The 57671-nt window shown below is 59.5% G+C and carries 55 protein-coding genes (1 of these 55 running past the window's edge); 13 read left to right on the plus strand and 42 right to left on the minus strand.

Annotated elements, in window-relative coordinates; genetic code table 11:
* Positions 1-268: 268 nt before the first annotated feature.
* Complete coding sequence (gene cmoA, locus ACCC96_RS21135) at positions 269-1048, plus strand: carboxy-S-adenosyl-L-methionine synthase CmoA (protein ID WP_018927038.1); 780 nt, start codon at positions 269-271, stop codon at positions 1046-1048.
* The gene (gene cmoB / locus ACCC96_RS21140) at positions 1045-2001 is read left to right on the plus strand and encodes a tRNA 5-methoxyuridine(34)/uridine 5-oxyacetic acid(34) synthase CmoB (RefSeq protein ID WP_413696810.1); all 957 of its coding nucleotides are present in this window, start codon (positions 1045-1047) and stop codon (positions 1999-2001) included. Before cmoA ends, cmoB begins: the two co-directional genes overlap by 4 nt.
* Before the next feature lie 35 nt (positions 2002-2036).
* Here the strand turns inward: cmoB and tadA are convergent, their stop codons facing one another.
* From tadA to treP, 7 genes are all read right to left on the minus strand, one after another.
* Positions 2037-2534 carry a tRNA adenosine(34) deaminase TadA gene (tadA, locus tag ACCC96_RS21145; protein ID WP_018927040.1) on the minus strand — a complete coding sequence of 166 codons (498 nt, stop codon included), beginning with the start codon at positions 2532-2534 and terminating at the stop codon, positions 2037-2039.
* On the minus strand, positions 2534-3910 hold the full coding sequence (locus ACCC96_RS21150) for a multicopper oxidase family protein (RefSeq protein WP_413696811.1): 1377 nt from the start codon (positions 3908-3910) through the stop codon (positions 2534-2536). The genes tadA and ACCC96_RS21150 overlap by 1 nt, the downstream gene beginning before the upstream one ends.
* A 420-nt stretch (positions 3911-4330) precedes the next feature.
* Positions 4331-4621, minus strand: coding sequence for a PTS glucose transporter subunit IIB (locus tag ACCC96_RS21155; protein ID WP_413696812.1), 291 nt, complete (start codon positions 4619-4621; stop codon positions 4331-4333).
* Between the two features lie 2 nt (positions 4622-4623).
* A complete protein-coding gene (gene ptsP, locus ACCC96_RS21160; protein ID WP_413696813.1) occupies positions 4624-7152 on the minus strand; it encodes a phosphoenolpyruvate--protein phosphotransferase in 2529 nt (842 codons plus the stop codon).
* A gap of 62 nt (positions 7153-7214) precedes the next feature.
* Complete coding sequence (locus ACCC96_RS21165) at positions 7215-8438, minus strand: maltoporin (RefSeq protein WP_413696814.1); 1224 nt, start codon at positions 8436-8438, stop codon at positions 7215-7217.
* Between the two features lie 93 nt (positions 8439-8531).
* Positions 8532-10181, minus strand: coding sequence for an alpha,alpha-phosphotrehalase (gene treC / locus ACCC96_RS21170; RefSeq protein ID WP_413696815.1), 1650 nt, complete (start codon positions 10179-10181; stop codon positions 8532-8534).
* 41 nt (positions 10182-10222) lie between these two features.
* Positions 10223-11665, minus strand: coding sequence for a PTS system trehalose-specific EIIBC component (gene treP, locus ACCC96_RS21175; RefSeq protein ID WP_258671072.1), 1443 nt, complete (start codon positions 11663-11665; stop codon positions 10223-10225).
* A gap of 237 nt (positions 11666-11902) precedes the next feature.
* On the opposite strand from treP, the gene treR reads away from it, so the two are divergent.
* Positions 11903-12607: a trehalose operon repressor gene (gene treR, locus ACCC96_RS21180; RefSeq protein ID WP_019647781.1), complete on the plus strand. Its 705-nt coding sequence runs from the start codon at positions 11903-11905 to the stop codon at positions 12605-12607.
* 99 nt (positions 12608-12706) lie between these two features.
* Complete coding sequence (locus tag ACCC96_RS21185) at positions 12707-15748, plus strand: membrane-targeted effector domain-containing toxin (RefSeq protein WP_413696816.1); 3042 nt, start codon at positions 12707-12709, stop codon at positions 15746-15748.
* A 92-nt stretch (positions 15749-15840) separates the two neighbouring features.
* Here ACCC96_RS21185 and guaA read toward each other — a convergent pair whose 3' ends face one another.
* The 4 genes from guaA to ACCC96_RS21205 form a co-directional block, all read right to left on the minus strand.
* On the minus strand, positions 15841-17418 hold the full coding sequence (guaA, locus tag ACCC96_RS21190) for a glutamine-hydrolyzing GMP synthase (RefSeq protein WP_413696817.1): 1578 nt from the start codon (positions 17416-17418) through the stop codon (positions 15841-15843).
* 99 nt (positions 17419-17517) lie between these two features.
* A complete protein-coding gene (gene guaB / locus ACCC96_RS21195) occupies positions 17518-18987 on the minus strand; it encodes an IMP dehydrogenase (RefSeq protein ID WP_007940455.1) in 1470 nt (489 codons plus the stop codon).
* 141 nt (positions 18988-19128) lie between these two features.
* Positions 19129-19677, minus strand: a complete 549-nt coding sequence (locus ACCC96_RS21200) for a sugar ABC transporter ATPase (protein WP_258671074.1) — start codon at positions 19675-19677, stop codon at positions 19129-19131.
* Between the two features lie 86 nt (positions 19678-19763).
* Positions 19764-20531, minus strand: a complete 768-nt coding sequence (locus ACCC96_RS21205; RefSeq protein WP_413696818.1) for a sulfite exporter TauE/SafE family protein — start codon at positions 20529-20531, stop codon at positions 19764-19766.
* 100 nt (positions 20532-20631) lie between these two features.
* Between ACCC96_RS21205 and ACCC96_RS21210 the strand changes: the two genes are divergently transcribed.
* The 4 genes from ACCC96_RS21210 to leuA all read left to right on the plus strand — a co-directional run bounded on the left by ACCC96_RS21210 (position 20632) and on the right by leuA (position 26022).
* A complete protein-coding gene (locus ACCC96_RS21210) occupies positions 20632-21528 on the plus strand; it encodes a LysR family transcriptional regulator (protein ID WP_413696819.1) in 897 nt (298 codons plus the stop codon).
* Between the two features lie 181 nt (positions 21529-21709).
* The gene (gene xseA / locus ACCC96_RS21215) at positions 21710-23089 is read left to right on the plus strand and encodes an exodeoxyribonuclease VII large subunit (RefSeq protein ID WP_018927054.1); all 1380 of its coding nucleotides are present in this window, start codon (positions 21710-21712) and stop codon (positions 23087-23089) included.
* Between the two features lie 3 nt (positions 23090-23092).
* Positions 23093-23914, plus strand: a complete 822-nt coding sequence (locus ACCC96_RS21220; RefSeq protein ID WP_413696820.1) for a peptidoglycan DD-metalloendopeptidase family protein — start codon at positions 23093-23095, stop codon at positions 23912-23914.
* Between the two features lie 428 nt (positions 23915-24342).
* Positions 24343-26022 carry a 2-isopropylmalate synthase gene (leuA, locus tag ACCC96_RS21225; RefSeq protein WP_007940449.1) on the plus strand — a complete coding sequence of 560 codons (1680 nt, stop codon included), beginning with the start codon at positions 24343-24345 and terminating at the stop codon, positions 26020-26022.
* A 68-nt stretch (positions 26023-26090) separates the two neighbouring features.
* Here leuA and ACCC96_RS21230 read toward each other — a convergent pair whose 3' ends face one another.
* From ACCC96_RS21230 to trmJ, 21 genes are all read right to left on the minus strand, one after another.
* Positions 26091-26882, minus strand: coding sequence for an amidohydrolase (locus ACCC96_RS21230; protein WP_413696821.1), 792 nt, complete (start codon positions 26880-26882; stop codon positions 26091-26093).
* Entirely contained in the window at positions 26870-28018 is a 1149-nt protein-coding gene (locus tag ACCC96_RS21235; protein WP_413696822.1) for a pyridoxal phosphate-dependent aminotransferase, read from the minus strand. The genes ACCC96_RS21230 and ACCC96_RS21235 overlap by 13 nt, the downstream gene beginning before the upstream one ends.
* Before the next feature lie 248 nt (positions 28019-28266).
* Positions 28267-29739 (minus strand): ribosome biogenesis GTPase Der, encoded by a 1473-nt coding sequence (gene der, locus ACCC96_RS21240; protein WP_018927059.1) that lies wholly within the window; start codon positions 29737-29739, stop codon positions 28267-28269.
* 135 nt (positions 29740-29874) lie between these two features.
* Complete coding sequence (gene bamB / locus ACCC96_RS21245) at positions 29875-31026, minus strand: outer membrane protein assembly factor BamB (RefSeq protein ID WP_019581056.1); 1152 nt, start codon at positions 31024-31026, stop codon at positions 29875-29877.
* A complete protein-coding gene (locus tag ACCC96_RS21250) occupies positions 31019-31660 on the minus strand; it encodes a tetratricopeptide repeat protein (protein WP_019647771.1) in 642 nt (213 codons plus the stop codon). The genes bamB and ACCC96_RS21250 overlap by 8 nt, the downstream gene beginning before the upstream one ends.
* A 40-nt stretch (positions 31661-31700) precedes the next feature.
* Entirely contained in the window at positions 31701-32990 is a 1290-nt protein-coding gene (hisS, locus tag ACCC96_RS21255) for a histidine--tRNA ligase (RefSeq protein ID WP_018927062.1), read from the minus strand.
* 37 nt (positions 32991-33027) lie between these two features.
* Complete coding sequence (gene ispG / locus ACCC96_RS21260; protein WP_003185136.1) at positions 33028-34137, minus strand: flavodoxin-dependent (E)-4-hydroxy-3-methylbut-2-enyl-diphosphate synthase; 1110 nt, start codon at positions 34135-34137, stop codon at positions 33028-33030.
* A gap of 3 nt (positions 34138-34140) precedes the next feature.
* A complete protein-coding gene (locus ACCC96_RS21265) occupies positions 34141-35160 on the minus strand; it encodes a RodZ domain-containing protein (RefSeq protein ID WP_413696823.1) in 1020 nt (339 codons plus the stop codon).
* Positions 35160-35918 (minus strand): type IV pilus biogenesis/stability protein PilW, encoded by a 759-nt coding sequence (pilW, locus tag ACCC96_RS21270; protein ID WP_018927064.1) that lies wholly within the window; start codon positions 35916-35918, stop codon positions 35160-35162. Before pilW ends, ACCC96_RS21265 begins: the two co-directional genes overlap by 1 nt.
* Positions 35919-35930: 12 nt before the next feature.
* Entirely contained in the window at positions 35931-37079 is a 1149-nt protein-coding gene (rlmN, locus tag ACCC96_RS21275) for a 23S rRNA (adenine(2503)-C(2))-methyltransferase RlmN (protein ID WP_007941385.1), read from the minus strand.
* Positions 37080-37107: 28 nt separating this feature from the next.
* Complete coding sequence (gene ndk / locus ACCC96_RS21280) at positions 37108-37533, minus strand: nucleoside-diphosphate kinase (protein WP_007903599.1); 426 nt, start codon at positions 37531-37533, stop codon at positions 37108-37110.
* Positions 37534-37625: 92 nt separating this feature from the next.
* The gene (iscX, locus tag ACCC96_RS21285; RefSeq protein ID WP_007941386.1) at positions 37626-37826 is read right to left on the minus strand and encodes a Fe-S cluster assembly protein IscX; all 201 of its coding nucleotides are present in this window, start codon (positions 37824-37826) and stop codon (positions 37626-37628) included.
* A gap of 14 nt (positions 37827-37840) precedes the next feature.
* Complete coding sequence (gene fdx, locus ACCC96_RS21290) at positions 37841-38182, minus strand: ISC system 2Fe-2S type ferredoxin (RefSeq protein WP_007941387.1); 342 nt, start codon at positions 38180-38182, stop codon at positions 37841-37843.
* Positions 38183-38185: 3 nt separating this feature from the next.
* Positions 38186-40048 (minus strand): Fe-S protein assembly chaperone HscA, encoded by a 1863-nt coding sequence (gene hscA / locus ACCC96_RS21295; RefSeq protein ID WP_019647769.1) that lies wholly within the window; start codon positions 40046-40048, stop codon positions 38186-38188.
* A 51-nt stretch (positions 40049-40099) separates the two neighbouring features.
* Positions 40100-40621 (minus strand): co-chaperone HscB, encoded by a 522-nt coding sequence (gene hscB, locus ACCC96_RS21300; protein WP_018927068.1) that lies wholly within the window; start codon positions 40619-40621, stop codon positions 40100-40102.
* 8 nt (positions 40622-40629) lie between these two features.
* Positions 40630-40953, minus strand: coding sequence for an iron-sulfur cluster assembly protein IscA (gene iscA, locus ACCC96_RS21305; protein WP_007941391.1), 324 nt, complete (start codon positions 40951-40953; stop codon positions 40630-40632).
* A gap of 34 nt (positions 40954-40987) precedes the next feature.
* Entirely contained in the window at positions 40988-41374 is a 387-nt protein-coding gene (gene iscU, locus ACCC96_RS21310; RefSeq protein ID WP_003443374.1) for a Fe-S cluster assembly scaffold IscU, read from the minus strand.
* An 85-nt stretch (positions 41375-41459) separates the two neighbouring features.
* The gene (locus ACCC96_RS21315) at positions 41460-42674 is read right to left on the minus strand and encodes an IscS subfamily cysteine desulfurase (protein WP_413696824.1); all 1215 of its coding nucleotides are present in this window, start codon (positions 42672-42674) and stop codon (positions 41460-41462) included.
* Between the two features lie 50 nt (positions 42675-42724).
* Positions 42725-43216, minus strand: a complete 492-nt coding sequence (gene iscR / locus ACCC96_RS21320; RefSeq protein ID WP_003227911.1) for a Fe-S cluster assembly transcriptional regulator IscR — start codon at positions 43214-43216, stop codon at positions 42725-42727.
* Between the two features lie 184 nt (positions 43217-43400).
* Entirely contained in the window at positions 43401-44177 is a 777-nt protein-coding gene (gene cysE, locus ACCC96_RS21325) for a serine O-acetyltransferase (RefSeq protein ID WP_413696825.1), read from the minus strand.
* Between the two features lie 2 nt (positions 44178-44179).
* Positions 44180-44950 carry a tRNA (cytosine(32)/uridine(32)-2'-O)-methyltransferase TrmJ gene (gene trmJ / locus ACCC96_RS21330; protein WP_019647767.1) on the minus strand — a complete coding sequence of 257 codons (771 nt, stop codon included), beginning with the start codon at positions 44948-44950 and terminating at the stop codon, positions 44180-44182.
* 145 nt (positions 44951-45095) lie between these two features.
* Here trmJ and suhB point away from each other — a divergent pair, with 145 nt between their 5' ends.
* Positions 45096-45914: an inositol-phosphate phosphatase gene (suhB, locus tag ACCC96_RS21335; RefSeq protein ID WP_007941397.1), complete on the plus strand. Its 819-nt coding sequence runs from the start codon at positions 45096-45098 to the stop codon at positions 45912-45914.
* Positions 45915-46170: 256 nt separating this feature from the next.
* On the opposite strand, the gene rplS is transcribed toward suhB, so the two are convergent.
* The 5 genes from rplS to ffh form a co-directional block, all read right to left on the minus strand.
* Positions 46171-46521, minus strand: a complete 351-nt coding sequence (gene rplS, locus ACCC96_RS21340; RefSeq protein WP_003175895.1) for a 50S ribosomal protein L19 — start codon at positions 46519-46521, stop codon at positions 46171-46173.
* Positions 46522-46566: 45 nt separating this feature from the next.
* Positions 46567-47340 carry a tRNA (guanosine(37)-N1)-methyltransferase TrmD gene (gene trmD / locus ACCC96_RS21345; RefSeq protein WP_413696826.1) on the minus strand — a complete coding sequence of 258 codons (774 nt, stop codon included), beginning with the start codon at positions 47338-47340 and terminating at the stop codon, positions 46567-46569.
* Entirely contained in the window at positions 47322-47858 is a 537-nt protein-coding gene (gene rimM, locus ACCC96_RS21350) for a ribosome maturation factor RimM (RefSeq protein ID WP_413696827.1), read from the minus strand. Before rimM ends, trmD begins: the two co-directional genes overlap by 19 nt.
* A 5-nt stretch (positions 47859-47863) precedes the next feature.
* On the minus strand, positions 47864-48115 hold the full coding sequence (gene rpsP / locus ACCC96_RS21355; RefSeq protein ID WP_003198088.1) for a 30S ribosomal protein S16: 252 nt from the start codon (positions 48113-48115) through the stop codon (positions 47864-47866).
* A gap of 250 nt (positions 48116-48365) precedes the next feature.
* Positions 48366-49742: a signal recognition particle protein gene (ffh, locus tag ACCC96_RS21360; RefSeq protein ID WP_007941401.1), complete on the minus strand. Its 1377-nt coding sequence runs from the start codon at positions 49740-49742 to the stop codon at positions 48366-48368.
* A gap of 210 nt (positions 49743-49952) precedes the next feature.
* Between ffh and ACCC96_RS21365 the strand changes: the two genes are divergently transcribed.
* The 3 genes from ACCC96_RS21365 (at position 49953) to ACCC96_RS21375 (ending at position 53650) form a co-directional block, all read left to right on the plus strand.
* Positions 49953-50765: an inner membrane protein YpjD gene (locus tag ACCC96_RS21365; RefSeq protein ID WP_019581062.1), complete on the plus strand. Its 813-nt coding sequence runs from the start codon at positions 49953-49955 to the stop codon at positions 50763-50765.
* 12 nt (positions 50766-50777) lie between these two features.
* Entirely contained in the window at positions 50778-52013 is a 1236-nt protein-coding gene (locus ACCC96_RS21370) for a transporter associated domain-containing protein (RefSeq protein ID WP_413696828.1), read from the plus strand.
* Positions 52014-52333: 320 nt separating this feature from the next.
* Positions 52334-53650, plus strand: coding sequence for an MFS transporter (locus ACCC96_RS21375; RefSeq protein ID WP_019647762.1), 1317 nt, complete (start codon positions 52334-52336; stop codon positions 53648-53650).
* A 42-nt stretch (positions 53651-53692) separates the two neighbouring features.
* Here ACCC96_RS21375 and purT read toward each other — a convergent pair whose 3' ends face one another.
* From purT to ACCC96_RS21400, 5 genes are all read right to left on the minus strand, one after another.
* Positions 53693-54874 (minus strand): formate-dependent phosphoribosylglycinamide formyltransferase, encoded by a 1182-nt coding sequence (purT, locus tag ACCC96_RS21380; RefSeq protein ID WP_413696829.1) that lies wholly within the window; start codon positions 54872-54874, stop codon positions 53693-53695.
* 90 nt (positions 54875-54964) lie between these two features.
* The gene (locus ACCC96_RS21385) at positions 54965-55432 is read right to left on the minus strand and encodes a preQ0 transporter (RefSeq protein ID WP_413696830.1); all 468 of its coding nucleotides are present in this window, start codon (positions 55430-55432) and stop codon (positions 54965-54967) included.
* Positions 55433-55643: 211 nt separating this feature from the next.
* Positions 55644-55859 carry a DUF1289 domain-containing protein gene (locus ACCC96_RS21390; RefSeq protein WP_413696831.1) on the minus strand — a complete coding sequence of 72 codons (216 nt, stop codon included), beginning with the start codon at positions 55857-55859 and terminating at the stop codon, positions 55644-55646.
* Positions 55856-56380 carry a gamma carbonic anhydrase family protein gene (locus ACCC96_RS21395; protein WP_007936184.1) on the minus strand — a complete coding sequence of 175 codons (525 nt, stop codon included), beginning with the start codon at positions 56378-56380 and terminating at the stop codon, positions 55856-55858. The genes ACCC96_RS21390 and ACCC96_RS21395 overlap by 4 nt, the downstream gene beginning before the upstream one ends.
* Positions 56381-56448: 68 nt before the next feature.
* Positions 56449-57048: a CoA pyrophosphatase gene (locus ACCC96_RS21400; protein WP_018927081.1), complete on the minus strand. Its 600-nt coding sequence runs from the start codon at positions 57046-57048 to the stop codon at positions 56449-56451.
* Between the two features lie 146 nt (positions 57049-57194).
* On the opposite strand from ACCC96_RS21400, the gene ACCC96_RS21405 reads away from it, so the two are divergent.
* Positions 57195-57671: the 5' portion of an NUDIX hydrolase gene (locus tag ACCC96_RS21405; protein WP_413696832.1), read on the plus strand. It continues 75 nt past the right edge of the window; the window shows 477 of its 552 coding nt (coding positions 1-477); the start codon lies at positions 57195-57197; its stop codon lies beyond the right edge, outside the window.

A 57671-nucleotide genomic window follows, 5' to 3' on the forward strand; every position in this document is an offset into this window, starting at 1 on the left:
GGGGGGCAATGGGGGTTTGGGGGGGTCGGGGTACCCCAATAACCCGCGGTTATTCGGGGGGCGGGGGTGGTTGCCCCGGGGGGGCTGCGAAGCAGCCCCAACCCAGGCGACACCAACTTCCCAGACAAAACCCACTTACCGGATGACGACTGCTGCGCAGCCGAGCGCGAGCAAGCTCCCTCGCCACAACAGCATGTCTCTGCGTTAACCGAGGTTAGTCCGGCGGTTTATCAGCAAACCCGCGCATCCCCGCGCCAAGTTGGCTAAAATGCCGGCCTTTTCCACCTACACCGCTGGAACCGCCGTGAGCAAAGAATCCGATCGCCTTTTCGCCCAGCCTTTGGCCCAGGTGCCTGACTTCGCCTTTAACGAGGACGTGGTGCGGGTGTTCCCGGACATGATCAAGCGCTCGGTGCCGGGTTATCCGACCATCGTTGAAAACCTCGGCGTGCTCGCCGCGCAATTCGCTCAGCCAAACAGCGTGCTCTACGATTTGGGTTCGTCGCTGGGCGCTGTGACCCAGGCCTTGCGCCGCCACGTGCGTACCGACGGCTGCCGCGTCATTGCTGTGGATAACTCCGCGGCCATGGTCGAGCGTTGCCGCGAATACCTCAACGGCCAGGACTCGATGTTCCAGGAGTTGCTGCCGGTGGAAGTGATCGAAGGCGACATCCTTGCCCTGGAATTTCAGCCAGCCTCGGTGGTGGCGCTGAACTTCACCCTGCAATTCATCGCCCCGGACCAGCGCACCGCGCTGCTCGCGCGTATCCGCCAATCGTTGCTGCCCGGTGGCGCGCTGATTTTGTCGGAGAAGCTGCGCTTCAACGACCCCGAAGAACACGCGTTGCTCACTGACCTGCACGTGGCCTTCAAACGCGCCAACGGCTACAGCGAACTGGAAATCGCCCAGAAGCGCAGCGCCATCGAAAATGTCATGAAGCCCGACAGCCTCGAAGAACATCGCGAACGCCTGTTGGCCGCCGGTTTCTCGAAAGTCGTGCCGTGGTTCCAGTGTCTTAACTTTGCCTCGTTGATTGCCTTGCCATGATTGATTTGTCCCCCCTCGCCCGCCGTCTGTCCGGTACTCCGCTGGCCGAATGGGCCAACACCCTGCAAGTGCAACTCGACAAGAAAATGGAAAAAGGTCACGGCGACCTGGAGCGCTGGCAGAGCGCACTGGATGCGTTGCCGAAGATCCAGCCGAGCGAAGTCGACTTGTTGAACGGCCTTAAACTGGACACCGATTGCGACGATGAAACCCGCGCGCAAATGCGCACCGCGCTGATGGGCTTGTCACCTTGGCGTAAAGGGCCGTTTGACCTGTTCGGCGTGCATGTCGACACCGAATGGCGCTCGGACTGGAAGTGGTCCCGGGTGGCTCCACATCTGGACCTGAAGGGCAAACGCATCCTCGATGTCGGCTGCGGCAACGGCTATTACATGTGGCGCATGCTCGGCGCCGGGGCCGACAGCGTGATCGGCGTCGACCCCAACTGGCTGTTCTTCTGCCAGTTCCAGGCGGTGCAGCGTTACCTGTCCGAACCCAATGCCTGGCACCTGCCCTTCCCTTTCGAAGACCTGCCGCCGAACCTGGAAGGGTTCGACACAGTGTTTTCCATGGGCGTGTTTTACCACCGCCGGTCGCCGATCGAGCATTTGCTGGCGCTGAAGGATTGCCTGGTCAAGGGTGGTGAATTGGTGCTGGAGACGCTGGTAATCGAAGGCGATCAACAGCAGGTATTGGTGCCGGAAGACCGTTACGCGCAGATGCGTAATGTCTGGTTCCTGCCGTCGGTGCCGGCGCTGGAACTGTGGTTGCGTCGCGCCGGGTTCAGCGATGTGCGTTGCGTGGATGTGAGCATGACCACGGTCGAGGAACAACGCGGGACGGAGTGGATGAAGTATCAGTCGTTGAGCGATTTCCTTGATCCGGATGATCACAGCAAAACGATCGAAGGGCTGCCGGCGCCGATGCGTGCGGTGATTGTTGCCCGCAAGTAAAAGCTTCGCGGGCAAGGCGGCCTACCTGTCGCCGCCTAATCCGCTGGCTTGGCCCTACGGGCCTTGAAGAATTCGCTCAACACTGCCCCGCACTCCTCGGCCAACACCCCGCCTTCGTACAGCACCCGGTGATTCAAAAAGCCCTGGGTAAAAAACTGCCCCTGGCTCTGCACAATTCCGGCCTTGGGCTCCAGCGCGCCATACACCACCCGCGCAATCCGCGAATGCACGATCAGCCCGGCGCACATGCTGCACGGCTCCAGCGTCACGTAAAGCGTACTGCCCGGCAGGCGATAGTTGCTGGCGGCCTGGGCGGCGGCGCGGATCGCGACCATCTCGGCGTGGGCGCTGGGGTCATTGCCGCTGATCGGGCAATTGAAACCGCGCCCGATGATTTCACCGTCCTGCACCAGCACAGCACCCACCGGCACTTCACCCAGCGCCGCGCCTTCGGCGGCGAGGGCCAGGGCTTCGCGCATGAAATCACGATCACGGCTGCGGTCGATAATCGCCGCGGGGCGTATCTGACGCATCACGCCACCTCGATGGCGGCCATCAGGCCGGTTTCCATGTGGTCGATCACATGGCAGTGGAACATCCAGACGCCCGGGTTATCCGCCACCAGCGCCACTTGCGCACGCTCGTTCTTGCCCAACAGGTAAGTGTCGGTGAAGTACGGGATAACCTTGTGCCGGTTCGAAGAAATAACCTTGAAGCTCATGCCGTGCAAATGGACCGGGTGCTGATACTGAGTCATGTTTTTCAATTCGAAAATATAGCTTTTGCCCTTTTCGAGCTTGGCAATCGGTCGGTCGGCGCAGGTCTTGTCGGTGATGTCCCAGGCCTTGCCGTTGATCTGCCACAGGCTGGGCGGCTTGCCGTTGTCGACGTTGACCGACACCGAGCCCACCCATTCAAAATTGAAGTTGAGTTTCTCGGCATTGGCCAGGTCCGGCTCGGCCACCGGGTTGGCGGGCAGCGCTGGCGGCCATTCGGTCGGCGCGTCGGTATTGGCCACTGAGCGCAAGGTGCCCAGGCGTACCGGACCGTTTCGCAGCGACAGTTCTTCGCCGGCCGGCGGAGCCTTGATTGCCAGGCAAATGCGCATGCCCGGGCCCAGCCAGTATTCCTTGCCCAATGGACGTGGCTCGATGGGATTGCCGTCCAGCGCGTAGATCTGCGCTTCGACGCCGGGGATGTTGAGGCGATAAGTCAGGGTGTTGTCGAGGTTGAGCAGGCGTACGCGGGTGATCTGCCCGGCAGGCAAGTCGATCACCGCTTGCGAGACGCCATTGATGGTCGACAGGCGCCCGGCCGTACCGCCACGGGCCGCTTCGCGAGGAATGCTGAACGGCACGAAAGCACCGATTTCATCGACATGCCAGCTCTTGAGGCTCAAGGTCTTTTCGTACTTGAAACCGGTGGGCTCGCGCTCTTCGATAATCAGCGGACCGACCAGCCCGCGACCGAGTTCTTCGCTGCTGTTCACGTGCGGGTGATACCAGTAGCTGCCGGCGTCGGGCACGCGGAATTTGTAGTCGAAGTATTCGCCCGGCAGTACCGGCAATTGCGACACGTAAGGCACGCCGTCCATTTCCAGCGGCAGGCGGATGCCGTGCCAGTGAATGGTCGTCGCCACCGGCAGGTGGTTGATAAAGCGCACCCGCAGCCATTCACCCTGACGCACACGCAATTCAGTGCCCGGCGCCGAGGGGCCGAACGCCCAGGCCTCGGTCTTGTGCCCGGATACCAGCTCGACATCCAGCGGAGCGGCGATCAGCTCATAGTCATGGCCGGCCTCAGCGTCGGCCATCTTGCCCAGCCAGTAACGCGACGCGCCACCGGCCCCCACGCCAACCACCACAAGACCGGCCAGACCACCGAGTATTTGTCGACGGGTAAAGGACATGAACTCAACTACCTCACGTATCAGCCACAGGCGCGGTGCCTGCAAAAGGCGAATACGATACACCTGCGGTTGAGAAACAGTAAGGGCAACCTAGGGACGCACATCACCTGTGGCGAGGGAGCTTGCTCCCGCTGGGCTGCGGAGCGGCCCTAAAATCAGCAATCCGGTTTTGTCAGGCAGACCGCGGTGTTTGGTTTGGCGACTGCTTCGCAGTCGACCGTGGCGATGCGGCGGTCCGACGAGCCCCCTCGCCACAGAGTCTTGTAGTGGTCCCAGGTTTCTGGGGCTGCTGCGCAGCCCAGCGGGAGCAAGCTCCCTCGCCACAAGAGCAAGATCAAAAGATCGCAGCCTTCGGGGGCTGCATCGCGACCCAACGGGGCGATGCGGCGGTCCGACAAGCCCCTCACCACAAAGCTCCGGTTATGGCTGCAAACCGGTGAGCAGATGCACCACTCCACCGTCCAGCATCATCACGCCTGGCACTCCAGCCGCCGTCAACGCCTGCCGATCCATCCGCGCCACATCCCGTAACTCCACCCGCATCCTGGTCAGCGCCACGGGCTGATGTGACTTGAGGTTATCCGCACCGCCCAGTGCGGCCACGACATTTGGTGCCAACCCGGAAACGGCTTGAGTCACCGCTTTCGGCTCATCCACCACCAGGTCCGGGGTCAACGCTTTCCAGAACGCCCGCTGCATTTTCTCGAACATGCTCAGTTCTCCAGAACCAGTGAAGTATCGACCGTGGCCTCGTGGTGCAGCCGCAATGCCTCGCGTACCTGCTCGGCACTTTCCAGCCCCAGCACCTGCTGGGCGATAGCCTGACAGTCCAGCAGGTCCACTTCGCGAACCGCCGCCTTGATCGCCGGAATCAACGGCACGCTCACCGACAGCTCATCCACGCCAAGCCCCAGCAACAACGGCACCGCCAGATGTTCCGAAGCCAGGGCGCCACACACCCCAACCCATTTGCCATGGGCATGGGCGGCTTTCACGGTACCGGCGATCAAGCGCAGCACCGACGGATGAAAGCTGTCAGCCTGGCTGGCCAGCCGCGGGTGATCGCGGTCCATGGCCAGGGTGTACTGGGTCAGGTCGTTGGTGCCGATGGAGAAGAAATCCACCTCGGGCGCAAACAGATCAGCCATCAGCGCCGCTGCCGGTACTTCGATCATGATCCCCAGTTTCGGCAGTTCCGTGAGCCCTGCTGCCAGCGCTTCCTCTTCAAGCAGCTGACGGGCCAGCCGCAACTCCGACAACTGCGTGACCATCGGCAACATGATGTGCAAGCGAGCCAGCCCGGCGCTACTCAGGATCGCCTTGAACTGATCGCGCAGCAGCTGCGGACGCTCCAGGCACAAACGAATGCCGCGCATACCCAAAAACGGGTTGGTTTCGCGGTCCATCGGCACGTAGGCCAATGGTTTGTCACCGCCGACATCCAGGGTCCGCACCACCAGGTTACGCGCCGGCCCCAATGCTCGGGCGATGGCGCTGTAGGTGGACGCTTGCTCGTCATGGCTCGGCGCATGGTTGCGATCCAGATACAGAAACTCCGAACGCAACAGACCGACGCCCTCGCCGCCCAGCGTCATGGCCTGTTCGGCTTCGGCCAGCGAAGCGATGTTGGCGGTGATTTCAACGTGATGACCATCGCGGGTACAGGCAGCCAGCGCGGCATTTTCCAATTCATATTGCCGGCGTTTCTTTTGTCGCTGACGATTGGCTTGCAACTGCTCGATGGCGGCCAGCTCGGGATCCAGCTGCAACTCGCCCTGGTCGGCATCGAGCAAAACCCGGGTGCCATTGGCCAGTGCCAGCACCTGAACCGGCAAACCGCAGATCGCCGGCAAGCCGAAGGCCCGGGCGAGAATCGCCACGTGGCTGGTGGCACCACCGCCGACCGTCGCGAACCCCAGCACCTTGCGCGTGTCCAGGCCAGCTGTCTGGGAGGGCGTCAGTTGCTCGGCAATCAGAATCGCCCCTTCCGGCAACTCCATCGCCTGATCCTCTACGCCGAGAATCAACTTGAGCACCCGTTGACCAACGTCGGCCAAATCCGCTGCCCGTTCGGCCAGCAAGGCATTGCCCAGTTTTTTGAACAAGGCGGCCGTCGATTCGGTGGCCGCCCGCCAGGCGAAACCGGCGCTTTTGCCGGCGTCGATCAGTGCCAGGGCCTGATCCAGCAGGCTTGGGTCTTCGAGCAGTTCCTGATGCGCCTTGAAGATATCTGCCTGGGCATCACCCGAGGCCTGCTCACGCAACTGCTGCAGGTCCAGGACCGCCGTCGCCAACGCCTGGGACAGGTGCTCACGCTCAACTTGTGCGCCCCGACCGGATTCAATGACTTCAAGGGTCTGCTGCGCAATCTGCACCACCTGACCAAAAGCCGACCCTGCCGATGCACAGACGCCGCGCAGCACCTTCAGCGATGAGGCTTCAGCGGCAACCGGCTCAACCTCTGCCATCACCGTCACGGCTTCCCCGCAACCTGCGGCCAACAACTCGGCCAGGGTCTTGATCGCTACTTCGGCATCCGCGCCCGCCGCGCTGACCTGCACAATGTCGCCGTGAGCGGTCTGCAACGCCATGATCGCCACCAGGGATTTGGCGTTCGCGCTGTCCTGCTGTTTATGCAGGTAAATACTCGCCGAAAAACCTTTCGCTGCCTGGGCAAACACCGCCGCAGGGCGGGCGTGCAAACCATTGAGATTGGGCAGCGTCAGCGGTTTGGAGAACAGTGCCTCGCCCTCCTCCGGCTCATCGGCCGCTACTTCAGACGGATTCAAACTCAGCAGCAACTGACCACTTTCCACTACGCCCGCTTCAGGCGTCAGCCAAGTGAACGGCTCACCGCTGACCACCAACATCAAGGTCAACAAACTGCGGGCGTTCAAGGCAATGTAATCGGCATCGAACTCAATCAGCTCTTGCCCCACCTCAACCCGCTGACCTTCCTCCACCAACCGGGTGAAGCCCTTGCCGGCCAGGTTCACAGTGTCGAGGCCAATGTGCATCAACACCTGCACGCCGTTGTCGTCGGTGATGCTGATGGCATGCCCGCTGGCCTGCACATTGCTGATCACTCCAGCCAGCGGCGCGCACAAGGTGGACGAGGTCGGGTCGATGCACAGACCGTCACCGATCACACGACTGGAAAACACCTGATCGGGCACTTGGTCCAGCGGCATCAGCACGCCGGACAAGGGTGCCAGCAGTTGCAATTGTTGGGGTGTGGCCATGACGTCACCTGCTGTTTTGTTCTTTGAAGTGCCGATGGAGCGCGAGGCCCCGACAGCATCGCTTATTTCCACCAATACTCGACCTGCAATCCGACGTTCGAACCGTGCCGCGCCGTGCCGAAGGCGCCGGTGTCGGATAACGCCGAACCCGCCGCCAGTTCATTGGCCGCCCGTTTGGCCGCCTCGTTCCAGCTGGCATAGGTGTAATACAGACGCACTTCCGGGCGCGCCCAGAAATCCGGGCCCTTGGGTGACCAGGTCGGAGCGATGGTGAACTTGCTCAGTTTGCGCGTGCCGCCTGTGGCCTCGACCTGATCGTGGCCCAGCTCGGTCACCAGTTTGATTTGCTCGGTGATCGCATAGGCCGGGCGAATCCCGAGGGAAATCCAGTTCTGGTCAGCGCCGTCGGGGCGAATGTCCTTCTGATAAACCGCCTCGACCTGCCCGCCGAAGCGCGGCGTCACTTGCCAGTCGAAGAATTCCACCACGCGATAGCTTTTACTGCTGTCGTCCAGCTTCACGTTACCGGTATAGCCCAACCCCGTGCCGGGGCCTTCGCCGTACTGAAAGGCCAGTTTGTTCTTGCCGCCCAGAAAGCCCTTCTGCACATGCTGGGTGGTGATCGCCCAGCCACGGTGAGCGTCACGGCTGTCGGGTTTGTCGATGTAACTCAGACCGAACTCCAGCTCACCGCCAGGGTTGGTGTTGAAACCGGCGACGTTGAAATCGTGACGGTTGATGTAGTCCTTCTGGTACAGGTTGTCCTTGCGCGAGAAGGCGTAGCTGTACTTCAGATCGCCGATCAGCACGTCTTCGATACCACCGCCGGTGGCGCTCTGGTTCCAGTAGTAGAAGTCGGAAATATGAATGTCGTTCCGTTTGTAGTAACGCCGACCGGCCCACAGCGAACCACCATTGAGGCTGGGCATGTTCGACCATTGCGCATACAGCTGCGGCATACGCACCGAGCCGTTGTCGCCGTTGAACGTCAGGTCCTTGTCGTACTGGTTATACAGCGATGCCATGCCGTCGACGCTGAGCACCGAACCATCGTCCAGGGTGTACAGATCCTGGCGCAATTCAAGTTCAGCGTACTGCTCACATTCGTTACCCAAGCGGTATTTGGTCTGCGCTCCCGGTAGCTGGAAACACTGCTGTTTACCGCTGTTAACCGAGGTCCCGACGCCGCTGCGCAAGTAGCCGGCGAATTCCAGCGCCTGGGCTGACAGTGGTAGTGCCAGGCACACGCCCGCCGCTACAAGACTGCGATTTATTGTTGTTTTCAAGAACCACCTCATTATTTTTATTGTGTGATGCAGCAAAACCGGCGCGCAAAACTCCCCCGCGCAGTGTTCTGCGTGTTGTTCGAAACAGTGTTTTTAAATGTTGGTCAGGTGCAGAACGAACGACTCATAGGGCCGTAAAAAGACCTGCCGATGTCGTGGCGGACAGTCCGGGTAATTGCTGATCACCAGGCGTTGTGCCATCGCTTCGCTGATCACCTCCGGCGGCAGTTCAACTTCGCACGGTGTGCCATAAAAGTTGTTCAGCACCAGCAAACGCTCACCATTGCCTTCACGCACGTACGCCCAGATTTGCCTGTGTTCAGGCAACAACTGCCGGTACACGCCATCGGACATCAGCGCTTCACTGCGGCGCAGGGCAATCAGCTGACGGTAGTGATGCAGCACCGAATCCGGGTCGTCGAGTTGGTGGGCGACGTTGATTTGCGCGGCATTGGCCGGCACTCCGATCCACGGCTCGACAGCGCTGAAACCGGCGTTCGGCTCGGCGCTCCAGTGCATCGGCGTGCGACTGTTGTCCCGGGACTTCTGCATGATCGCCGCCATGTTGTCGGCGTCGCTGGCACCGGCCTCGCGCTTGAGCCGGAAGATGTTCAGAGTCTCGACATCGCGGTACTGATCGATGTGATCGAACCCCGGATTGGTCATGCCCAGCTCTTCACCTTGATACACAAACGGCGTTCCCTGGAGGAAATGCAACGCGGTGCCGAGCATCTTCGCCGACACCACCCGATGCTCGCCGTCATCACCAAACCGCGAAACCACCCGCGGCTGGTCGTGGTTACACCAGAACAGCGCGTTCCAGCCACCGCCGGCCTGCATGCCGGTCTGCCAGTCGGAGAGGATGCGCTTGAGTTCGAGGAAATCGAAATCGGCGCGAATCCACTTTTGCAGGTTCGGGTAATCAACCTTCAAGTGATGAAAGTTGAAGGTCATCGACAGCTCTTTCGACTCCGGCCGCGAGTAGCGAATGCAGTGTTCCAGACTGGTGGACGACATCTCGCCGACGTTGATCAGGTCATGACCTTCGAACACTTCGCGGTGCATCTGCTGCAAGTACTCATGGACGTTCGGGCCATCGGTATAAAAGCGTCGACCGTCAGTGTTGTCCTCAGGGAAATCCGCCGGTTTGGAAATCAGGTTGATCACATCCAGACGGAAACCGCCCACGCCTTTGTCGCGCCAGAACCGCATCATCTTGAAGACTTCAGCGCGCACCCTGGGGTTGTCCCAGTTCAGGTCGGCCTGCGTGTGATCGAACAAGTGCAGGTAATACTGGCCGGTCTGGGCTTCGTACTCCCAGGCCGAGCCGCCGAACTTGGATTCCCAGTTATTCGGCTGGTCGCGCCAGATATAGAAGTCGCGGTAAGGGCTATCGAGGCTGCAGCGGGCCTGCTGGAACCAGGTGTGTTCGATCGAGGTGTGGTTGACCACGATGTCGAGCATCAGCTTGATCCCGCGCTTGGCGGCTTCGGCAATCAGCAACTCGCAGTCAGCCATGGTCCCGTAACTCGGGTCGATGGCGTAGTAATCGCTGATGTCGTAACCGTTGTCACGCTGGGGCGAACGCAGGAACGGCGTAATCCACAGGCAATCGACACCCAGCCAGTGCAGGTAATCGAGCTTGGCCACGACGCCGAGCAAATCCCCCGTGGGGTTGCCGGCGTGGCTGTGAAAACTCTTCGGGTAGATCTGGTAGATCACCGAACGTTGCCAGTCTTGCATGGCGGGTTCCTTTTTGAATATGTACGGGCGAATGCGATCTATCAGGCGACCCGATACCCAGGCCGGACAATCTTCATGCTCAACCCGCAGGTCAGAACAAACGGCACGACCATGGCAATCACCATTCCGATCACGAACATCGGAATGAACTGCGGGATGATCGAGATGAAACCGGGCAAGCCGCCAACGCCGATCGCCGAGGCCTGGACCTTGTTCAGCGACAGGAAGATGCAGCCCAGGGCCGAGCCGGTCAGGGCCGCATAGAACGGAAACTTGTAGCGCAGGTTGACCCCGAACATGGCCGGTTCGGTGATGCCGAAGTAGGCGGAAATTGCCGAGGTCGAGGCCATGCTTTTGTCCCGCACATTGCGGGTCATGTAGAACACTCCCAGTGCCGCGCTGCCCTGGGCGAGGTTGGACATGACGATCATCGGCCAGATGAACGTGCCGCCCTGGGTGGAGATCAGTTGCAGGTCGACTGCGAGAAACATGTGGTGCATGCCGGTGATCACCAGTGGTGCGTAGAGCAGGCCGAAAATCGCCCCGCCAACCATCGGCGCCAGGTCGAACAGGGTGACTACGCCTTCAGTGATGAGAATCCCCAGATGGCGGGTCACCGGACCAATCACCGCCAGCGCCAGCACACCGGTGACGACGATGGTGGTGATCGGCACCACCAGCAACTGCACCGCATTAGGCACCCGTGCCCGCAGCCATTTTTCGATGACGCTCATCACATAGGCCGCCAGCAGTATCGGCAGGATTTGCCCCTGATAACCGACTTTCTCGATCTGGAACACACCGAGGATGTCGAAGTACGGCAAGCTCTGCCCCTCAAGCCCGGCCACCGCTTTGCCGTAGTTCCAGGCGTTGAGCAGATCCGGGTGCACCAGCATCAGGCCGAGCACAATGCCGAGGATTTCGCTGCCGCCAAAGCGCTTTGCCGCCGACCAGCCCACCAGCGCCGGAAGGAACACGAAGGACGTGTTGGCCATCAGGTTGATCAGGCTCCAGAGCCCGTCAAGCTTCGGATAGGCGTCCAGCAGGGTCTTGCCCTCGATGAACATGCCCTTGGCGCCGAGCAGGTTGTTGATGCCCATCAGCAGGCCGGCAATGATCAGCGCCGGGAGAATCGGCATGAACACGTCGGAAAACACCCGCACCAATCGCTGCATGGCGTTGATCTTGTCGGCGCTTTTCTGTTTGACGTCGGCGATGGTCGAGACGGCGAGACCGGTCTGTCGGCGCAGCTCGGCGTAGACCTTTTCCACTTCGCCAGGGCCGATCACCACCTGGAACAGGCCGCCGGTATAGAACGAGCCCTTGACCAGATCGATCTGGTTCAGCGTGGCGCTGTTGACCAGGCTCGGGTCCTTGAGGGCCAAGCGCAGCCGTGTGACGCAATGCGCGGCCTGCTCGAGGTTGTCGCTGCCACCGAGGCTGTGCAGCAGCTCGGTGACGATGTTCGGATAGTCATGGCTCATGCTTGTTCTTCCGCTGTAGTTTTTTGTTATTGGCAGCACGCCGAAGCGAAAAATACTCGTCTGTACGAGTTAAAGCAACAACTCGTACAGACGAGTTTGATTTTGTTTATCCTGAACCCGACAGGCGGCGATATTTCCTACCTCCGAAGTCAAAGAAACCCAAAGCCGCATGGACAAACCCCTACCCTGCCCTTAAGGTTCAAAACCTTGAGCACAACGCGGCACAGAGCCATCCCCATGAGTAAATACAACCAGATCTACAGCGATCTGCTTGCCAGCATCACCACCGAACGTCTGGAACGCGGCGCCCGATTGCCTTCCGAAACCGAACTGATGGACAGCTATCAAGCCAGTCGCGGCACCGTGCGCAAGGCCATCGAGCAATTGCAGGAGCGTGGCTTCGCCCAGAAAGTCCACGGCAAAGGCACCTTCGTGCTGTCCACCAACCCGATCGAGTTTCAACTAGGCGGCATCGTCAGCTTCCAGGAAACCTACCCGCGACTGGGCAACGACGTCAGCACCGAAGTGGTCGAGTTCACCCAGATTCCCCTCGAAGGCCCGCTGCTCGAACACATCAAGGCCGAAGAGGGTAGCCTGATCACCCGGATCAAACGCGTGCGGCGGATCGACGGCAAACGCGTGATCCTGGACATCAACCATTTCGTCAGCGACGTGATTCCCGGCTTGTCCCGCGACATCGCCGAGCACTCGATCTACGCCTTCATCGAGCAAACCCTGCAACTGCAAATCGCCTACGCCCAGCGCACCATCGAAGCGGTGCCCCGCAGCAAGGACGACCAGCAACACCTGGACCTCGACGGCCAGAGCCATGTGATTGTGGTCAGCAACCAGACCTTCCTGCAGGACGGTCGTCAATTCGAATACACCGAATCGCGGCATACCCTCGACAAGTTCTACTTTTCGGACGTGGCCCGGCGCTGACCCTACCTTCTTATCAATCACGTTTGGGCATAACTATGTAGTGCACTTGCTTTGACTAAATGGGTAATCCTCACGGCCCATTTCTCAAGGAGCGAGAGCATGCCTGTTGATCAGAGTACTGAAGCGTTACCCAATGCTGCCGACAAGGAACAGCTTAAAACGATTGCCCCCGTCATCGTCGCTGCCTGCCCGGGCCTGCAAGAAGAAGCCCATGCGGTGGCCAGCGAAATACTGAAAAAACATGGCATCACCGACAGAGACCCGGATCAGGTCTGGTGGCATCGTTTTGACAATACCTCGGTCAGTAACGACCAGACATTCCTGGGGTGGGAACACTACCCAAAACCCATTGAGTCATTGACCTTGACGCAGCTGGTCATTCACCGATACCGCGTTACCGATCAAGACGACGCCCTCGAGCTGAACGGTAATGGCGGCTTTTACTCCGAAGATGCAAACGCCAGCATTTTCAACGAAACCAATGAAGTGCGGATGTACCCCAGCAAGGTCCTCGCGGACCTGTGGGAGATGAGCCTCAGTGACCGCTACCTGAACAAACTGAATGCCTTCTGGACCACTCATTTCGATGACTTCCGGACCTTGGCCAAATGCAATTACCTCACCAAAGCCGTCGAGGCTCGGCAAAACGGCCAACTGGAAGAAGAAGATTTTCAGACTGTCGTCAGGGCCGTCGTCAGTGAACCAGTCTGGCCGATCACCTTGGCAACGTTGCAGGCCGAATCCGCCGCCCCTACAGGTATCACCATGTGCGCCCTGGATGTAGCTGGACATGTCGCAACCGATATTTTGCGCATTGTTGCCGGCAACGGTAGGCAGATCACCTACGTTCCCGGCGCGCCGCAAGCCTTTCACGTGCACCCGACACCGACGGATATGCACTGGTGGATGCTGCTTCAAATGAACGAAGAGCAAGCCCGCAGCGAATTCATGACCCATTTCCCGCTGTCGGTACGCAAGGAAGTCCACGACAACATCACCCCGCTGATGAATCAGTTGGTCGGCACCTGGGGTAAATACGATCACCACTTGATCAATCAGAAAAACATCACTATCAGCGGCGATGCGTTCATCTGGCAGAGCCGGGCCGTCCAGGGTTCGATGCTGGAAGAGATTGATCTGTCGCTCGTGTCCAATGGCCAAATGCGCAAACAGCTTTGGCTGGGTTATCTAACTGTCGGCCTGCACGTTTTCGGTCCATTGGCCATACTCGGCTGGCCTATCGCGTTGCCGGTGATCGGGGCCAGCATCGCGGCAATGGGCTTGAACATCGACAAAGCGGTCAATGGCAATACGGCGGCGGAACGCAAGGCCGGTATCATCGGCGCGGTACTCGATGGCATTAATACCCTGTTCAACATCCCGCTGCTCAAGGAAGTCAGCGTATTGGAGGAAGCGGGCGCTTCGGTCGACGCGGCCGAAGCGGCTGAGATGGCGGATCTGAGGGCCTCCGCTAATCCTGATAAACCTGTCGGCGCGCAAGCCCCACAAGCGTCCGATGATTCGCAGGGGATAATTCGTCAACTTGAAGAGTTCACTCCCCTGCCGAAGGAGTCCGGGCAATCTGTTGAAGTACCGGAACACTGGCAAAGCAATGAGATTCTGGAAAGTCAGGCCCCTCTCGCCACAAGCGGCAAGTTCCAGGGCATCCACTCGCTGGAATCCAACCCTTCTACCGCCATCCTGATGAATGACCAGGCTTACTACGTGCGGTACGAAGCCGACGTTAACGGCGGCGGCACGTGGGCTATCATCGATCCGGAAAATCCATTCGCCTCGACTGGGTCAATTCCGGTACGCCTGAATGCCGAAGGTGAATGGGAGTTGGCACCAAACGCCGGCTTGAAAGGAGGCGGGAAGGATCTCGTCAAACCCGTTCCAGGAACCTCCCAGGGGACCACTCACTCTGCGCCCGAACTTCGCAGCCCCTTGACGAAATACGATACCTCCAATGGGCAGTCAATGAACTTCCTGGCGTTGGGCAAGCAAGAGACGCATATCAAAATCGTTTATCTTCCCGACGGAAGTATCAAAGGTGTGTCCACTTACGAACGTTTTGTCGCCGAACATCGCGCTGCACTCATAGCGGATGCACGCACATTCCATTCCCCAAGAGACTTCTTTGCCTCATTGCCTGCACGCCCAGTGCAACCCGTCATCACGCCATCTGTGACCGTCCCGGAACTCATTCAAAAAGTATTCGATAGCTCACCTGGCCTGGTCATTGGTGAAAGTCAGGATCGCGTTGCCAGCATGCGGTTTCTCATCGAAAACATGCAGACGCTGGCCCGACAAGACGTCAAGACGATCTATATGCATCGTCTGCTCAACGACTTTAATCAGGTCGACCTGGATGCCTTCGCTAAAACCGGGAAGATGCACGGCATGCTGGAAAAGTACCTGAACCAGCTGGCAAGCAATTCTTCCGGGCAGTTCACTCCAATTGAAGTCGTAAAAACAGCTCGTCAGTACGGCATTCGAATCCAGGCTACCGATTGCCTTGCCAGTTACAGATACGAAGGTGCCCCCTTGGGCGGTGTCAGGGAGCAAGCTATCAAGAACTACCTTACCCACACCATTATCCAGACCAATGAAGCCTACAACGGCCCCGGAAAATGGGTGGTGCTGACCGGCCAGGAAAACACCAACACCTTCGGGGGCATTGCCGGCATCAGCGAAATGGAAGGAGGTATCGGAGTGCGAATTGAGGAAGTCAGCCCTGACCAGAGTCTGCACATCGAAATAGACAATGGCATAGAGGTAGGACGTGATGTTCCTCCAACCCAACCGCAAATGCGTGGCGACTTTGACACCTTGTATGCCGACATAAACCTGCAAATGCCAACACCGATCCTTCAACGAACACCCGACGAAATCGATCGGCTCCTGTTCCGCCAGGGCATGTTCACCATCGGAAAATCAAACGAAATCTGGACGTTGATTCATCGCAGCAGGACCAACCAGATTGTGCGGACAATGATTGAGCGAACCGGGGACGGCCGCTTTCTGATCAACCGTCCCGCCTGGGCCGATGTGCATCAGGTCAACTACCCGAATCTGATCAGCCTTGCGCGAGCGCTCAGCCGCATGGGCATGGTACTCGAGGGGCGACTACCTGTGTAATCAGACAACCTCGGAGCCTGATACGCAAAAGGCCCTGTAAACTCGCGTTCACAGGGCCTTTCAGGGACTACCGACGATCAGTCAGACCGGGATCACTCCCACTCAATCGTCGCCGGCGGCTTGCTCGACACGTCATAAGTGACGCGGGAGATACCTTCGATTTCATTGATGATGCGGCCGCTGACGGTTTCCAGCAGTTCGTAAGGCAGGTGTGCCCAACGCGCGGTCATGAAGTCGATGGTTTCCACGGCACGCAGGGCAACGACCCAGGCGTAACGACGGCCATCGCCGACCACGCCAACCGATTTCACCGGCTGGAACACCACGAACGCCTGGCTGACCTTGTGGTACCAGTCGGCCTTGCGCAGTTCTTCGATGAAGATGTGGTCGGCGCGACGCAGCAGGTCGGCGTATTCCTTCTTCACTTCACCGAGGATCCGCACGCCCAGGCCCGGGCCCGGGAACGGGTGACGGTAGACCATGTCGTACGGCAGGCCCAGCTCCAGGCCCAGACGACGGACTTCGTCCTTGAACAGCTCGCGCAGCGGTTCAACCAGCTTGAGGTTCATTTCTTCCGGCAGGCCGCCCACGTTGTGGTGCGACTTGATCACGTGCGCCTTGCCGCTTTTCGCGCCAGCCGACTCGATCACGTCCGGGTAGATGGTGCCCTGGGCCAGGTACTTGATGTTGTCCAGCTTGCAGGATTCGGCATCGAACACGTCGATGAAGGTACGGCCGATGATCTTGCGCTTCTTCTCCGGGTCCGACTCGCCCGCCAGGTTACCGAGGAACTGCTCTTCGGCGTTGGCGCGGATCACTTTAACGCCCATGTTCTCGGCGAACATGGCCATCACTTGCTCGCCTTCGTGCAGACGCAGCAGGCCGTTGTCGACGAAGACGCAGGTCAGTTGGTCGCCAATGGCTTTGTGCAGCAGCGCGGCAACCACCGAGGAGTCCACGCCGCCGGACAGGCCGAGCAGTACGTTGTCGGTGCCGACCTGAGCGCGGACCTGGGCGATGGCGTCTTCAGCGATTTTCGACGGTGTCCACAGCGCTTCACACTCGCAGATATCGAGAATGAAGCGCGACAGGATGCGACCGCCTTGCTTGGTGTGGGTCACTTCCGGGTGGAACTGCACGCCGTAATAACGACGCTCATCGCTGAACATACCGGCGATCGGGCAGCTTGGGGTGCTGGCCAGGATGTGGAAGTCTTCCGGCATCTTGGTGACCTTGTCACCGTGGCTCATCCACACGTCGAGGCCGAACAGGCCATCGGCGTCGATGTGGTCTTCGATGCCGTCGAGCAGGCGGCTCTTGCCGACCACATCGACACGGGCGTAACCGAACTCACGCAGGTCGGAACCTTCAACCTTGCCGCCCAGTTGCTCGGCCATGGTCTGCATGCCGTAGCAGATACCGAAGACTGGCACGCCCAGGTCAAACACCGCTTGCGGGCAGCGTGGGCTGTTGGCTTCGTGCACGGACTCGGGGCCGCCGGCGAGAATCACGCCTTTTGGAGCGAATTCGCGAATGGCTTCCTCGTCCATGTCGAACGGATGCAGTTCGCAGTAAACACCGATTTCACGCACGCGGCGGGCGATCAGTTGGGTGTACTGGGAACCGAAATCGAGGATCAGGATGCGGTGAGCGTGAATGTCGAGGGCCATGATTCAGTCTCGTCTAAGTAATTCAGAAACAGTCGTGATTCAGAAACAACTCGGGGCTGAATAGAACAGCCCCGGTTGCTTAACGATTTGCTTGAAGCCTCAACCTACGCGGTAGTTTGGCGCTTCTTTGGTGATCTGTACGTCGTGAACGTGGGACTCGGCCATGCCAGCGCCGGTGATCCGCACGAACTCAGGCTTGGTGCGCATTTCTTCGATGTCGGCGCTGCCGGTGTAACCCATCGAGGAACGCAGGCCGCCCATCAGTTGATGGATGATGGCGCTCAGGGTGCCCTTGTAAGGAACACGCCCTTCGATACCTTCCGGAACCAGCTTCTCGGCACCCGCGGAGGAGTCCTGGAAGTAACGGTCGGAGGAACCTTGAGCCTGGGACATGGCGCCCAGCGAACCCATGCCGCGATAAGCCTTGTACGAACGGCCCTGGAACAGTTCGATCTCGCCCGGCGCTTCTTCGGTACCGGCGAACATCGAGCCCATCATCACGCAGGAGGCACCGGCTACGATGGCCTTGGACAGGTCACCGGAGAAACGGATGCCGCCGTCGGCGATCAACGGAACGCCTGTGCCTTCAAGGGCGGCGGCGACGTTGGCGATGGCACTGATTTGCGGGACGCCGACACCGGCGACGATACGGGTGGTGCAGATCGAGCCTGGGCCGATACCGACCTTGACTGCGTCAGCGCCGGCTTCGGCCAGGGCCTTGGCGGCAGCGCCGGTGGCGATGTTGCCGCCGATGACCTGCACTTCAGGGAAGTTCTGCTTGACCCAGCGAACGCGGTCGATCACGCCTTTGGAGTGGCCGTGGGCAGTGTCGACCACCACCACGTCCACGCCGGCGTTGACCAGGGCGGCTACGCGGTCACCGGTGTCTTTACCGGTACCGACTGCAGCGCCAACGCGCAGACGACCTTGATCGTCCTTGCTGGCCAGCGGGTAAGCCTTGGCTTTTTCGATGTCGTTGACGGTCATCATGCCTTTGAGGGCGAATTTGTCGTCGACGATCAGCACGCGCTCGATGCGGTGCTTGTGCAGCAATTCACGCACATCGTTCTTGTTGGCGCCTTCCTTGACCGTGACCAGACGCTCTTTGGGCGTCATCACTTCACGGACACTGATGTCCAGACGGTTTTCGAAGCGCACGTCACGGGAAGTGACGATGCCGACCAGGTCGCCATCGTGCAGTACCGGAACGCCGGAGATGTTGTGCAGGCGGGTCAGTTCGAACAGATCACGAACCGTGGCATCAGCCTCGATGGTGATCGGGTCCTTGACGACGCCGGCTTCGAACTTCTTGACCTTGCGCACTTCGGCAGCTTGCTGCTCGATGGTCATGTTCTTGTGGATGATGCCGATGCCACCTTCCTGAGCCATGGCGATTGCCAGACGGGCTTCAGTAACGGTGTCCATAGCGGCGGAAACCAGTGGAATATTCAGCTCGATGCCACGGGTAAGGCGGGTCTTGAGACTGACTTCGTTAGGAAGCACCTCGGAATAACCGGGCACTAGGAGAATGTCGTCGAATGTCAGAGCTTCTTGGCTGATACGCAGCATCGCGGGGGCTCCCGAGCGGGAAAATGGAAGCGCGCCATTATAGTCAGACACCCCCTCGGGTTCAATGTAAAACTCTGTCTATTATTGGCATTACTGACATACGGAGAAACATTGTCCCCCGTAGGGGACCGACGCCGGCATTTAGAGTTCGACTTTGACCCAACTCACGGGCTGATCCAGCCAATCGGCAAACTCATCGATAAAGTCCTGCTTGAACCCGGCCTCGAGCCAATTGTTGAAGATGAACCCCAGGTTGGAAAAGCCGCATTCCTGCAAAAACAGAAAGCCGTTGATGTCGTCTTCATGCCCGCATTCAGGGCAGGTGAAGTTATCGGTGCGCCCCGGCATCCAGTCTTCCAGGCTTTCGAACAGCGCTTCGCCGATCTCCTTGCGGCACTCGGCGCAGCCGGCTTCTTCGAGGAAGCCCTTGGCCGGCGTATAGATGCAACGCTTGGTGATGATCTCCAGGCCATTGATCGACTCGCCAAACGGCAGCGCTTCAGGGTGCAGGACCACGGAGCGGGCGCCGTCGGCGATGGCGTGGGCCATGTGATTGCCGGTGCGGCCACAGGTGGTCAGCTCTTCTTTAATGATGTTCTTGCGCACCAGCCACCGCACGACCGCCCGGGCCCGGGGTTCGTGTACCGGCAGTGTGGAGATTTTCGGGACAATGATGCTTTGCGAATTCATGGTGCAAGCCTACTGCGTCAAATGGATGTTGCTGCGGTGCGCCGATTGTCAGGGCGGCCGGCAGCTTAATCCCTGACGAAATCCGGTCAAGTACTCAAATAACGCCCGATCAAGGCAATCCCGCTGGCCAGCACCAGCCAGGTCACCAGCCGCACGAAGGCCTCGCGGGACAATTTCATGGTCAATCGTCGGCCGATCCACAGCCCCAGTGCCATCGCCGGCAACAAACACAGCGCCAACACCAACAAGGGTAGCTCGGCATACACACCGGCGACGGCAAACAGGCTCAAACGCACCACGGTGCTGCAACTGATCAACGCACTCTGGGTGGCCCGGGCCCCGTCCTTGGGCAACCGACTGTTCAAATAGATCGCATACAAAAAACCACCACTGCCAAACAGCGCCCCGAACATCCCGCCCACCGTGCCCATCGGCACCGCCCAACCGGCGGATAATTGCCTCGGACGGGTTTTAATCCACAGGCTGTAAATCGCATAGGCGCTGATAAACAGCCCCATCAACAGCAGCAATACATCGGATTTCAGGTTCAGCAGAAAAATCACCCCCAACGTGCAACCCACCGCCATGCACGGCAGCAGTCGCAGCAATTCGGACCGCTCTACATCTCGGCGCGAGGGCAGCAGATTGCCGAACGCGGCGACGAAATCCAGCAGCACCAGCAGCGGCACGATTTTCGACAGTGGCATGAACAGAATCAGAATCGGCCCCGCCACCAGCGCGGTGCCAAAACCGGCAATGCCGAACACGATGTAGGCCAGGGCAACACCCAATCCGATCACCAACCAATCCACCACACCCCACGGCCATTGGCTCAACAACTCCAGCACATTCATCGACACGGCTTCCTTTTATTCCTGTGATGACTTTAGCCAGCGCCGGACGTTGCGACTAATATCTTCAAAATCGTTCACCCATCTCAAAAAGGCATACCTGGTGCTTTCAATCCGCCAATTGCGTTACTTCGTGGAAATCGCCGAGAGCGGCAGCTTCAGCGCAGCGGCCGAACGACTGTTTATTGCTCAGTCAGCCTTGAGCCGGCAGATCAAGGACATGGAAACCCGCCTGCAAACGCCGCTGTTCGAACGAACCGCCCGCCAGCCCCGCCTGACGGCAGCGGGTGAAGCCTTTTTGCCTCGGGCCAGAAACCTGCTGAACGAACTGACCAAGGCCAGCGAGATGGCTACTCAAGTGGGCAGCGGTCAACTGGGCGTTTTGCGCCTGAGCCATTCCAGCACCGTGCCGATGAGCGGTCGACTGCTGCGCGGTATCAGTGTTTATCTGGATCAGCATGCCGGTGTGTCGATGGACATCGTCAAGCTGTCCTCCGAGGCACAACTGGAAGAATTGGCCGAAGGTCGCCTTGATGTGGGGCTGTTGCGTCTGCCGGTGCTGCGTCAGCGTGAAGGGGTGCAGATTGTTCCGCTGTACAGCGAGCGTCTGTTGCTGGCGGTGCCGCCGAATCATCGGCTGGCTGTGGATAAGTCCACGCACGGCATCGATCTGGCACAGTTGAAGGATGAAGCGTTTATTTCCATCCCTCATCCACAGCGTGGCGGCCTGAGCTATCTATCTGCCGAGTTGTGCATGCGCCAAGGGTTCTTTCCCAAGGCGGCGCGGGTGGTGTCGCGCAAAACCACGCAACTGCAATTGATCCAGGCCGGGTTCGGCATCGCGCTGTTACCGGAATCGATGCAGGACATCGCGCCACCGGACATCCATTTTCTCCCCTTGGCCGATCCGGATTGCCACAGCACCGTCGCCCTCGCCTGCCGGCAGAGTCCCACGACGCTGGTTCAGCAATTCATCGAACACTTCACTCGATCGACGTAGGAGCTGCCGAAGGCTGCGATCTTTTGATCTTGATTTGCGGCGGAACTGGAATTGCTGAAGATCAAAAGATCGCAGGCTGCGCCAGCTCCTACGGGACTTGCGTGCATCCGCTCGATCACCGATGTACTCGGTCAACAGGGGATCGTGCATTGCGCAGGAGATTGCCTTTATCATGCGCCCCATGATTAAAGATCCCTTTGCAAGACTCGGCCTGGACCGGGAAGTCCTGACTGTCAGCCAGCTCAACGGCCGCGCGCGGGTGTTGCTCGAAGACGTGTTCAGCAACATCTGGGTCGAAGGCGAAATCTCCAACCTCGCCCGCCCGGCGTCCGGCCATGTGTATTTCACCCTCAAGGACAGCGGCGCCCAGGTGCGTTGCGCACTGTTCCGGCAGAACGCGGCACGGGTTCGCCAGGCGCTGAAGGATGGCCTGGCGGTCAAGGTTCGCGGCAAGGTTTCGCTGTTTGAAGGCCGTGGTGACTACCAACTGATTCTCGACACCGTGGAGCCGGCCGGTGATGGCGCCCTGCGTCTGGCCTTCGATGCTTTGAAGGAAAAACTCAGCGCCGAAGGCCTGTTCAGTGCCGAGCGCAAAGTGCCATTGCCGGCGCACCCGCAACGCATCGGCATCATCAGTTCACCCACCGGTGCGGTGATCCGCGACATCATCAGTGTGTTCCGCCGCCGTGCGCCGCAGGTGCAACTGACGCTGATCCCCACCGCCGTGCAAGGCCGCGAAGCCACCGCGCAGATTGTCCGAGCACTGAAACTGGCGGATGCCCGAGGTTTCGACGCATTGATCCTGGCCCGTGGCGGCGGCTCGCTGGAAGACCTCTGGTGTTTCAACGAAGAAGCCGTAGCCCGCGCCGTGGATGCTTGCGTGACGCCGATTGTCAGTGCCGTCGGCCACGAAACCGACGTGTCGATCAGTGACTTTGTCGCCGACGTCCGCGCCCCGACGCCATCCGCCGCCGCCGAACTGCTCGCGCCGGATTCCAGCGACCTGGTGCGTCGGGTCGAAAGCCTGCACCGACGACTGGTGATGCGCATGCGTGACCGCTTGATGCGCGATCGGCTGCGCCTGGAAGGCATCTCTCGCCGCTTGCGCCATCCTGGCGAACGCCTGCGTCAGCAAGCGCAACGCCTGGATGATCTGGACATGCGTCTGCGCCGCGCCTTCGAACGTAGCCTCAACACCCGTCGCGAACGCTTGATCCGTCTGGAAACCCGCCTCGCCGGGCAACATCCGGGGCGGCAATTGGCGATGCTGCGCCAACGCCTCGACAGCCTCGCCGAGCGCCTGCCCCGGGCCATGCGCGAAGGGCTTAAATCCCGTCGTCTGCAACTGCAAAGTCAGATGCAGACGCTGCATGTGGTCAGCCCGTTGGCGACCCTCGCTCGTGGCTACAGCATTCTGCTGGACGAGCGCGGCAACGCGATCCGCAGCGCCGCGCAAACCCACACCGGCCAGCGCCTGAAAGCCAAACTCGGCGACGGCGAACTGCAAGTGCGGGTCGAAGACAATCACCTGACGCCTGTCACCCTTTCTTTACTGGATTGATCCATGCCGCGTTTTTTCGCTCCGCTGCTGTTGCTGTGCCTGACCTTCAACGCCCACGCCGACAGTTACATCACCCGTCTGTTGAACAAACCGGTGCCGGGCGGCGTGGCCGTGGTGGATCTGGGCGGCTCCGCCCAGGCACCGAAAGCCAGTTATCAAGGCAAACCCGTATTGGTGGTCAAGGAGCAGAACAACTGGCTGGCCATCGTCGGCGTGCCGCTGACGGTCAAACCGGGCAGCCAGTCGCTGAGCAGCGGTGGTCGCAACCTGAGCTTCACCGTCGGCAACAAGAAATACCCGGAACAGCACATCACCCTGAAGAATACGCAACAGGTCAATCCGAACCCGGCGAATCTCAAGCGTATCGAAGGCGAATTGGCCGAGCAGATTCAGGCTTACCGCAGCTTCAGCCCGAATACTCCGAGCAACCTGTTGCTGGACAAACCGGTCAATGGGCCGTTGTCGAGCAAGTTCGGGGTGCGCCGCTTCTTCAATGGCGAAGAACGCAATCCCCACGCGGGCCTCGACTTTGCAGTGCCTGCCGGCACGCCGATTAAAACCCCGGCCGCCGGTAAGGTGATCCTGATCGGGAATTACTTCTTCAACGGAAACACGGTGTTCGTCGACCACGGCCAGGGCTTTATCAGCATGTTCTGCCACATGTCGAAGATCGACGTGAAAGTCGGCCAGCAACTGGCGCGTGGTGACGTGGTCGGGAAAGTCGGCTCAACTGGCCGCGCGACCGGGCCGCATATGCACTGGAACGTCAGCCTGAACGATGCGCGGGTGGACCCGGCGATTTTCATTGGTGCGTTTCAGCCATAAGCAGTGGTTGAGGCTGATGGCCTCTTCGCGGGCGAGCCCGCGAAGACGGCCTGAGCATCACCGAAACTCGCAAATAAACCGAACACTCCCAACCCACTCAACCCTCTTCTATCGATTGCGCATGGCTGAGACACTGCGCAAGCAACAAAACGATCCAGCTTCCTACGAGCAATAAAATCTCGCAAAATCCTGCTTTTCGAGGATTCCTCTCAAAGTTTTTCGACTGCTTGCCATCCTTTCCCCCCGCGGTTAGGGTTGAAGGCATGAAAACCTCTCACACCCTCATTCAGCTCCGCCAGCACCGCAGCCTGTGCCTCGTCAGTGCACGACTGCCAGGCTGAATCGCGGTGCCTCGTCTGATGCTTTACCAGAACATTTGATCCACCGGCAGGCCGCCTTTTTTCGGCCCACACAATAAGGATTTTCCAATGAGCATGCTCAAAGACCCGTCTTCGAAATACCGCGCGTTCCCGACCATCAACCTGCCGGACCGCACCTGGCCATCGAAGACCATCGACGTCGCGCCGATCTGGTGCAGCTCGGACCTTCGTGACGGCAACCAGTCGCTGATCGAGCCTATGGACGCGGTCAAGAAGCTGCGTTTCTGGAAGACCCTGGTATCCGTTGGCGTGAAAGAAATCGAAGCCTCCTTCCCGGCCGCTTCGCAAACCGACTTCGACTTCGTGCGTACCCTGATCGAAGACGGCCACATCCCGGACGACACCACCATTCAGGTGCTGACCCAGGGCCGTGAAGACTTGATCGCGCGCACCTTTGAATCCCTGCGCGGTGCCAAGAAGGCCATCGTTCACCTGTACAACGCGACCTCCCCTTCCTTCCGCCGCATTGTCTTCAACCAGGACAAGGACGGGATCAAGGCCATCGCCGTGAACGCCGCCAAGCTGTTCGTCAAATATGCCGCACAGCAGCCGGACACCGAGTGGACCTTCGAATACTCGCCAGAAACCTTCAGCGCCACCGAACTGGAATTCGCCAAGGAAGTCTGCGACGCGGTGATCGAGGTGTGGAACCCGACGCCTGAGCACAAGGTGATCCTCAACCTGCCCGCCACCGTCGAATGCGCCACCCCGAACATCTATGCCGACCAGATCGAATGGTTCGGCCGTCACATCAACCGTCGTGACAGCGTGATCATCAGCCTGCACACCCACAACGACCGTGGCACCGGCGTGGCCGCCACCGAGCTGGGCCTGATGGCCGGCGCCGACCGTGTCGAAGGCTGCCTGTTTGGCAACGGCGAGCGTACCGGTAACGTCGATCTCGTCACCGTGGCATTGAACCTCTATACCCAGGGCGTCGATCCTGAGCTGGACTTCTCCGACATCGATGGCGTGCGTAAAGTCGTTGAAGAGTGCAACCAGATTGCGGTGCACCCACGTCACCCGTACGTCGGCGACCTGGTTCACACCGCGTTCTCCGGCTCGCACCAGGATGCAATCCGCAAGGGCTTCGCCCAGCAGCAACCGGACGCCTTGTGGGAAGTGCCGTACCTGCCGATCGACCCGGCCGACATTGGCCGTAGCTACGAGGCGGTGATTCGCGTCAACAGCCAGTCAGGCAAGGGCGGTATCGCTTACCTGCTGGAACAGGAATACGGCATCAGCTTGCCGCGTCGCATGCAGATCGAGTTCAGCCAGGTCGTGCAGCGTGAAACCGATCGCCTGGGCCTGGAGATGACCGCCCAGCAGATCCACGCGCTGCTGCACAGCGAGTACTTGCAGGCCAACACCCCGTACGCGCTGGTCAGCCATCGCTTGCAGGAAGAAAACGGTCACAGCGCCGTGGAAGTCGAAGTGTCCAGCAAAGGTCAGGGCGAAACCAACCTGCACTGGCGCGGCAAGGGCAACGGTGCCCTGGAAGCACTGGTGGCCGGCCTGCCGATCCCGGTGGAAATCATGGACTACAACGAACACGCCATCGGCGCGGGCACCAATGCCAAGGCCGCGGCCTACATTGAATTGCGGGTGAATGGTGAGCGTGCGGTACATGGCGTCGGCATCGACGAAAACATCACCACCGCCAGCTTCAAGGCCCTGTTCAGCGCACTGAACCGCTCCCTGAGCCAGCCGGAAGCGAAAGCGGCGTAAGCTTCGCTGAAAATGCAAAAGGCCCCGGGGTGAAAACCTCGGGGCCTTTTTTTGTGCTCAACGATCGGTCAGGTGAACTCGAAGGTATCCGCATCCAGATTCGCCGGGAACCGTGTGCGATAAGCCGCCAGTTCCGCCGCGTCCAGCACGACCTTGAACACGCCATCGGCATCGCCTGCGCTGAGCAACGTCTCACCCTGAAAATCCAGGACCTGACTGTCACCGGTATACGCAAAGCCTTTGCCATCGGTACCGATACGGTTCACCGCCGCCACATAGCAGAGGTTTTCGATCGCCCGTGCCGGCAGCAATCGGTTCCAGTGCTGACGCCGTGCGCCCGGCCAGTTGGCGGTGTACAGCAGCAAGTCAGTGTCTTGCGGGTCGCGACTCCAGACCGGGAAGCGCAGGTCGTAGCAAATCAGCGGCCGCACTCGCCAGCCCTTCAATTCGAACTGCACCTGACGCTCGCCCGGGGTGTAGTGGTTGTTCTCGCCCGCCATGCGGAACAGATGACGTTTGTCGTAGTGCCACACCTCCCCGTCCGGCCGTGCCCACAACAGACGGTTGCGATGGCTGCCGTCAGCCGCCTGGACGATGATGCTGCCGGTCACCACCGCGCCCAGCTTCGCTGCCTGAGCCCGCATCCATTTACTGGTGGGGCCATTTTCCGGCTCGGCGAGGGTTTCCGATTCCATGGAGAAACCGGTGGTGAACATCTCCGGCAGGATGATCAGGTCCGCGCCGCGAGCCTGTTCCAGCAACGGCTCGAAATGCTCCAGATTGGCCTGACGATCGTGCCAGGCCAGGGTGGTCTGGATCAGCGCAAGATTCAGATTGGGCAGAGTACTCAAATCACGCATAGTTTTGCCGCTGCTTCACGCAGGGTCTCCTCGCGCTTGGCAAAGCACAGACGCACGAGGCGCTGGCCTTCAGGTGGAGTCTGGTAGAACACCGAGATCGGAATGCTCGCGACGCCATGCTCGCGGGTCATCCACAGCGCCATCTCGACGTCATTGAGGTCCGGGCGAATCTGCGAGTAATCGACCAACTGGAAATAAGTACCGGCCACGCGGGTAAAACTGAAGCGCGACGGCGTCAGCAGATCGCAGAACAGATCGCGCTTGGCCTGATAGAAGCCCGGCAGCTCTTCGACGTGTTCCGGGTGCTCGGCCATGTAATCGGCCAACGCGTACTGCAACGGCGTCACGCCGCAGAAACTGACGTACTGGTGCACCTTGCGCAGCTCCGCGCTAAGGGCCGGCGGCGCCACGACATAGCCGGTTTTCCAACCGGTGACGTGATACGTCTTGCCGAACGAACTGACCACGAAAGCGCGCTGATACAGCTCTTCATGGGCCAATACGCTGGCGTGAGGCACGCCGTCGAACACCAAGTGTTCGTAGACTTCGTCGCTGATCACATAGATGTCGCGGTCGCGGATCAACGCCGCCAACTGATCCAGCTCGGCACGGCTGATCAGCGCACCGCTTGGGTTGTGCGGGGTATTGAGGATGATCATCCGCGTGCGCGGGCTCAGGGCTTCGGCGAGCTTCTGGAAGTCGATGGCGAAGTCCTTCAGGCCGAGTTGCACATGCACACAGCGACCACCGGCCAGCTCGACCGAGGGCTCGTAGCTGTCGTAGCACGGATCGAACACGATCACTTCATCGCCGCTGTGGATCACCGCCTGAATCGCACAGAAGATCGCCTGGGTGGCGCCGGGGGTGACCGTCACTTCGCTGTCGGCATCAACATGCGCGCCGTAGCTGCGAGCGATCTTCGCCGCGATCTGCTGACGCAACGCCGGCAAACCGGTCATCGGCGAATACTGGTTGTGGCCACTGGCGATATGCCGACCGACCGCATCGCGCAGGGCCTGCGGGCCGTCGAAATCGGGAAAACCCTGGGACAGGTTGATCGCCCCGGTTTGCGCCGCGAGCTGAGACATCTGCGTGAAGATAGTGATGCCGACATTCGGCAGCTTACTGGTGATCATCGGTGATTCCCTGGGCTACACCCGGCTCTAACGGCGGCACGGGAGAGCCCGAGGATAGCCCAAACGACGCCCATAAAAAAAGGTGCTCTGGTGAGCACCCTTCTTATCACCGCCCCCTGTAGGAGCTGCCGCAGGCTGCGATCTTTTCAGCCATCACACAAGCCAGGATCAAAAGATCGCAGGCTTCGCCAGCTCCTACAAAAGCGGTTGATCATTCCCACGCGAGGATGTGGAAATGATCACCTGGATCAGCGCTTGTCGCGGCGCTTCTTGTCGGCCTTTTTGTGGTGCGACATCAAACGACGCTTCTTGTTGACCTGACGGTCGGTGAGCGAGTTCTTGTTGCCTTCGTACGGGTTCTCGCCGCCCTTGAACTCGATGCGGATCGGCGTACCGACCAGCTTGAGCACACGACGGTAAGTGTTTTCCAGGTAACGGACGTAAGACTTCGGCACCTTCTCGATCTGGTTACCGTGGATCACAATGATCGGCGGGTTCGCACCACCCAAGTGGGCATAACGCAGCTTGATCCGGCGGTTGTTGACCATCGGTGGCGCGTGCTCGCCGACAGCATCTTCCAGAATCTGGGTCAGGCGGTTGGTCGGCCAGCGGGTGACCGCAGACTTGAACGAGTTCTGTACCGACGCGTAGAGATTGCCTACGCCAGTGCCGTGCAGGGCCGAGATGAAGTGGATGTCGGCGAAGTCGACGAAGAACAGTCGACGTTGCAGCTCAACCTTCACGAAGTCGCGCTCGCTCGGCGTCATGCCGTCCCACTTGTTGATCGCGATCACCAACGCACGACCTGCTTCAAGGGCAAAACCCAGCAGGTTGAGGTCGTGGTCCACCACGCCTTCGCGGGCGTCCATCACGAAGATCACCACGTTGGCGTCTTTGATCGCCTGCAGGGTTTTGACCACGGAGAACTTTTCCACTTCTTCGTGGATCTTGCCGCGCTTGCGCACACCAGCGGTATCGATCAGCGTGTACTTCTCGTCGTTACGCTCAAACGGGATGTAGATACTGTCGCGGGTAGTACCAGGCTGGTCATACACGATCACCCGGTCTTCACCGAGCATGCGGTTGACCAGGGTCGACTTGCCGACGTTCGGACGGCCGATGATGGCGATCTTGATACCGTCTTTTTCGCTTGGGCCAGGAATGCGCTTGGCTTCCTCACCTTCGGCAACGATCTCTTCCTCTTCGCCTTCTTGCGGTTCTTCTTCGTCTTTCGGGAAGTCGCTCAGGGCGATTTCCAGCATCTGGGTGATGCCACGACCATGGGCACCGGCGATCGGGATCGCGTGGCCCATGCCCAACGGGGCGAATTCGGCGCGGGCCATTTCAGGGTCGATGTTGTCGACCTTGTTGGCGACCACGTAGGAACGCTTGTTACGCTTGCGCAAGTGCTCGGCGATCATCTGGTCGGCGGCGGTAAAACCGGCCTTGGCATCTACCAGGAACAGAACGACATCCGCTTCTTCAATGGCCAGCAGCGACTGCTCGGCCATTTTTTCGTCCATACCGTGCTCGTCACCGGAGATACCGCCAGTGTCGACCAGAATGTAGGAACGCCCTTGCCACTTGGCCTCACCGTATTGGCGATCACGGGTCAGACCGGACAAGTCGCCGACGATGGCGTCGCGAGTCCTGGTCAGGCGGTTGAACAAGGTGGACTTGCCGACGTTCGGTCGGCCCACCAGGGCGATTACGGGAACCATGCGGCTCTCCACTTCGTTATTTCAGAAAATACAAAAGCCGCTGCGAGGCAGCGGCTGGTGCTCGGGGCAGCGCTTGAAAGCGCTGCGAGCCTTGCAGAACAAGGCCGCTTGGGGGTTAAACCCCAAGCATAGTCTTTACTTGATGGTCAGGGCTTCCAGTTTGCCGCTGTTGCCATACACATAAATCGTGTCACCCACCACCAGCGGACGGGCACGCAGGCCGTCGCTGTCGATGCGCTCGCGGCCGACGAAACGACCGTCCACCTGACTCAGCAGGTGCAGGTAACCTTCCAGGTCACCGACTGCAACGTAGCTGGAGAACACTTCCGGAGCCGACAGTTGACGGCGGGCCAGCGAATCGTTGCTCCACAACGCAGTGGTGGAACGTTCGTCGACACCTTCAACAGTGCCCGAAGACAGGCTCACGTAGACGCTGCCAAAACCCTGGGCGACGCCGGCATAGCTGGAAGCATCACGCTGCCAGAGCTGACGACCGCTTTCCAGGTCCAGCGCCGCGACGCGACCCTGGTAGCTGGCGACATACAGTGTACCGCCGGACAGCAGCAAGCCACCGTCGATATCGACCACACGCTCCAGCTCCGAACGACCCTGTGGAATCGCTACACGCTGTTCCCAAACCGGCACGCCGTTGGACACATCAAGAGCAACCACTTTACCGGTCGACAGGCCAGCCACCGCGAGGCGGTTGGTGACGATCGGTGCGCTGGTGCCGCGCAGGGTCAGGACCGCTGGCGTGCTGTCATACAACCAGCGCTGGTTGCCGGTAGAGGCATCCAGACCGATCAGACGGTCATCCTGGGTCTGAACCACAACAACGTCACCGTTGGTGGCCGGTGGTGCGAGAACTTCGCTGGTCACGCGAGCGCGCCATTTCTCTTCACCGCTGCTGGCATCCAGGGCAACGATTTCCCCCTTGAGCGTGCCGATCATGACCAGACCGTAACCCACGCCAACGGCGCCGGAGACAGGCAGTTCGAGATCTTTCTTCCACTTGACGTCGCCATTGCTGCGATCCATCGCCATCACCACACCGGTGACGTCGGCGGCATAGATGGTATCGCCATCGATCGCCGGAACCAGCATGTTGTAGGTTTCGCCCTGACCGTTACCGATCGAACGACTCCACTGCTTGTGCAGAACCACTTCTTCTTTGAAGTCGGTCAGCTCGGCCGGTGGCAACTCTTTTTTGCTGTTGCTGCTGCAACCCGCGGCCAGAATGGCCAGAGCCAGCAATGCTGCATGTTTCCAACGGATCACGTCACGCATCCCCTTTGGCCAGGTCGTCCAGCTTGATTTGTAGGCCACCTACCGCCGCTTCATCCGACAGTGCCGCCTTGGCTTTTTGATACGCAGCGTTCGCTTCGTCGGTACGACCCAGTTGCACCAGCAAGTCGCCCTTGAGTTCTTCGCGAGTGGCCAGGAAGGCCTTGTCGGCATCGCCTTCGAGCAGTTTCAGGGCTTCATCGACCTTGTTCTGCGCGGCCAGCACCTGCGCCAGGCGCTGACGGGCGATTTCACCCAGTGCCGGGTTGGCCGGTTTGTCGACAATGGCTTTCAGCTCGCTGGCTGCGTCGTCCAGCTTGCCGCTGTCGACCGCAACTTTCGCCACGAACAGGCTGCCGTATTGCGCGTAAGCAGTGCCGCCGAACTCGCTGTTGAGCTTGCCGGCCAGTTCCGAAACACGTGCAGCATCAGGCTTGCCGTCAGGCGTCAGCGTGGTTTCCAGCAATTGCTGGTAGAGAATCGAGGCGCCTTGCGACTGATTGCTCTGATACTTGTGAAAGGCCTGCCAGCCGAACACGATGACCAGCGCCAACAGACCGCCGGTAACCAGGGGCTTGCCGTTGCGTGTCCACCACTCCTTCAACTCCGCCACATGTTCGTCTTCGGTACTCGACACCCCAATACTCCTTAATCGCTAAATCGGCTGTTTGACAGCTTCAACCCTGCACGACGCAGGTGGCCAGGTGTGCAGCAAGCGCATCCCAGGCAATGCTTTGTTGTTCGCCCTGGCCACGCAGGGGTTTGAAACCTACCACTTGCTGGGCCATTTCGTCGTCACCGAGGATCAATGCGTACAGCGCACCGCTCTTGTCGGCTTTCTTGAACTGGCTTTTGAAGCTGCCGCCCCCGGCATTGATTTGCAGGCGCAGGTTGGGCAGTTGATCACGAACACGCTCGCTCAGGGTCAGACCGGCCAGCTCGGCGGCTTCACCGAAGGCGCAGAGGTAGACGTCGACCTGACGGGAGATCTCTTCGGGGATCTGCTCCAGGGTTTCAAGCAGCAGCACCAGACGCTCGATGCCCATGGCGAAACCGACGCCCGGGGTCGGCTTGCCGCCCATCTGCTCCACCAGACCGTCGTAACGACCACCGGCACATACCGTGCCCTGGGCGCCCAATTGGTCGGTGACCCATTCGAATACGGTCTTGCTGTAGTAATCCAGCCCGCGAACCAGCTTCGGGTTGATCACATAAGGAATGCCGGCGGCGTCCAGGCGAGCCTTGAGGCCCTCGAAGTGCACGCGGGATTCTTCGTCGAGGTAGTCGGCCATTTTCGGCGCGTCGGCCAGCACCGCTTGAGTGTCGGCGTTCTTGGTATCCAGGACCCGCAGCGGGTTGGTCTTCAGACGGCGCTGGCTGTCTTCGTCCAGTTGATCCAGGCGAGCGGTCAGGTACTCGACCAGTGCTTCGCGATAACGACCACGGGATTCGGCAGTGCCCAGGCTGTTGAGTTCGAGCTTGACCGCATCGCGGATACCCAGCTCGCCCCACAGGCGCCAGGTCAGCACGATCAACTCGGCGTCGATGTCCGGACCGTCGAGGTTGAAGACTTCACAACCAATCTGGTGGAACTGGCGATAACGGCCTTTCTGCGGACGTTCGTGGCGGAACATCGGGCCGATGTACCAGAGCTTCTGCACCTGGCCGCCGCCGGTAATACCGTGTTCGAGCACCGCACGCACGCAGGCCGCTGTGCCTTCAGGGCGCAGGGTCAGGGAATCGCCGTTGCGGTCTTCGAAGGTGTACATCTCTTTTTCGACGATGTCGGTCACTTCACCGATGGAGCGCTTGAACAGCTCGGTGAACTCGACGATCGGCATGCGGATCTGCTTGTAACCGTAGTTATCCAGCAAACGCGAAACGGTGCCCTCGAAATGACGCCACAGGGGAGTCTGTTCGGGCAGGATGTCGTTCATGCCACGAATGGCTTGCAGAGACTTGCTCACTTTAAATCCTTAAATTCGTTCGGCTCTTTAGTCAGGCTCAGCCGCGAGCGATTACAGCCGCGTCGGCTTCGACCTTTTCGGCCGCTTTCTGGCGGATCAAGCGTTCAAGCTCATCCACCAGATTGTCATTCGTCAGTTTCTGCGACGGCTTGCCGTCGATGTAAATCAGGTTTGGCGTGCCGCCGGTCAAGCCGATATGGGCTTCCTTGGCTTCGCCCGGCCCGTTGACCACGCAACCGATTACCGCGACATCCAGCGGCACCAGCAAGTCTTCGAGGCGCCCTTCCAGCTCGTTCATGGTTTTGACCACATCGAAGTTCTGCCGCGAGCAACTCGGGCAGGCGATGAAGTTGATGCCACGGGAACGCAGGTGCAGGGATTTGAGAATGTCGTAGCCGACTTTCACTTCCTCGACCGGGTCGGCCGCCAACGAGATGCGAATAGTATCGCCAATCCCTTCGGCGAGCAGCATACCGAGGCCCACGGCGGATTTCACTGTGCCTGAACGCAAACCACCGGCTTCGGTGATGCCCAGGTGCAAAGGCTGGACGATTTCCTTGGCCAGCAAACGGTAGGCTTCAACAGCCATGAACACGTCGGAGGCTTTTACGCTGACCTTGAAATCCTGGAAATTCAGGCGTTCGAGGTGTTCGACGTGACGCAGGGCGGACTCGACCAGCGCGGCCGGAGTCGGCTCGCCATATTTCTTTTGCAGGTCTTTTTCCAGGGAACCGGCGTTCACGCCGATACGGATTGGAATCCCGCGATCACGGGCGGCATCGACCACCGCACGTACGCGGTCTTCACGACCGATGTTGCCCGGGTTGATGCGCAGGCAATCGACACCCAGTTCGGCTACGCGCAGAGCGATCCTGTAGTCGAAGTGGATGTCAGCCACCAACGGCACCTTGACCAGTTGCTTGATCTTGCCGAAGGCTTCGGCGGCGTCCATGTCCGGCACCGAAACCCGAACGATATCGACGCCAGCGGCTTCCAGACGATTGATCTGGGCCACGGTGGCGGCCACGTCATTGGTATCGCTGTTGGTCATGCTCTGCACAGCGATGGGCGCATCGCCGCCAACAGGCACGTTACCGACCCAGATTTTCCGGGATTCGCGACGCTTGATTGGAGATTCGCCGTGCATGACTTATTGACCTAACTTCAGGCGAGCAGTCTCGCCACTGGTGAACGGAGCGACATCAACCACCTGCCCGTTGTAGCTGACCTGCGCGCCACGGGCGAAGCCCAGACGCACGGCAAAGGGCGGCTTGCCGCTGACGGAAACACTTTCGCCTTTACGCTTGAGACCACTCAACAGCACTTTACCCGTGCCGTCGGTCACTTGAGTCCAGCAATCGGCGGTGAATTGCAGTTGAACCTGGCCCTGGCCCGCAACCGGAGCTGCTGGAGCAGCAGCTGCAACGGCCGGCGCAATCGGAGCCGTCGCAACCGCTGCGGGTACTGCGGCAGCAACTGGCGCCGCCGGTGTCGCGACAACTGGAGCAGTAGTGTGGGCCGGAGCCGCAGGTGTTGCTACCGGGGCTGCTGGAGTGGGTGTTGGCGCCGGCGCACTTGCTTCGGCGTTGGCAGGCTCCTCAGCCTGCGGCAACGCCAGAGGCGTTTCACCTTCAGACTCACCTTGCGCAACCGCCTGGTCTTCCGGCTCGTCCAGCGGATGAATCTGGGTGGTGCCATCGGCGCCTTCGACTTCAACGTGTTCCGGAGCCAGGCTGACCAGGTCCTTGGTGCGCAATGAAGTTTGATCCTGCCACCAGACAAAACCACCACCAATCACCGCGATCAGCAACAGCAGGCTGACAATTCGCAAAATGGTGTGGGAAACCCGAACCGGCTCTTCGATACGCCCCAGGCTGTGGACGTTGCTGCCCTGGGAGTCGGTGCCGGTGGATTGGTCGAACTGCTGAACCAGAACAGCCTGGTCCATGCCCAGCAATTTGGCGTACGCGCGAATATAGCCACGAGCAAAGGTGTGGCCAGGCAGCTTGTCAAAAGCGCCGGCTTCCAGATTACTCAGGGAATTGACGGTGAGGTTGAGCTTGAGGGCCACTTCGGCCAGCGACCAGCCATTGCTTTCGCGGGCCTGGCGCAAAGTCTCACCGGGGTTAACGCGATTCGCTGCTACAACTTCGGGATGCGCCGCTTTCATCATTGCTCCGACAGGTATTGCTGATATTCCGGCGTACCGGGATAGAGTCGTTTTAATTGCAGGCCATAACTGGCGGCCTTGTCGCGATCTTCAAACACTTTTGCCAGTCGAACGCCGAGCAATAGACTACGTGCATTTTGCTCGGTGAGCAGGCTAAAACGATCGTAATAGTCACGCGCGGGCACATAATGCCTGTCTTCGAATGACAACTCAGCCATTTCCAGCAAGGCACGTGGCTGTTGGCGGTTCAAACGCAGGGCTTTTTCCAGTTGCTGGCGAGCCAGGTCGCGCTGACCCAGCTTTGAAGCGGTCATGCCGAGGTTCTCGAAAACCCGCGAACGCTCAGGATACAGAGTATCGGCGGCCGCCTGCTCAAAGCGCTCGTACGCCTCTTTGTAACGTTTTTCTTCGAACAGAAAACTGCCGTAGTTATTCAGGATTCGCGCATCGGCGGGACGGGAGGACAGCGCCTTGCGAAAATGCTGATCGGCCAGTTCCGGCTCCATCTCGGCCTGGAACACCAGCCCCAACGCCGCGTTGGCGTCAGCATCCGAGTCATCCAGTTCCAACGCCTTCTTCAGCGGGACCTTGGCACGCTCGGTCATGCCCTGCTGCAAGTACCCCAGGCCCAGTTGCACGTAGGCGGCACGCGCCTCATCACGGCCCTTGCTGGTCTTCATCGGGTTGAAATCGCCCGACAGGACACAACCAGCACAAAGGCTGGCCAACAGCACAAGCAGCGCGAAGCGCAGGGACATAGAGATCCTCTCTTAATTATTGTTCGCAGCGTTTTGCGGCATATCGTTGTCGGCGCTCAACTCACGCACGGCGATATAACGTTCGCTGCGACGGGTGCGATCCAGCACCTGCCCTACCAATTGGCCACACGCGGCATCAATGTCTTCACCGCGGGTGGTACGCACGGTGACGTTGAAGCCAGCATGGTGAAGCTGATCCTGGAAACGACGAATCGCATTGTTGCTCGGACGCTCGTAACCGGAGTGCGGGAACGGGTTGAACGGAATCAGGTTGATCTTGCACGGAACGTTCTTGAGCAACTCGATCATTTCGACCGCGTGTTCGACCTTGTCGTTGATGTCCTTGAGCAAGGTGTACTCGATGGTCAGTACGCGCTTTTCGCCCAGGGACGACATGTAGCGCTGACACGATTCCAGCAGCATCTTAAGCGGATACTTCTTGTTGATCGGCACCAATTGGTTACGCAATGCGTCATTCGGTGCGTGCAGGGACAACGCCAGGGAAACATCGATGTGCTTGGACAGCTCATCGATCATCGGCACCACACCCGAAGTCGACAGGGTTACACGGCGCTTGGAAATGCCATAGCCCAGGTCATCCATCATCAGATGCATGGCGGCCACAACGTTGTCGAAGTTCAGCAGCGGCTCACCCATGCCCATCATCACCACGTTGGTGATGGCACGGTCGACGGTTGCCGGGACGCTGCCAAAGGATTTGTTGGCAATCCACACCTGGCCGATGACTTCGGCGGCGGTGAGGTTGCTATTGAAACCTTGCTTGCCGGTGGAGCAGAAACTGCAATCCAGGGCACAGCCTGCCTGGGACGAAACGCACAAGGTGCCGCGTTTGCCCTGGGGAATGTAAACGGTCTCGACGCAGCTGCCGGACGCAACGCGCACCACCCACTTACGGGTGCCGTCGCTGGAGATGTCCTCGCTGACCACTTCCGGACCACGAATTTCAGCAACAGCCTTGAGCTTTTCGCGCAAGGCCTTGCTGACGTTCGTCATGGCGTCGAAATCATCGACACCAAAGTGGTGAATCCATTTCATTACCTGACCGGCACGGAAACGCTTCTCCCCGATCGAGTCGAAGAATTTTTCCATTTCCTGTTGAGTCAGACCCAGCAGGTTGGTTTTTACAGTCGATGTAGTCATGGATTCACCTTCACTCTTAAGCCAATGCTTAGCGAGTGGTTACTTCAGTAGCTGCGAAGAAGTACGAGATTTCGCGAGCAGCAGCGGCTTCGGAGTCCGAACCGTGTACGGCGTTGGCGTCGATGGAATCAGCGAAGTCAGCGCGGATGGTGCCGGCAGCAGCTTCTTTAGGGTTGGTAGCGCCCATCAGTTCACGGTTCAGAGCGATAGCGTTTTCGCCTTCCAGAACCTGAACGACAACCGGACCGGAAATCATGAAAGCAACCAGGTCGTTGAAGAAACCACGAGCGCTGTGCTCAGCGTAGAAGCCTTCAGCTTCGGCTTTGGACAGTTGCTTCAGTTTCGAAGCTACAACGCGCAGGCCAGCTTTTTCGAAACGAGTGGTGATCTCGCCGATAACGTTTTTTGCAACAGCGTCAGGCTTGATGATGGAGAAAGTACGTTGAACAGCCATGGTGTAACTCCAGAAACGGTAATTTGCGAAAAATTAAACCCGCGAATTATACGCGGGTTCTTTGGTATTGCCTAACTGCGTACGGTGCAGACTCAGTCTGCTTCTTCGATCCAGGCCGCCTGAATGGCTTCAAGCACCTTCTCGCCACCGCGGGTCGGATCATCACTGAACTCCGGCAATGCCAGCACCCACTGGTGCAGATCGACGAAGTTCACGTAACGCGGGTCCACATCCGGCTTTGACTCAGCCAGCTGGATCGCGATTTCCAGCACATCAACCCATTTCAGGCTCATGAAAGTTCCTTGAATCAGTGCGGCGCTTCGGCTGCATGGTTGAGCGAGTATTTCGGAATTTCGACGGTCAGGTCTTCAGTCCCGACTTTTGCCTGACAGGCCAAGCGTGACTGGGCTTCCAGCCCCCAAGCCTTATCAAGATAGTCTTCCTCCAGCTCATCAGCCTCTTCCAGCGAGTCAAAACCCTCACGAACGATGCAGTGGCAAGTGGTGCAAGCGCAGACGCCGCCACAAGCGCTTTCCATCTCGATATGGTGTTCATGGGCCAGTTCGAGGATGGAGATGCCAGGCTCAGCCTCCACGACCATGCCTTCCGGGCAAAACTTCTCATGTGGCAGAAAAATGACCTGCGGCATCAATTATTCCTCGATTTCATTCAGATTGCGCCCCGCCAGAGCGGCTTTCACCGTCGAGTCCAGGCGGCGGGCAGCAAAGGCATCGGTCACTTGCGACAGACGCTTGGTCTGCTGCTCAATGGCGTAACCATCGGTGCCTTTCATCAATTCGGTCAGTTCCTGCATCTGCAATTCGATGACCATGCGTTCTTCGGCGTCGAGCAAGCGTTCGCCGTCGACATCCAGAGCACCCTGCACTGCCTCGATCAGGCGCTGGGCATCGACCTGCTGCTCACGCAATACGCGGGCGACCTTGTCGTCATTGGCGTGCTGGAACGAATCCTTGAGCATTTTGGCGATTTCGCCGTCGGTCAGGCCGTAGGACGGCTTGACCTGAATGCTGGCTTCGACACCCGAACCCAATTCGCGGGCCGAGACACTGAGCAGACCGTCGGCGTCGACCTGGAAAGTCACGCGAATCTTTGCAGCACCCGCGACCATCGCCGGAATACCGCGCAATTCGAAGCGCGCCAGGGAGCGGCAGTCGCTGATCAACTCACGCTCGCCCTGCAATACGTGGATCGCCATGGCCGACTGGCCATCTTTGTACGTGGTGAAGTCTTGGGCCCGGGCAACAGGGATGGTGGTGTTGCGCGGAATCACCTTCTCCATCAGGCCGCCCATGGTTTCCAGCCCCAGGGACAACGGAATCACGTCGAGCAACAGCAGTTCACCGCCGTCACGCTTGTTGCCGGCCAGGGTATCGGCCTGGATCGCGGCACCGATGGCCACAACTTGATCCGGGTCGATTTCGGTCAGCGGTTCGCGACCGAAGGCTTGCGCAACGGCTTCGCGAACGCGCGGCACGCGAGTCGAGCCGCCAACCATGACCACCGCGTGAACGTCTTCCAGCTCAATGCCGGAATCACGCACCGCACGACGGCAGGCTTTCAGGCTGCGAGCAACCATTGGCTCGATCAGCGCATTGAACGCTTCACGGGTCAGCCCGGCCTTCCAGTCGCCATACGCGACTTCGACGGACGAGGAGTTGGTCAGGGCTTCTTTGGCCGCACACGCGGTTTGCAGCAGATTGCGCTGCTCGCCCGGATCGAGGTCGGCCGACAGACCGGCACTCTCGATGATCCAACCAGCAATGGCGTGATCGAAGTCATCGCCACCCAAAGCGCTGTCGCCGCCGGTAGCCAGCACTTCGAACACACCGCCGGTCAGGCGCAGAATCGAAATATCGAAGGTGCCGCCGCCCAGGTCATAAATGGCAACCAGGCCTTCAGCCTGTTGATCCAGACCGTAAGCCACCGCAGCAGCGGTCGGTTCATTGAGCAAGCGCAGCACGTTCAGGCCGGCCAGCTTGGCCGCATCCTTGGTGGCTTGACGCTGAGCATCATCGAAATAGGCCGGAACGGTGATCACTGCGCCGACCAGTTCGCCACCCAAGGTCGCTTCGGCGCGCTGACGCAGCACCTTGAGGATATCGGCGGAGACTTCGACCGGGCTTTTCGGGCCTTGCACCGTGTCGATGAACGGCATGTGCGACTCGCCGTCGACAAAACGATACGGCAGCTGATCGCCCAATTGCTTGACGTCGGACAAACCACGTCCCATCAAGCGCTTGACCGACAGCACAGTGTTCAGAGGATCGGTAGCGGCAGCCAGTTTGGCCGATTCGCCGACTTCGACGCGATCGGCGTGATAGCGCACGGCAGACGGCAGGATAACCCGCCCTTGCGCGTCGGCCAGAGGCTCGGAAAGACCACTGCGCAATGCAGCGACCAGCGAATTGGTAGTGCCCAAGTCGATCCCCACAGCCAGACGACGCTGGTGCGGTTGAGGACTTTGGCCGGGTTCGGCGATCTGCAGTAGGGCCATCGTGATCAGGACTTATCTGTATATCAGGCGTGCGACCGGAGCGGCACTGGGTTAATCGTCGAGGCGCTCTTCTAACTGGCGCACTTCGTAGGTGAGCTTGTCGAGGAACTGCATGCGCCGCATCAGGCGTTCGGCCCGTTCACGTTGCGCTGCATCATTCCAGCAAGCTGCGAAGCTTTGGTTCAGTTCATCCTGAGCGGCTTTGAGGCGGCGCTTGAACGTGGCAATACCCGCCATGTCGGCGCTGTCCTGCAGATCCTCAAGCTCTTCACGCAACTCCATCTGCTGCAGAAGAAATTCCGGATCATGCACCGTGACCTCCAGCGGCAACTCGCCACCACTCAATGCGAGCAAGTATCGCGCGCGCTTGGGGGGGCTTTTGAGCGTCTGGTAGGCCTCGTTGAGGCTCGCGGATTGCTCGAGCGCCAGCCGCTGCTCGCGCTCGGAAGCGTCGGCGAAGCGGTCCGGATGAACGCCGCGCGCCAACTCACGGTAGCGCGTAGCCAGCTGATCGAGGTCCAGATTGAAACTCGGTTGCAGCTCAAATAAAGCGAAATGACAAGGAGTACCCACAATCAGCCTCAGATGTTGAAGCTTTCGCCGCAGCCACATTCACCGCGTACGTTGGGGTTGTTGAACTTGAAGCCTTCGTTCAACCCTTCCTTGACGAAATCAAGCTCGGTGCCGTCCAGGTACGCCAGGCTTTTCGGGTCGATGATCACTTTCTCGCCGTGACTTTCGAACACTTGATCGTCCGCGCCTACCTCGTCGACAAACTCCAGCACATAGGCAAGGCCGGAACAGCCCGTGGTGCGAACACCCAGACGAATCCCATCACCCTTGCCGCGCCCGTTGAGGGAGCGTCGCACGTGTTGAGCAGCCGCTTCTGTCATGCTGATAGCCATCGGTGACTCCTTACTCGTCGCCAAATCTTGAAAGTCAGATCAAGCCTTTCTTCTGCTTGTAGTCGCGAACGGCCGCCTTGATAGCGTCTTCCGCAAGTACGGAGCAGTGAATTTTCACTGGCGGCAGGGCCAGTTCTTCGGCCAGTTGAGTGTTCTTGATGGTCTCTGCTTCATCCAGAGTCTTGCCTTTCATCCACTCGGTCGCCAGGGAGCTGGAGGCGATTGCCGAACCGCAACCGTAAGTCTTGAACTTGGCGTCTTCGATGATGCCTTGCTCGTTGACCTTGATCTGCAGACGCATCACGTCGCCGCACGCCGGAGCGCCGACCATGCCGGTGCCGACATCAGGATCTTCTGCATCCATCTTGCCGACGTTGCGCGGGTTCTCGTAGTGGTCGATGACCTTTTCGCTGTAAGCCATGATTCTTAATCCTCACTCATCAGGAGTCGCTCTTGAAGCCCTGCCAATCGTGGATTCGCAGGGCCCGGTTGCGGCGACTTGAATATCAGTGTGCCGCCCACTCGATTTTCGAAATGTCGACGCCGTCTTTGTACATGTCCCACAGCGGCGACAGAGTGCGCAGCTTGGTGACGGCCTCGCAGACTTTCTGCGCGGCGTAGTCGATTTCTTCTTCGGTGGTGAAACGGCCGAAGGTGAAGCGAATCGAGCTGTGTGCCAGTTCGTCGTTGCGGCCCAGGGCGCGCAGCACGTACGAAGGCTCAAGCGATGCCGAGGTGCAGGCCGAACCCGACGAAACCGCCAGATCCTTGAGCGCCATGATCAGCGACTCGCCTTCGACGTAGTTGAAGCTCAGGTTCAGGTTGTGCGGTACGCGGGCGGTCATGCTGCCGTTGACGTACAACTCTTCCAGGCCTTCGACCTGTTTGAAGAAGCGGTCGCTCAGCGCTTTGATGCGCGCACTCTCGGCAGCCATGTCTTCCTTGGCCACACGGAACGCTTCGCCCATGCCGACGATCTGGTGAGTCGCCAGGGTGCCGGAACGCATGCCACGCTCGTGACCGCCGCCGTGCATCGTCGCTTCGATGCGCACACGCGGCTTGCGGCTGACGTACAACGCGCCGATGCCTTTAGGGCCATAGGTTTTGTGGGCAGAGAACGACATCAGGTCAACTTTCAGTTTCGACAGGTCGATCTCGACCTTGCCGGTGGACTGAGCAGCGTCGACGTGGAACAGGATGCCCCGGGAGCGGGTCAGCTCACCGATGGCAGCGATGTCGTTGATGGTGCCGATTTCGTTGTTCACGTGCATGACCGATACCAGAATGGTGTCGTCACGCAGGGCAGCTTCGACCATTTCCGGAGTGACCAGGCCATCTTCACGAGGATCGAGGTAGGTCACTTCGAAACCTTCACGTTCCAGTTGGCGCATGGTGTCGAGGACAGCCTTGTGCTCAATCTTGGTGGTGATCAGGTGTTTGCCTTTGGTGGAGTAGAAATGCGCCGCACCCTTGATTGCCAGGTTGTCGGACTCGGTGGCACCGGAGGTCCAGACGATTTCACGCGGGTCGGCGTTAACCAGGTCAGCGACCTGACGACGAGCGTTCTCGACGGACTCTTCGGCTTTCCAGCCGAACACGTGGGAACGGGACGCCGGGTTACCGAAGTTTCCGTCGACCAGCAGGCATTCACTCATCTTTTGCGCGACACGCGGATCAACCGGGGTGGTCGCAGAGTAATCAAGGTAAATCGGCAATTTCATGGACTATCTCCTAAATCAGGCTGGCTGGCGTGCCGCTAGCTCTTTGGCTGTCATTCGACGGCGGACGCTTCAATCTTGTCCAGGCGTGGCGCCTTGCTGTTGCAACGACGCTGGTCCTGACGCTGGGCTACTTCTTGCACCTCACGGCGAGTTACAAGGTCAGCCAAGCTGATACCGCTCAGAAATTCGTGAATCTGCAGGCTAAGATCGCACCACAAATGGTGAGTCAGACAGGTGTCGCCGGAATGGCAATCGCCCTGGCCCTGGCACTTGGTTGCATCGACCGATTCGTTGACCGCATCGATTACCTGGGCGACCTGGATGCCCTGCATGTCGCGGGACAATTGGTAGCCACCGCCCGGACCGCGAACACTGGACACCAGATTGCTACGGCGCAATTTGGCGAAAAGCTGCTCGAGGTAGGACAGGGAGATGCCTTGGCGCTCGGAGATATCGGCCAGGGACACCGGCCCATGCTGCGCGTGTAACGCCAGGTCAAGCATGGCGGTCACGGCGTATCGGCCTTTTGTAGTCAGTCGCATGGACAATTACCACGGAGTTCGGAATGGGGCGAGTATGCAATTCCCGAGTATTTAAGTCAACTATAAGACCTAGTGCTTTACTCAGGTTTACCCGCAAAAGAACGCGCGCATCATAGCAGGGTCTACGGCGTAATGGCACACCAACCAGCGCGGTGCAAATGCCTGAATGCGACCCTGCCGTGAATCAGCTGGCCTTGCTTTCGTCCTTGCCCTTCACACAGGCAAAGTCTTCTTCACGCAGCTCAGGCAGATCCTTGGCACAGTAATTACTGCCCAGATCCTTCAGCGCTCCACACATACCCTCCAGACGCCCATCGACCGCTTGCAAGTGATCGAGCAATTGGCCGATCGCCCGGGCCACCGGGTCCGGCATGTCTTCGCCGACTCCGTAGGCATCGAAACCGATCTTCTCGGCCATGGCCTTGCGCTTGGCATCCTGCTCATCGTCGGACTTGACGATAATCCGCCCCGGAATCCCCACCACCGTCGCACCCGGCGGAACCGCCTTGGTGACCACGGCATTGGAACCCACCTTGGCCCCGGCACCGACAGTGAATGGGCCGAGCACCTTGGCGCCCGCGCCAACCACCACGCCATCTTCCAGGGTCGGGTGACGCTTGCCCTTGTTCCAGCTGGTGCCACCGAGGGTCACGCCCTGATAAAGGGTGACGTCGTTGCCGATCTCGGCGGTCTCACCAATAACGATGCCCATGCCATGATCGATAAAGAAGCGACGACCGACCTTGGCCCCCGGATGAATCTCGATTCCGGTCAACCAGCGACCGAAGTTCGACACCAGCCGCGCCAGCCATTTCAGCTCTGCGCACCACAAGAGCGACGACAGGCGATGGATCCAGATAGCGTGCATGCCCGGATAGCAGGTCAGAACCTCGAAAGTATTACGCGCCGCCGGGTCACGATGAAAAACACTTTGGATATCTTCACGCAAACGCTCGAACATCATTAATCCTTCCGCTTTAGAAGCTCGCCACGGGCCGCCTTCTGGGTTTCCGTGAGGATGCCACGCAATATATTCATTTCCGCCCGGCTGACCGAGCTGCGTCCGTACAACCGGCGCAGACGCGCCATCAAGTGCCGTGGTTTTTCCGGGTCGAGGAATTCGATGGCCACCAGGGTTTGCTCCAGGTGCTCATAGAATCGCTCCAGCTCATCCATGGTCGCCAACTCACCACTCTTGGTGGATGCCACTTCCTCCTTCTCGACCTTGCTCGGCTGACCTTGGGCCGCCAGCCAGGACATGCGCACTTCATAGCTCAACACCTGCACCGCCGCCCCAAGGTTCAGCGAACTGAACTCAGGGTCAGATGGGATGTGCACGTGATAATGACATCGCTGCAGCTCTTCGTTGGTCAGGCCGGAATCTTCACGGCCGAACACCAATGCGATCTCGGCACCCTGCCCCGCTTCCTCGACCACCCTCACACCGCACTCACGGGGATCGAGCAGCGGCCAGGGAATGCGACGATCACGGGCGCTGGTACCCAGTACCAGATTGCAGCCGACCAAGGCATCTTCCAAGGTGGCGACGACTTGCGCGTTTTCAAGGATGTCCCCGGCGCCGGACGCACGCGCATCGGCCTCGTGGTGCGGGAACAACCGCGGCTCGACCAGCACCAGTCGCGACAGGCCCATGTTCTTCATGGCACGCGCAGCACCGCCGATATTTCCGGGATGACTGGTATTGACCAGGACGACACGAATGTTTTGCAGCAAGGGAGGCGCTCTCGAACACATTATCGGGAGCAGAATCTTACAGCTCCTCCTACCGTTAAGCCATGAAAGCGAACACCGACCTTCTCCTGTAGAAACTTTCTGATAGAATGCCCGGCTTTCTTTAACAACCTTAGGTGACACATCCATGCAGCCCATGCTGAATATCGCGCTGCGCGCCGCCCGCAGCGCCAGTGAATTGATTTTCCGCTCCATCGAGCGCCTGGATACCATCAAGGTCGACGAAAAAGACGCCAAGGATTACGTATCCGAGGTGGATCGCGCCGCCGAACAGAAAATCATCGACGCACTGCGCAAGGCCTACCCGAATCACTCGATCATGGGTGAAGAAACCGGCCTGCACGCAGGCACCGGCATCGAAGGCGAAGAATACCTGTGGATCATCGACCCACTGGACGGCACCACCAACTTCCTGCGCGGCATTCCTCACTTCGCTGTCAGCATCGCCTGCAAATACCGCGGTCGCCTGGAACATGCTGTTGTTCTGGACCCGGTTCGCCAGGAAGAATTCACCGCCAGCCGTGGTCGCGGCGCTCAACTGAACGGTCGTCGCTTGCGCGTCAGCGGCCGTACCAGCCTGGACGGCGCCCTGCTGGGCACCGGCTTCCCGTTCCGTGACGACCAGATGGACAACCTCGACAACTACCTGGGCATGTTCCGCGCCCTGGTTGGCCAGACCGCCGGCATCCGCCGCGCCGGCTCGGCAAGCCTCGACCTGGCCTACGTGGCTGCCGGCCGTTTCGACGCCTTCTGGGAGTCAGGCCTGTCCGAGTGGGACATGGCTGCAGGCGCCCTGCTGATCCAGGAAGCCGGCGGCTTGGTGAGCGACTTCACCGGCGGTCACGACTTCCTGGAGAAAGGTCACGTCGTTGCCGGCAACACCAAGTGCTTCAAGGCAGTACTGACAGCGATCCAGCCGCACCTGCCAGCTTCGCTGAAGCGCTAAGCGCCCAAGCCCAAAAAGCCGCAACACTTAAAGCAAACGCCCCGACTGGTTCGGGGCGTTTGCTTTTGTGCGAACAAGACCCCCAAGTTAAGCCATAACGCGATCAGTAGCCGCCGGCGAAGTCTGCCGCTACAGAAAGCGCGCCGCAGTTTTTTATATGCAGCCATAACGAAAAATGCCCCGTATCTTTCGATACGAGGCATTTTCTTGAAAAGCCAACCTGAGCAGGCCAGCTTTTCGGCATCGGAAGCTGGACTTAAGCCAGTTTTTCCTTGATGCGAGCTGCTTTACCGGACAGGTCACGCAGGTAGTACAGCTTGGCCTTACGTACATCACCGCGACGCTTGACAGCCATGCTGTCGATTTGCGGGCTGTAGGTCTGGAAAGTACGCTCTACGCCAACACCGTTGGAGATTTTACGAACGGTGAAAGCACTGTTTACGCCGCGGTTACGCTTGGCGATAACTACACCTTCGAACGCTTGCAGACGCGAACGATCGCCTTCCTTCACTTTCACCTGAACGACAATGGTGTCGCCCGGGGCAAAGGTAGGGATCTCTTTAGTCATCTGCTCTGCTTCGAGTGCAAGGATGATTTTGTTAGTCATGCTGTGCTCCTAAGGTAAATCGTCGGATCTACCATCGATACGTTGTTAACTATCGTCCCGCTCGCGGATGTATTCCTCGAGCAGCTTCTTCTCTTCTCCAGAAAGCGAGCGGCTTTCCAGAAGATCGACGCGTCGTTCATAGGTCCGACCAAGGGACTGCTGTAAACGCCAACGCCGGATGTGCGCGTGATTGCCACTTAGCAATACGTCGGGAACACGCTGATCCGCATACACCTCCGGTCGGGTGTAGTGCGGGCAATCCAGCAAACCATCCGTAAAGGAATCTTCCTCGGCGGAGTCCGCATGCCCTAAAGCTCCAGGCAGCAGTCGTGTAACCGCATCGATCAGGACCATCGCCGGCAGCTCGCCGCCAGACAGTACATAGTCGCCAATCGACCACTCTTCATCGACATGAGCATCAATAAAACGCTCGTCAATGCCTTCATAGCGGCCGGCAATCAGGATCAATGCATCCAGATTCGCCAACTCGCGTACCGCCGACTGAGTCAGTTGACGGCCTTGGGGGGACAGGTAAATTACCTTCGCCGCCTCCCCGGCTGCTGCCTTGGCCTGAACCAGAGCATCTTCCAGGGGCTTGATCTTCATCACCATGCCCGGACCACCGCCAAATGGGCGATCATCCACAGTGTGATGTCGATCCGTCGTGTAGTCTCGCGGATTCCAACAGGTAAGCTGCAACAGCCCCTGTTTCACCGCCCGACTGGTGATGCCGTACTCGCTGATGGCGGAGAACATCTCGGGAAACAAACTGATCACTTCTACGCGCAGGTTAGCCACGTCTAGAAGTCCGCATCCCATTCCACCTTCATCTCGCCTGCAGCAAGGTCGACAGCCAACACGCATTGCCCGGTATACGGCAACAGGCGTTCACGATCATCCAGGCTGCCAGCGCAAGGCTTGACCACCATTACATCATTGGCGCCGGTTTCCAGAAGATGATCGATTTTCCCGAACAGTTGCCCGTGAGTATCGATGACCTTCAGACCTTCCAGCTGGTACCAGTAGTACTCGCCGTCGGTCAATTCAGGGAACAGATTGCGCGGCACGCAGATCTCATAACCAGCCAGAAGACGAGCTTCTTCACGATCATCAAGACCCTTGAGCTTTGCGACCAGGAACTTGTCGTTCCCGCGCCCACTGACCAGCTCGACCTGTTTTACGTTGCCTTCGCGCTTGAGCGTCCAGGTTTTGTAGTCCAACAGGTTTTTAATCGGATCAGTAAAGGAATACACCTTCACTTCGCCGCGAACGCCGTGAACAGAATAAATCTTGCCGATAACGATCAAATCATCAGCAACAGCTGGCGTCGCGTTCATATTGCTCAGGCCGCAGCCTTAGCAGATTCCTTCAACAACTGAGCAACGCGCTCAGAAGGTTGTGCACCAACGCTCAGCCAGTAGGCTACGCGCTCTTGGTTCACGGACAGACGAACTTCTTGACCACGAGCAACAGGGTTGAAGAAACCAACCTGTTCCTTGTGCGAACCGTCACGCGGGTTGCGGCTGTCGGTTACGGTCAAGTGGTAAAACGGGCGCTTTTTGGAGCCGCCAAGGGCAAGACGGATTGTTAGCATGTGAACATCGTTCCTGTAGTCGGTGCTGCAAATCTAAATGCACAGCGGGCATAGGTGCCCGAAAGGCCGCATATTCTAAGGAATATCCGGACTTTTGCAAATGTCTTTTTCCGGCGCCTATCGGCGTGCCATCCAGATTTGCTATAGAGCCATCGTTGAAGATGGCCAGTCAGCTCCCGCCAAGTGCGGGTTTGCTGGAGATCCCACGTCCGTGTGGGTCGGCGCAGGAGCAAGCTCCTGCGCGAATTCTTTACATCTTGGGCATGCCGCCGCCGGGCAACATACCGCCCATGCCGCGCATCATTTTGGCCATTCCGCCTTTGGCGGAGAATTTCTTCATCATCTTCTGCATCTGCTTGTGCTGCTTGATCAAGCGACCGATGTCCTGCACCTGGGTGCCGGAACCCATGGCGATCCGGCGCTTGCGCGAACCACTGATCAGCTCAGGGTCGCGGCGCTCGGCCGGGGTCATGGAATTGATGATGGCTTCCATCTGCTTGAATTGCTTCTCTGCCGCGCCCTGGGCATTGCCCATCTGCGCCAGGTTCACACCACCGATATTCGGCAGTTTGTCCATGAGGCCGCCGAGACCGCCCATGTTCTTCATCTGTTGCAGCTGATCGCGGAAGTCTTCGAGGTCGAAGCCCTTGCCCTTCTTCAGCTTCTTGGCCAGTTTGTCGGCCTTGTCCTTGTCGAGGGTCGCTTCGGCCTGTTCGATCAGGCTGAGCACGTCGCCCATGCCGAGGATGCGCGAGGCGATACGCTCAGGGTGGAACGGTTCGAGCGCTTCGCTCTTCTCGCCCATACCGATGAACTTGATCGGCTTGCCGGTGATGGCACGTACCGACAGCGCGGCACCGCCACGGGCATCGCCGTCGACCTTGGTCAGGATCACACCGGTCAGCGGCAATGCATCACCGAAGGCCTTGGCCGTGTTGGCGGCGTCCTGGCCGGTCATGGCATCGACCACGAACAGGGTTTCGACCGGATTGATCGCGGCGTGCAGCGCCTTGATCTCGCCCATCATCTCTTCGTCGATATGCAAACGACCGGCGGTATCGACGATAACCACGTCGATGAATTTCAGCTTGGCTTCTTTAATAGCCGCTTGCGCGATATCGACCGGCTTCTGGCTCAGGTCGGACGGGAAGAACGTCACGCCGATGTCGTTAGCCAGGGTTTCCAGCTGCTTGATCGCCGCCGGACGGTAAACGTCCGCGGACACGACCATGACCGACTTCTTCTTGCGCTCCTTAAGGAAGCGCGCCAGTTTGCCGGCGGTGGTGGTTTTACCCGCACCCTGCAAACCGGCCATCAGAACCACGGCCGGTGGAACGGCGCTCAGGTTCAGGTCTTCGTTGGCCGCACCCATCAGGCTTTCGAGTTCGGCCTGGACGATCTTCACGAAGGCCTGGCCTGGCGTCAGGCTGCGCGACACCTCGGTGCCGACAGCGCGCTCCTTGACCGAATTGACGAAGTCTTTGACCACCGGCAAGGCGACGTCGGCCTCGAGCAACGCCATGCGCACTTCACGCAGGGTGTCTTTGATGTTGTCTTCGGTCAGCTTGGCCTTGCCGGTGACATGGCGCAGCGTCTGCGAGAGACGGTCGGTTAAGTTTTCAAACATTGCGCGATCCTTTCAGGCCCTGTGTAGACCGGGATAATGGCGGCCCAGACCGGAATCAACATGTGCTCGGCGAGCCTGCGGCGTGGGCAGGTCGCGGATTATAGCGAAGACTGCGTCTGGCGGACACCTCGCCGTCAGCTTGTATAGTCTTTCGTGCCGTATGGGTTCTATGCCAAACTCAACGCCTTTCGGGCCTGCCTAACAGGATTTATGCTCCCCTTGTCACCCAGCTTGCTTACCACTCTCGCCGCCGCCTGCTTATATGCCGCTGCGACCTTCTATCAAGGCACTCGCCTGGCCACCGGCGCCAAGGCGAACAAACGCCTGTTGGTCACGCTCGGCGTACTGGCCGTGCTGGCCCACAGTGCCAGCCTGATCAGCTATCTGCTGACTCCGGTCGGCCTGGCCCTGGACTTTTTCAGCGCCGCCAGCCTGATTGCCGCAGCGGTCATCGCCCTGACCTTGCTGGCCTGTTCACGGATTCCGGTGGAAAACCTGCTTCTATTGCTGTTCCCGCTGGGCGCCGCAACCGCGCTGCTGGCGCAGTTCGCCCCCGCCGGTACAGTGCAGATCATTGACGAAGAGCCAGGTATTCTCGCCCACATCCTCTTGTCGATCCTCGCTTACGGCATGTTCACCATCGCAGTGTTCCAGGCCTTGCTGCTGCTGGTTCAGGACCATCAGCTCAAGCACAAGCATCCGTCCGGGCTGATCAAGAACTTCCCGCCGCTGCAAACCATGGAAAGCCTGCTGTTCGGTTTCCTCTGGGCTGGCTGGAGCCTGCTGTCGCTGTCGCTGATTTCCGGCTGGCTGTTCGTCGAGAACCTGTTCGCCCAGCACCTGGTGCATAAAACCCTGCTGGCATGCCTGGCCTGGATCGTGTTCAGCGTGCTGCTCTGGGGGCGCAACCGTCTCGGCTGGCGCGGACACAAAGCCATCCGCTGGACCCTTGCCGGTTTCTGCCTGCTGATGCTGGCATATTTCGGCAGCAAGCTGGTCCGCGAATACATTCTGCACATCTGACGGGCGGCATTAATGGACGACTTGCCCATAGGGCCGATGCTTGCGGTGCTGGCCCTGCTGATTCTATGGTCGGGGCTGTTTACCGCCATCGAAGTTGCACAACAGCAGTTGCTGGCCCAACGCACAGCCTCGCGCTCCAGCGACAAACCCGTGGCCAAGCTGAGTTTTCCGCTCAATAGCCTGATCCTCTGCAATACCCTCTGCCGCGCGCTGGTGGTGGTCATCAGCACCTTGCTGGCGATTTTCACCTGGGCACAAAACGGCCCCTGGATTGCCTGCCTCGGTGCCGGCGCAGTGTTGCTGGTATTCGCCGACTACCTGCCACGCGCACTCGCCGCCCGCTATCCGGATGCCGTCCTGGCCTTGGGCAACACACTGCTCGGCATACCGTTGAAAATCGTCTATCCCGCCGCATGGCTACTCAATGGCATCAGCCAACTGCTGATGCGGCCATTCGCCCGCAAGGTCAACGTGGTGCAGCAAAGCGAAGACGAGGCACCAGCAGATCGACACGACGATCACGAACACGCGGCCTATCGCCCACTGTCAGGTATCCACGCGCTGGATAACATCACGGTCAACGATATTCTGGTGCCACGCAGCGACGTCGACGGGATCAACCTGGACGACCCCCTCGAAGAAATCATCGAGCAACTGCGCCACAACAAACGCACCCGCCTGCCGGTATTCCACAGCGACATCAACCAGGTTGAAGCGGTGCTCAACACCCGACAGATCCGTCATTTGCTGCCGGATTCAAGCCTGACCGTGGAAGCGCTGCTGGCGGCCAGTCACGAACCGTACTTCGTGCCGGAAAGCACGCCGTTGCAGCTGCAATTGCTGAACTTCCACAAGCAGCAGAGGCGCTTGGGCATGGTGGTCGACGAGTACGGGGAAGTACTGGGTATCGTGACCCTGGAAGATATTCTCGAAGAAATCGTCGGAGAGTTCGAAAGCCAGCACACCCTGGATAACCCGCACATTCACCCGCAGGCCGATGGCCGACTGGTAATTGATGGCGCAGCGTCCATCCGCGAACTGAACAAGAGCCTCGGCTGGCATTTGCCCAGCGATGGTCCGAAAACCCTCAACGGCCTGGTGACCGAGGCGCTGGAGACGATTCCGGACAGTGCGGTGTGCCTGAAGATCGGGCGATATCGGCTGGAAATTCTGGAGACGGAAGAGAATCGCGTCACACGCGTGCTGATCTGGCATACCAGCTCAGCGCCTGCCCTTTCCAAAATCTGACACGCTCCTTTGTGGCGAGGGAGCTTGCTCCCGCTGGACTGCGAAGCAGGCCCGATCACAGACAGCGCGATCACTCTGAAAGAATGCATTCAGCCGTTTGCGGCCGCTACGCGCCCGAGCGGGAGCAAGCTCCCTCGCCACAATAGCCATCGCATCCTCCAAGCCGCTTGTTGAATCATTAGCTGCCTTCCTATAATCAAGCTGCTTACCAAGCCCCGCCACACCCCGTGCTACCCGCACTCTGCGTTAAACCCACATCCCTGGGTATTCGACCATAATAATTCGCTCCACTGGGGCACATGACTGTCAGGGATAACTGCATGACGACCAGCACAACGTTCAGCGACACCACGCCAGCCCAACCGACGAACTCCGCCACCCGCGTGGCTACCGCGAGTTTCATTGGCACGGCTATCGAGTTCTATGACTTCTACGTCTATGCCACTGCCGCGGCGCTAGTGATCGGCCCGGTGTTCTTTCCGCAAACCTCCGGCACCGCGCAGATGCTGTCGGCGTTCATTACCTTCGGTATCGCCTTCCTTGCACGACCATTGGGTTCGGCGCTGTTCGGCCATTTCGGTGACCGCATCGGACGCAAATCGACACTGGTTGCCTCGCTGCTGCTGATGGGTGTGTGCACCACGCTGATTGGTGTGCTGCCGGGTTACGACAGCATTGGTGCTTGGGCGCCGATCCTGCTTTGCGTGCTGCGCTTCGGCCAGGGCCTGGGGTTGGGCGGTGAATGGGGCGGCGCCGCATTGCTGGCCACGGAGAACGCGCCCAAAGGCAAGCGAGCCTGGTTCGGCATGTTTCCGCAGCTCGGCCCATCGATCGGGTTTCTGGCGGCCAACGGCCTGTTCCTGACCCTGGCCATGAGCCTGAACGACGAGCAGTTCCGTTCGTGGGGCTGGCGGATTCCGTTCCTGCTCAGTGCCGCGCTGGTGATGGTGGGCCTGTACGTACGCCTCAAGCTCCACGAAACCCCGGTGTTCGCCAACGCCGTGGCTCGCCAGGAGCGGGTGAAGATCCCGTTGGTCGAGCTGTTCAGCCAATACTGGGCACCAATGCTGCTGGGCGCCGGGTCGATGGTGGTGTGCTATGCACTGTTCTACATCTCGACGGTGTTTTCGCTGAGTTACGGCGTGTCGACGCTCGGCTACACCCGGGAAACCTTCCTCGCCCTGCTGTGTTTCGCGGTACTGTTCATGGCGGCCGCGACACCGCTGTCGGCCTGGGCCAGTGATCGTTTCGGGCGCAAGCCGGTGCTGATCATCGGCGGCGTGCTGGCGATTCTGTCCGGATTCTTGATGGAACCGCTCCTGACCCATGGCTCGACCTGGGGCGTGGCGTTGTTCCTGTGCATCGAACTGTTTCTGATGGGCGTGACGTTTGCGCCAATGGGCGCGCTGCTGCCGGAGCTGTTTCCAACCCACGTGCGCTACACCGGCGCATCGGCTGCGTACAACCTGGGCGGCATTGTCGGCGCCTCGGCGGCACCGTTCTTTGCGCAAAAACTGGTGGCGATGGGTGGTTTGAGTTATGTCGGCGGGTATGTGTCGGGGGCGGCGGTGCTGAGCTTGATAGCGGTGCTGTGCCTGAAGGAGACGCGCAATAACGATTTGAATCGGGTTGCCTGATAGACCGCCATCGCGGGCTTGCCCGCGATGGCCCCGCCTCGGTTACAGCTCTACGACGACAGCTTGGGACGCGCGGGTCGCCTTGGCACGAGCGGCCTCGATCGACTCATCACGCGCCAACGCCACACCCATCCGCCGCTGACCATTGACCTCAGGCTTGCCGAACAGACGCAACGCAGTATCCGGCTCGCTCAAGGCTGCACCCAGGTTGGCGAAAGCAGTCTGAGTCGACTGCCCTTCCACCAGAATCACCGCCGACGCCGATGGGCCGAACTGACGGATCAATGGAATTGGCAGGCCCAGGATCGCCCGTGCGTGCAGCGCGAACTGCGACAGGTCCTGGGAAATCAGGGTCACCAGACCGGTGTCATGCGGGCGCGGCGAGACTTCGCTGAACCACACCTGATCACCCTTGATGAACAACTCGACGCCAAACAGGCCACGACCGCCCAAGGCTTCGGTGACCGCTTTGGCAACGCGCTCGGATTCCGCCAAGGCAACCGGGCTCATGGCTTGTGGCTGCCAGGATTCCTGGTAGTCGCCCTTCTCCTGACGGTGACCGACAGGCGCACAGAACGTAGTGCCGCCGACGTGACGCACGGTCAGCAGAGTGATTTCGTAGTCGAAGTCGATGAAGCCTTCAATGATCACGCGGCCTTTACCAGCGCGGCCGCCTTCTTGAGCGTAATCCCAGGCTTTCTGCACGTCATCGACGCTGCGCAGCAGGCTCTGGCCCTTGCCCGAGGAACTCATGACCGGCTTGACCACGCACGGGAAGCCTAGGTCTTCGACCGCCTTACGGTAATCCTCGAAGGTGTCGGCGAAGTGGTACGGCGATGTCGGCAGGTCCAGCTCTTCAGCGGCCAGGCGGCGGATGCCTTCGCGGTTCATGGTCAACTGTGCGGCGCGGGCAGTCGGGATCACGGTGAAACCTTCGGACTCCAGCTCCACCAGGGTCGCGGTGGCGATGGCTTCGATTTCCGGCACGATGAAGTGCGGTTTCTCGGCTTCGATCACCGCACGCAGGGCGGCGCCGTCGAGCATGTTGATCACATGGCTGCGATGGGCGACTTGCATGGCCGGCGCATTGGCGTAGCGATCCACGGCAATCACTTCAACGCCCAGGCGTTGCAGCTCGATCACCACTTCCTTGCCCAACTCACCACAGCCACACAGCAATACGCGGGTCGCGGTTGGCGACAATGGAGTTCCGATACGGGTCATCTCAGGTCCTCAAAGGAGCGGATCATCGAGGGAAGCGCGCTTCCCATGGGGAGAAAGCGCGGCATTTTACATGAACCTGAGGGTTTGGCTTCAGCTGACGACGGCCTGTTTGCGCAGGCGCCAGGCCATGGCCAACCAGACCACGGTGACGCCCGCGAACTTCGAACCCAGCGCGGTGAGGATCACGCCCGGCGTGAGCGCATCGATCATGCCAAAGAAGATGAAGGTGTCCAGCGGGATGCTCAGGGCCGAACTTATCCACAGGCGATCGTGCAACGGGCGCTTGGTGAGGCTGAACACCAGCCAGTCGATGCACTCGGACACGGCGAACGCCGTGGCACTGGCGAGAGCAATTGAGGGATCGGAGGTGACGTAAGACAGCCCCAGCGCCACCAGCATCGCCGCGATCGCGCCATGGCCGAAGCGGGTTTGCACCATGTCGCGCAGCACGAACACCAGGCCACCCCAGGCCGACCAGATGATGTCCAGGTGCGGGGCGGTGGAAAAGGCGTAATTGATCAGCACGACACTGCTGATGTAGGCGATCAGAAAGAGCATGGGACGGGGGATACCTGTCAATTTTGTGCACAGGGTACTTCATCTTCAGCGCACAGATAACCTGTGGCGAGGGAGCTTGCTCCCGCTGGGGCGCGAAGCGGCCCTGAAATCTGGGGTGGGGTGGCCTGTCAGATGGAATGTATTGGTCAATTTTGGGGCTGCTTCGCAGCCCAGCGGGAGCAAGCTCCCTCGCCACAATGCACCAAACGATTCAGGAATCGGATTTGGAAGGCAACATCCAGATCAACCCACTCGATTTCGCCCGTTCATGACACAGCCCCAACACCTTGCGCCGTTCCTCGTTGTCCATCCGGCTCCAGCGGGTGATCTCTTCCACCGTGCGCTGACACCCGGTGCAAATGTCATCCTCATCCAGCGCACAAATGCTCACGCACGGCGACGGGACCGGTCGTTCATTGGCGCTCATTGTTCCTGCTCGACCAGATCGCGGGCATAACGCTGCGAGTTGTGCACATAGTGTGCGGCGCTGGCTTCAAGCATCTTCTTCTGCGGCTCGGTCAGCTCGCGTACCACCTTGCCCGGCGAGCCCATGACCAGCGAACCGTCCGGAATTTCCTTGCCCTCACCGATCAGCGAGTTGGCGCCGATGATGCAGTTCTTGCCGATTTTCGCGCCGTTGAGGATCACCGCGTTGATGCCGATCAGGCTGTAATCGCCCACCGTGCAGCCGTGGAGCATGGCGTTGTGGCCGATGGTCACGCCGGTGCCGATGGTCAGCGGGTAGCCCATGTCGGTGTGCATCACGGTGCCGTCCTGCACGTTGCTGTTCTTGCCGATCAGGATCAATTCGTTGTCGCCACGCAACACGGCGTTGAACCAGACGTTGGCGCCCTCTTCCAGTTTGACCTTGCCCACCAGCACGGCATTGGGTGCGACCCAGCTCTGCGGATGGGTCTCGACGCGGGCGTCGCCCAGGCGGTATTTCATCTTGTTGTCCTCACGACCAGGCTGGCTCACTAGCGAAAAGCAGGATTCACGCCATACGAGCGATGGCTTCAGGTGTTGATAAAACTCTTGGGCGGTTGATGCAGGCTGATTTTCGCGTCATAGAGCAGGTTGATCAACTCGACGATCATGATCGCCGTCAACCCCCAGATCTTGTACTCGCCATAACGATAGCTCGGCACGTACCAACTGTGGCCTTGATAGTCGATGCGGTGGGTGTGCTCGCGCGGGTCCTTGCGGAAGAATTCCAGGGGCACGCTGAACACTGCGGCGATCTCGGCATCGTTGGCCAGGTATTCGACGAAATCCGGAATCACGCCGACATAGGGCGTGACCTTGATGCCGTGCAGGGAGATCAGCGGGCTCAGTGGGCCGATCACTTCGACCAGCCCCGGCGGCAGGCCGATTTCTTCTTCGGCCTCGCGCAGAGCGGTAAAGATCAGATCAGGGTCTTCAGGGTCGCGTCGACCGCCGGGAAAAGCGACTTCACCGCCATGGGTCGAGAGCCCGCTGGCGCGAAGGGTCAGGACCAGTTCCGGTTCGTCACTGCGCGTGATGGGCACCAATACCGCGGCTTCGGGGAAACGTCGGTCGGTTTCCAGCGTACGCGGTGTGTGATTGCTTACCCGGTGCAGTAGCTCGTCCAGCATGAGTCTTCTCGATCTGTGCCTTACCCTGCATCATGCACCAATCGCACCGGCCGCCCAACCCCCGAACAGCCTCATGTCGCGAAACGACAACTTGCCGACCGACACCGCTGCACGCCAAGATAGGCGCAGCATTCAGGAACCCAAGCATGAAATTTTGCAGTCAATGCGGCAACCCGGTGACCCAGCGCATTCCCGAAGGCGATTCACGCCTGCGTTTTGTCTGCGACAGCTGTCACACCATTCATTACCAGAACCCCAATATCGTCGCCGGTTGCGTGCCAACCTGGGGTTCAAAGGTGTTGCTGTGCCGTCGCGCCATCGAGCCACGGCTCGGTTACTGGACCCTGCCCGCCGGTTTCATGGAGAACGGTGAGACCATTGAACAGGCCGCGATTCGCGAAACCGCCGAAGAAGCTTGCGCCCGGGTACGTAACCTGAGCATCTATACGCTGATCGATGTGCCGCACATCAGTCAGGTGCATGTGTTCTTTCGCGCTGAGCTTGTGGATCTGGATTTTTGCGCAGGCCCCGAGAGCCTGGAAGTGCAGCTGTTCGAAGAGGCCGACATCCCTTGGGGCGAACTGGCTTTCCGCACGGTGGGCCGTACATTAGAATGCTTCTTC

Source organism: Pseudomonas sp. Pseusp11, from assembly GCF_047304405.1.
Taxonomy (GTDB): Bacteria; Pseudomonadota; Gammaproteobacteria; order Pseudomonadales; family Pseudomonadaceae; genus Aquipseudomonas.

What these genes read in the sequence shown, in the direction of transcription:
- pilW (WP_018927064.1), bottom strand. Translation starts at nt 35,918, where the DNA reads ATGTCCCTGCGCTTCGCGCTGCTTGTGCTGTTGGCCAGCCTTTGTGCT.
- iscU (WP_003443374.1), bottom strand. Translation starts at nt 41,374, where the DNA reads ATGGCTTACAGCGAAAAGGTCATCGACCACTACGAGAACCCGCGCAAC.
- ACCC96_RS21205 (WP_413696818.1), bottom strand. Translation starts at nt 20,531, where the DNA reads ATGAATGTGCTGGAGTTGTTGAGCCAATGGCCGTGGGGTGTGGTGGAT.
- fdx (WP_007941387.1), bottom strand. Translation starts at nt 38,182, where the DNA reads ATGCCGCAGGTCATTTTTCTGCCACATGAGAAGTTTTGCCCGGAAGGC.
- cmoB (WP_413696810.1), top strand. Translation starts at nt 1,045, where the DNA reads ATGATTGATTTGTCCCCCCTCGCCCGCCGTCTGTCCGGTACTCCGCTG.
- ACCC96_RS21365 (WP_019581062.1), top strand. Translation starts at nt 49,953, where the DNA reads ATGCTCCCCTTGTCACCCAGCTTGCTTACCACTCTCGCCGCCGCCTGC.
- guaA (WP_413696817.1), bottom strand. Translation starts at nt 17,418, where the DNA reads ATGGCCCTCGACATTCACGCTCACCGCATCCTGATCCTCGATTTCGGT.
- rplS (WP_003175895.1), bottom strand. Translation starts at nt 46,521, where the DNA reads ATGACTAACAAAATCATCCTTGCACTCGAAGCAGAGCAGATGACTAAA.
- ACCC96_RS21185 (WP_413696816.1), top strand. Translation starts at nt 12,707, where the DNA reads ATGCCTGTTGATCAGAGTACTGAAGCGTTACCCAATGCTGCCGACAAG.
- purT (WP_413696829.1), bottom strand. Translation starts at nt 54,874, where the DNA reads ATGACCCGTATCGGAACTCCATTGTCGCCAACCGCGACCCGCGTATTG.
- ACCC96_RS21375 (WP_019647762.1), top strand. Translation starts at nt 52,334, where the DNA reads ATGACGACCAGCACAACGTTCAGCGACACCACGCCAGCCCAACCGACG.
- cmoA (WP_018927038.1), top strand. Translation starts at nt 269, where the DNA reads ATGCCGGCCTTTTCCACCTACACCGCTGGAACCGCCGTGAGCAAAGAA.
- ACCC96_RS21400 (WP_018927081.1), bottom strand. Translation starts at nt 57,048, where the DNA reads ATGCTGGACGAGCTACTGCACCGGGTAAGCAATCACACACCGCGTACG.
- ACCC96_RS21390 (WP_413696831.1), bottom strand. Translation starts at nt 55,859, where the DNA reads ATGAGCGCCAATGAACGACCGGTCCCGTCGCCGTGCGTGAGCATTTGT.
- der (WP_018927059.1), bottom strand. Translation starts at nt 29,739, where the DNA reads ATGGTTCCCGTAATCGCCCTGGTGGGCCGACCGAACGTCGGCAAGTCC.
- iscA (WP_007941391.1), bottom strand. Translation starts at nt 40,953, where the DNA reads ATGGCTATCAGCATGACAGAAGCGGCTGCTCAACACGTGCGACGCTCC.
- hscA (WP_019647769.1), bottom strand. Translation starts at nt 40,048, where the DNA reads ATGGCCCTACTGCAGATCGCCGAACCCGGCCAAAGTCCTCAACCGCAC.
- rimM (WP_413696827.1), bottom strand. Translation starts at nt 47,858, where the DNA reads ATGAACGCGACGCCAGCTGTTGCTGATGATTTGATCGTTATCGGCAAG.
- ACCC96_RS21265 (WP_413696823.1), bottom strand. Translation starts at nt 35,160, where the DNA reads ATGAAAGCGGCGCATCCCGAAGTTGTAGCAGCGAATCGCGTTAACCCC.
- ACCC96_RS21220 (WP_413696820.1), top strand. Translation starts at nt 23,093, where the DNA reads ATGCCGCGTTTTTTCGCTCCGCTGCTGTTGCTGTGCCTGACCTTCAAC.
- ACCC96_RS21395 (WP_007936184.1), bottom strand. Translation starts at nt 56,380, where the DNA reads ATGAAATACCGCCTGGGCGACGCCCGCGTCGAGACCCATCCGCAGAGC.
- ACCC96_RS21385 (WP_413696830.1), bottom strand. Translation starts at nt 55,432, where the DNA reads ATGCTCTTTCTGATCGCCTACATCAGCAGTGTCGTGCTGATCAATTAC.
- iscR (WP_003227911.1), bottom strand. Translation starts at nt 43,216, where the DNA reads ATGCGACTGACTACAAAAGGCCGATACGCCGTGACCGCCATGCTTGAC.
- guaB (WP_007940455.1), bottom strand. Translation starts at nt 18,987, where the DNA reads ATGCTGCGTATCAGCCAAGAAGCTCTGACATTCGACGACATTCTCCTA.
- rpsP (WP_003198088.1), bottom strand. Translation starts at nt 48,115, where the DNA reads ATGCTAACAATCCGTCTTGCCCTTGGCGGCTCCAAAAAGCGCCCGTTT.
- ACCC96_RS21150 (WP_413696811.1), bottom strand. Translation starts at nt 3,910, where the DNA reads ATGTCCTTTACCCGTCGACAAATACTCGGTGGTCTGGCCGGTCTTGTG.
- leuA (WP_007940449.1), top strand. Translation starts at nt 24,343, where the DNA reads ATGAGCATGCTCAAAGACCCGTCTTCGAAATACCGCGCGTTCCCGACC.
- bamB (WP_019581056.1), bottom strand. Translation starts at nt 31,026, where the DNA reads ATGCGTGACGTGATCCGTTGGAAACATGCAGCATTGCTGGCTCTGGCC.
- ACCC96_RS21370 (WP_413696828.1), top strand. Translation starts at nt 50,778, where the DNA reads ATGGACGACTTGCCCATAGGGCCGATGCTTGCGGTGCTGGCCCTGCTG.
- ACCC96_RS21235 (WP_413696822.1), bottom strand. Translation starts at nt 28,018, where the DNA reads ATGATCACCAGTAAGCTGCCGAATGTCGGCATCACTATCTTCACGCAG.
- ACCC96_RS21315 (WP_413696824.1), bottom strand. Translation starts at nt 42,674, where the DNA reads ATGAAATTGCCGATTTACCTTGATTACTCTGCGACCACCCCGGTTGAT.
- ACCC96_RS21155 (WP_413696812.1), bottom strand. Translation starts at nt 4,621, where the DNA reads ATGTTCGAGAAAATGCAGCGGGCGTTCTGGAAAGCGTTGACCCCGGAC.
- cysE (WP_413696825.1), bottom strand. Translation starts at nt 44,177, where the DNA reads ATGTTCGAGCGTTTGCGTGAAGATATCCAAAGTGTTTTTCATCGTGAC.
- xseA (WP_018927054.1), top strand. Translation starts at nt 21,710, where the DNA reads ATGATTAAAGATCCCTTTGCAAGACTCGGCCTGGACCGGGAAGTCCTG.
- treR (WP_019647781.1), top strand. Translation starts at nt 11,903, where the DNA reads ATGAGTAAATACAACCAGATCTACAGCGATCTGCTTGCCAGCATCACC.
- treP (WP_258671072.1), bottom strand. Translation starts at nt 11,665, where the DNA reads ATGAGCCATGACTATCCGAACATCGTCACCGAGCTGCTGCACAGCCTC.
- tadA (WP_018927040.1), bottom strand. Translation starts at nt 2,534, where the DNA reads ATGCGTCAGATACGCCCCGCGGCGATTATCGACCGCAGCCGTGATCGT.
- trmD (WP_413696826.1), bottom strand. Translation starts at nt 47,340, where the DNA reads ATGGGATGCGGACTTCTAGACGTGGCTAACCTGCGCGTAGAAGTGATC.
- ptsP (WP_413696813.1), bottom strand. Translation starts at nt 7,152, where the DNA reads ATGGCCACACCCCAACAATTGCAACTGCTGGCACCCTTGTCCGGCGTG.
- suhB (WP_007941397.1), top strand. Translation starts at nt 45,096, where the DNA reads ATGCAGCCCATGCTGAATATCGCGCTGCGCGCCGCCCGCAGCGCCAGT.
- rlmN (WP_007941385.1), bottom strand. Translation starts at nt 37,079, where the DNA reads ATGACTACATCGACTGTAAAAACCAACCTGCTGGGTCTGACTCAACAG.
- ACCC96_RS21200 (WP_258671074.1), bottom strand. Translation starts at nt 19,677, where the DNA reads ATGAATTCGCAAAGCATCATTGTCCCGAAAATCTCCACACTGCCGGTA.
- ffh (WP_007941401.1), bottom strand. Translation starts at nt 49,742, where the DNA reads ATGTTTGAAAACTTAACCGACCGTCTCTCGCAGACGCTGCGCCATGTC.
- treC (WP_413696815.1), bottom strand. Translation starts at nt 10,181, where the DNA reads ATGCAAGACTGGCAACGTTCGGTGATCTACCAGATCTACCCGAAGAGT.
- ispG (WP_003185136.1), bottom strand. Translation starts at nt 34,137, where the DNA reads ATGCACGGCGAATCTCCAATCAAGCGTCGCGAATCCCGGAAAATCTGG.
- ACCC96_RS21230 (WP_413696821.1), bottom strand. Translation starts at nt 26,882, where the DNA reads ATGCGTGATTTGAGTACTCTGCCCAATCTGAATCTTGCGCTGATCCAG.
- iscX (WP_007941386.1), bottom strand. Translation starts at nt 37,826, where the DNA reads ATGAGCCTGAAATGGGTTGATGTGCTGGAAATCGCGATCCAGCTGGCT.
- ndk (WP_007903599.1), bottom strand. Translation starts at nt 37,533, where the DNA reads ATGGCTGTTCAACGTACTTTCTCCATCATCAAGCCTGACGCTGTTGCA.